Origin of the sequence: Halobaculum sp. D14, from assembly GCF_051195135.1 — an archaeon.
Classification (GTDB): Archaea; Halobacteriota; Halobacteria; order Halobacteriales; family Haloferacaceae; genus JBNTKA01.
The window spans coordinates 1-57,368 of record NZ_JBNTKA010000006.1 but is presented as its reverse complement, the minus strand read 5'-3'; the positions used below and the strand labels follow the sequence as shown (position 1 = coordinate 57,368).

The 57,368-nt window shown below is 65.8% G+C and carries 54 protein-coding genes and 1 pseudogene; 34 read left to right on the top strand and 21 right to left on the bottom strand.

Features of this window, described 5'->3' with window-relative positions; genetic code table 11:
* Positions 1–69: 69 nt before the first annotated feature.
* The gene (locus ACQUST_RS14685; protein WP_435130238.1) at positions 70–2,238 is read left to right on the top strand and encodes a thioredoxin domain-containing protein; all 2,169 of its coding nucleotides are present in this window, start codon (positions 70–72) and stop codon (positions 2,236–2,238) included.
* 179 nt (positions 2,239–2,417) lie between these two features.
* Positions 2,418–2,873, top strand: coding sequence for a DUF5804 family protein (locus ACQUST_RS14680; protein WP_435130235.1), 456 nt, complete (start codon positions 2,418–2,420; stop codon positions 2,871–2,873).
* Positions 2,874–2,894: 21 nt separating this feature from the next.
* Here the strand turns inward: ACQUST_RS14680 and ACQUST_RS14675 are convergent, their stop codons facing one another.
* Positions 2,895–3,860: a PLP-dependent cysteine synthase family protein gene (locus ACQUST_RS14675; protein WP_435130233.1), complete on the bottom strand. Its 966-nt coding sequence runs from the start codon at positions 3,858–3,860 to the stop codon at positions 2,895–2,897.
* Positions 3,861–4,016: 156 nt separating this feature from the next.
* On the opposite strand from ACQUST_RS14675, the gene ACQUST_RS14670 reads away from it, so the two are divergent.
* A complete protein-coding gene (locus tag ACQUST_RS14670; protein ID WP_435130230.1) occupies positions 4,017–4,394 on the top strand; it encodes a thioredoxin family protein in 378 nt (125 codons plus the stop codon).
* A 170-nt stretch (positions 4,395–4,564) separates the two neighbouring features.
* Here the strand turns inward: ACQUST_RS14670 and ACQUST_RS14665 are convergent, their stop codons facing one another.
* Positions 4,565–5,764, bottom strand: a complete 1,200-nt coding sequence (locus tag ACQUST_RS14665) for a methionine adenosyltransferase (RefSeq protein ID WP_435130228.1) — start codon at positions 5,762–5,764, stop codon at positions 4,565–4,567.
* A gap of 73 nt (positions 5,765–5,837) precedes the next feature.
* Positions 5,838–6,407: a class IV adenylate cyclase gene (gene cyaB / locus ACQUST_RS14660; RefSeq protein WP_435130225.1), complete on the bottom strand. Its 570-nt coding sequence runs from the start codon at positions 6,405–6,407 to the stop codon at positions 5,838–5,840.
* 147 nt (positions 6,408–6,554) lie between these two features.
* On the opposite strand from cyaB, the gene ACQUST_RS14655 reads away from it, so the two are divergent.
* The 6 genes from ACQUST_RS14655 (at position 6,555) to ACQUST_RS14630 (ending at position 11,064) form a co-directional block, all read left to right on the top strand.
* Positions 6,555–7,559, top strand: coding sequence for an FKBP-type peptidyl-prolyl cis-trans isomerase (locus tag ACQUST_RS14655; RefSeq protein WP_435130222.1), 1,005 nt, complete (start codon positions 6,555–6,557; stop codon positions 7,557–7,559).
* A gap of 23 nt (positions 7,560–7,582) precedes the next feature.
* A complete protein-coding gene (locus ACQUST_RS14650) occupies positions 7,583–7,843 on the top strand; it encodes a hypothetical protein (protein ID WP_435130219.1) in 261 nt (86 codons plus the stop codon).
* Between the two features lie 151 nt (positions 7,844–7,994).
* Positions 7,995–8,396: a YlbF family regulator gene (locus ACQUST_RS14645; RefSeq protein WP_435130216.1), complete on the top strand. Its 402-nt coding sequence runs from the start codon at positions 7,995–7,997 to the stop codon at positions 8,394–8,396.
* A 121-nt stretch (positions 8,397–8,517) separates the two neighbouring features.
* Positions 8,518–9,438, top strand: coding sequence for a glycosyltransferase family 2 protein (locus ACQUST_RS14640; protein WP_435130213.1), 921 nt, complete (start codon positions 8,518–8,520; stop codon positions 9,436–9,438).
* 70 nt (positions 9,439–9,508) lie between these two features.
* Complete coding sequence (locus ACQUST_RS14635) at positions 9,509–10,666, top strand: thiolase C-terminal domain-containing protein (RefSeq protein WP_435130210.1); 1,158 nt, start codon at positions 9,509–9,511, stop codon at positions 10,664–10,666.
* Positions 10,663–11,064: a nucleic acid-binding protein gene (locus ACQUST_RS14630; RefSeq protein WP_435130207.1), complete on the top strand. Its 402-nt coding sequence runs from the start codon at positions 10,663–10,665 to the stop codon at positions 11,062–11,064. The genes ACQUST_RS14635 and ACQUST_RS14630 overlap by 4 nt, the downstream gene beginning before the upstream one ends.
* 37 nt (positions 11,065–11,101) lie before the next feature.
* Here ACQUST_RS14630 and ACQUST_RS14625 read toward each other — a convergent pair whose 3' ends face one another.
* Positions 11,102–11,542 carry a winged helix-turn-helix transcriptional regulator gene (locus tag ACQUST_RS14625; RefSeq protein WP_435130204.1) on the bottom strand — a complete coding sequence of 147 codons (441 nt, stop codon included), beginning with the start codon at positions 11,540–11,542 and terminating at the stop codon, positions 11,102–11,104.
* Positions 11,543–11,633: 91 nt separating this feature from the next.
* Here ACQUST_RS14625 and ACQUST_RS14620 point away from each other — a divergent pair, with 91 nt between their 5' ends.
* Complete coding sequence (locus tag ACQUST_RS14620) at positions 11,634–11,798, top strand: hypothetical protein (protein WP_435130202.1); 165 nt, start codon at positions 11,634–11,636, stop codon at positions 11,796–11,798.
* Between the two features lie 28 nt (positions 11,799–11,826).
* Here the strand turns inward: ACQUST_RS14620 and ACQUST_RS14615 are convergent, their stop codons facing one another.
* A complete protein-coding gene (locus ACQUST_RS14615) occupies positions 11,827–12,765 on the bottom strand; it encodes a DUF7547 family protein (protein WP_435130199.1) in 939 nt (312 codons plus the stop codon).
* 125 nt (positions 12,766–12,890) lie between these two features.
* Between ACQUST_RS14615 and ACQUST_RS14610 the strand changes: the two genes are divergently transcribed.
* The 4 genes from ACQUST_RS14610 (at position 12,891) to dph2 (ending at position 16,510) form a co-directional block, all read left to right on the top strand.
* A complete protein-coding gene (locus ACQUST_RS14610) occupies positions 12,891–13,637 on the top strand; it encodes a MinD/ParA family ATP-binding protein (RefSeq protein WP_435130196.1) in 747 nt (248 codons plus the stop codon).
* Positions 13,638–13,645: 8 nt separating this feature from the next.
* Positions 13,646–14,269 carry an RAD55 family ATPase gene (locus tag ACQUST_RS14605; RefSeq protein ID WP_435130193.1) on the top strand — a complete coding sequence of 208 codons (624 nt, stop codon included), beginning with the start codon at positions 13,646–13,648 and terminating at the stop codon, positions 14,267–14,269.
* Positions 14,270–14,353: 84 nt separating this feature from the next.
* A complete protein-coding gene (locus ACQUST_RS14600) occupies positions 14,354–15,364 on the top strand; it encodes a sodium:calcium antiporter (RefSeq protein ID WP_435130190.1) in 1,011 nt (336 codons plus the stop codon).
* Between the two features lie 108 nt (positions 15,365–15,472).
* On the top strand, positions 15,473–16,510 hold the full coding sequence (gene dph2, locus ACQUST_RS14595; RefSeq protein WP_435130187.1) for a diphthamide biosynthesis enzyme Dph2: 1,038 nt from the start codon (positions 15,473–15,475) through the stop codon (positions 16,508–16,510).
* Between the two features lie 144 nt (positions 16,511–16,654).
* On the opposite strand, the gene ACQUST_RS14590 is transcribed toward dph2, so the two are convergent.
* From ACQUST_RS14590 to ACQUST_RS14550, 9 genes are all read right to left on the bottom strand, one after another.
* The gene (locus tag ACQUST_RS14590; RefSeq protein ID WP_435130184.1) at positions 16,655–17,845 is read right to left on the bottom strand and encodes an SLC13 family permease; all 1,191 of its coding nucleotides are present in this window, start codon (positions 17,843–17,845) and stop codon (positions 16,655–16,657) included.
* A gap of 53 nt (positions 17,846–17,898) precedes the next feature.
* Complete coding sequence (locus ACQUST_RS14585; RefSeq protein ID WP_435130181.1) at positions 17,899–18,273, bottom strand: metal-dependent transcriptional regulator; 375 nt, start codon at positions 18,271–18,273, stop codon at positions 17,899–17,901.
* Entirely contained in the window at positions 18,233–18,910 is a 678-nt protein-coding gene (locus ACQUST_RS14580; protein ID WP_435130179.1) for a DUF7260 family protein, read from the bottom strand. Before ACQUST_RS14580 ends, ACQUST_RS14585 begins: the two co-directional genes overlap by 41 nt.
* Positions 18,898–19,149 (bottom strand): hypothetical protein, encoded by a 252-nt coding sequence (locus ACQUST_RS14575; RefSeq protein WP_435130176.1) that lies wholly within the window; start codon positions 19,147–19,149, stop codon positions 18,898–18,900. Before ACQUST_RS14575 ends, ACQUST_RS14580 begins: the two co-directional genes overlap by 13 nt.
* Positions 19,149–20,075 carry an ABC transporter ATP-binding protein gene (locus ACQUST_RS14570; protein WP_435130173.1) on the bottom strand — a complete coding sequence of 309 codons (927 nt, stop codon included), beginning with the start codon at positions 20,073–20,075 and terminating at the stop codon, positions 19,149–19,151. The genes ACQUST_RS14575 and ACQUST_RS14570 overlap by 1 nt, the downstream gene beginning before the upstream one ends.
* Positions 20,075–21,190, bottom strand: a complete 1,116-nt coding sequence (locus ACQUST_RS14565) for a FecCD family ABC transporter permease (RefSeq protein ID WP_435130170.1) — start codon at positions 21,188–21,190, stop codon at positions 20,075–20,077. The genes ACQUST_RS14570 and ACQUST_RS14565 overlap by 1 nt, the downstream gene beginning before the upstream one ends.
* Positions 21,191–21,598: a hypothetical protein gene (locus tag ACQUST_RS14560; protein WP_435130167.1), complete on the bottom strand. Its 408-nt coding sequence runs from the start codon at positions 21,596–21,598 to the stop codon at positions 21,191–21,193.
* Positions 21,585–22,799, bottom strand: a complete 1,215-nt coding sequence (locus tag ACQUST_RS14555; RefSeq protein ID WP_435130164.1) for an ABC transporter substrate-binding protein — start codon at positions 22,797–22,799, stop codon at positions 21,585–21,587. Before ACQUST_RS14555 ends, ACQUST_RS14560 begins: the two co-directional genes overlap by 14 nt.
* Positions 22,800–23,157: 358 nt before the next feature.
* Positions 23,158–23,868: a HEAT repeat domain-containing protein gene (locus ACQUST_RS14550; RefSeq protein WP_435130161.1), complete on the bottom strand. Its 711-nt coding sequence runs from the start codon at positions 23,866–23,868 to the stop codon at positions 23,158–23,160.
* A 156-nt stretch (positions 23,869–24,024) separates the two neighbouring features.
* On the opposite strand from ACQUST_RS14550, the pseudogene ACQUST_RS14545 reads away from it, so the two are divergent.
* A pseudogene (locus tag ACQUST_RS14545) lies at positions 24,025–25,639 on the top strand (transposase); the annotation flags it as partial.
* Between the two features lie 257 nt (positions 25,640–25,896).
* Here ACQUST_RS14545 and ACQUST_RS14540 read toward each other — a convergent pair.
* Positions 25,897–26,787, bottom strand: a complete 891-nt coding sequence (locus ACQUST_RS14540; RefSeq protein ID WP_435130158.1) for an SIR2 family NAD-dependent protein deacylase — start codon at positions 26,785–26,787, stop codon at positions 25,897–25,899.
* A 334-nt stretch (positions 26,788–27,121) separates the two neighbouring features.
* Between ACQUST_RS14540 and ACQUST_RS14535 the strand changes: the two genes are divergently transcribed.
* From ACQUST_RS14535 to ACQUST_RS14515, 5 genes are all read left to right on the top strand, one after another.
* Positions 27,122–27,958, top strand: coding sequence for an MBL fold metallo-hydrolase (locus ACQUST_RS14535; protein ID WP_435130155.1), 837 nt, complete (start codon positions 27,122–27,124; stop codon positions 27,956–27,958).
* 76 nt (positions 27,959–28,034) lie between these two features.
* Entirely contained in the window at positions 28,035–28,481 is a 447-nt protein-coding gene (locus ACQUST_RS14530; RefSeq protein WP_435130153.1) for a universal stress protein, read from the top strand.
* A gap of 112 nt (positions 28,482–28,593) precedes the next feature.
* Positions 28,594–30,300 (top strand): hypothetical protein, encoded by a 1,707-nt coding sequence (locus tag ACQUST_RS14525; protein WP_435130150.1) that lies wholly within the window; start codon positions 28,594–28,596, stop codon positions 30,298–30,300.
* A 227-nt stretch (positions 30,301–30,527) separates the two neighbouring features.
* On the top strand, positions 30,528–31,427 hold the full coding sequence (locus ACQUST_RS14520; protein WP_435130148.1) for a hypothetical protein: 900 nt from the start codon (positions 30,528–30,530) through the stop codon (positions 31,425–31,427).
* A gap of 232 nt (positions 31,428–31,659) precedes the next feature.
* Positions 31,660–32,466 carry a BtpA/SgcQ family protein gene (locus tag ACQUST_RS14515; protein ID WP_435130146.1) on the top strand — a complete coding sequence of 269 codons (807 nt, stop codon included), beginning with the start codon at positions 31,660–31,662 and terminating at the stop codon, positions 32,464–32,466.
* A 78-nt stretch (positions 32,467–32,544) separates the two neighbouring features.
* Here ACQUST_RS14515 and ACQUST_RS14510 read toward each other — a convergent pair whose 3' ends face one another.
* Entirely contained in the window at positions 32,545–33,504 is a 960-nt protein-coding gene (locus ACQUST_RS14510) for a carbohydrate kinase family protein (protein ID WP_435130143.1), read from the bottom strand.
* A 6-nt stretch (positions 33,505–33,510) separates the two neighbouring features.
* Positions 33,511–34,479, bottom strand: a complete 969-nt coding sequence (locus ACQUST_RS14505) for a metallophosphoesterase family protein (protein WP_435130141.1) — start codon at positions 34,477–34,479, stop codon at positions 33,511–33,513.
* A gap of 185 nt (positions 34,480–34,664) precedes the next feature.
* Between ACQUST_RS14505 and ACQUST_RS14500 the strand changes: the two genes are divergently transcribed.
* The 10 genes from ACQUST_RS14500 (at position 34,665) to ACQUST_RS14455 (ending at position 45,834) form a co-directional block, all read left to right on the top strand.
* Positions 34,665–36,572, top strand: coding sequence for an ABC transporter substrate-binding protein (locus ACQUST_RS14500; protein ID WP_435130138.1), 1,908 nt, complete (start codon positions 34,665–34,667; stop codon positions 36,570–36,572).
* 96 nt (positions 36,573–36,668) lie between these two features.
* On the top strand, positions 36,669–37,730 hold the full coding sequence (locus ACQUST_RS14495) for an ABC transporter permease (protein WP_435130135.1): 1,062 nt from the start codon (positions 36,669–36,671) through the stop codon (positions 37,728–37,730).
* 1 nt (position 37,731) lies between these two features.
* Positions 37,732–39,171, top strand: coding sequence for an ABC transporter permease (locus ACQUST_RS14490; RefSeq protein ID WP_435130132.1), 1,440 nt, complete (start codon positions 37,732–37,734; stop codon positions 39,169–39,171).
* Complete coding sequence (locus tag ACQUST_RS14485; protein WP_435130129.1) at positions 39,171–40,217, top strand: ABC transporter ATP-binding protein; 1,047 nt, start codon at positions 39,171–39,173, stop codon at positions 40,215–40,217. Before ACQUST_RS14490 ends, ACQUST_RS14485 begins: the two co-directional genes overlap by 1 nt.
* Positions 40,214–41,830, top strand: a complete 1,617-nt coding sequence (locus ACQUST_RS14480) for an ABC transporter ATP-binding protein (RefSeq protein ID WP_435130126.1) — start codon at positions 40,214–40,216, stop codon at positions 41,828–41,830. Before ACQUST_RS14485 ends, ACQUST_RS14480 begins: the two co-directional genes overlap by 4 nt.
* Before the next feature lie 114 nt (positions 41,831–41,944).
* The gene (locus tag ACQUST_RS14475; protein ID WP_435130123.1) at positions 41,945–42,838 is read left to right on the top strand and encodes a universal stress protein; all 894 of its coding nucleotides are present in this window, start codon (positions 41,945–41,947) and stop codon (positions 42,836–42,838) included.
* 110 nt (positions 42,839–42,948) lie between these two features.
* Positions 42,949–43,458, top strand: a complete 510-nt coding sequence (locus tag ACQUST_RS14470) for a universal stress protein (protein ID WP_435130120.1) — start codon at positions 42,949–42,951, stop codon at positions 43,456–43,458.
* Positions 43,459–43,771: 313 nt separating this feature from the next.
* Positions 43,772–44,176 (top strand): CBS domain-containing protein, encoded by a 405-nt coding sequence (locus ACQUST_RS14465; protein ID WP_435130278.1) that lies wholly within the window; start codon positions 43,772–43,774, stop codon positions 44,174–44,176.
* Between the two features lie 202 nt (positions 44,177–44,378).
* The gene (locus tag ACQUST_RS14460; protein WP_435130117.1) at positions 44,379–44,786 is read left to right on the top strand and encodes a DUF5805 domain-containing protein; all 408 of its coding nucleotides are present in this window, start codon (positions 44,379–44,381) and stop codon (positions 44,784–44,786) included.
* Positions 44,779–45,834: a tyrosine-type recombinase/integrase gene (locus ACQUST_RS14455; RefSeq protein ID WP_435130114.1), complete on the top strand. Its 1,056-nt coding sequence runs from the start codon at positions 44,779–44,781 to the stop codon at positions 45,832–45,834. The genes ACQUST_RS14460 and ACQUST_RS14455 overlap by 8 nt, the downstream gene beginning before the upstream one ends.
* 622 nt (positions 45,835–46,456) lie before the next feature.
* On the opposite strand, the gene ACQUST_RS14450 is transcribed toward ACQUST_RS14455, so the two are convergent.
* Positions 46,457–47,044: a hypothetical protein gene (locus ACQUST_RS14450; RefSeq protein WP_435130111.1), complete on the bottom strand. Its 588-nt coding sequence runs from the start codon at positions 47,042–47,044 to the stop codon at positions 46,457–46,459.
* 339 nt (positions 47,045–47,383) lie between these two features.
* Between ACQUST_RS14450 and ACQUST_RS14445 the strand changes: the two genes are divergently transcribed.
* Positions 47,384–48,517, top strand: a complete 1,134-nt coding sequence (locus ACQUST_RS14445) for a hypothetical protein (protein WP_435130108.1) — start codon at positions 47,384–47,386, stop codon at positions 48,515–48,517.
* A 521-nt stretch (positions 48,518–49,038) separates the two neighbouring features.
* On the top strand, positions 49,039–50,724 hold the full coding sequence (locus ACQUST_RS14440; RefSeq protein WP_435130105.1) for a transposase: 1,686 nt from the start codon (positions 49,039–49,041) through the stop codon (positions 50,722–50,724).
* Between the two features lie 260 nt (positions 50,725–50,984).
* Here ACQUST_RS14440 and ACQUST_RS14435 read toward each other — a convergent pair whose 3' ends face one another.
* The 3 genes from ACQUST_RS14435 to ACQUST_RS14425 all read right to left on the bottom strand — a co-directional run bounded on the left by ACQUST_RS14435 (position 50,985) and on the right by ACQUST_RS14425 (position 56,069).
* The gene (locus ACQUST_RS14435) at positions 50,985–54,890 is read right to left on the bottom strand and encodes a PAS domain-containing protein (protein WP_435130275.1); all 3,906 of its coding nucleotides are present in this window, start codon (positions 54,888–54,890) and stop codon (positions 50,985–50,987) included.
* A 738-nt stretch (positions 54,891–55,628) separates the two neighbouring features.
* Positions 55,629–55,835 carry a hypothetical protein gene (locus ACQUST_RS14430; RefSeq protein ID WP_435130102.1) on the bottom strand — a complete coding sequence of 69 codons (207 nt, stop codon included), beginning with the start codon at positions 55,833–55,835 and terminating at the stop codon, positions 55,629–55,631.
* Positions 55,836–55,871: 36 nt separating this feature from the next.
* On the bottom strand, positions 55,872–56,069 hold the full coding sequence (locus tag ACQUST_RS14425) for a hypothetical protein (protein ID WP_435130099.1): 198 nt from the start codon (positions 56,067–56,069) through the stop codon (positions 55,872–55,874).
* A gap of 155 nt (positions 56,070–56,224) precedes the next feature.
* Here ACQUST_RS14425 and ACQUST_RS14420 point away from each other — a divergent pair, with 155 nt between their 5' ends.
* Positions 56,225–56,734: a hypothetical protein gene (locus tag ACQUST_RS14420; protein WP_435130096.1), complete on the top strand. Its 510-nt coding sequence runs from the start codon at positions 56,225–56,227 to the stop codon at positions 56,732–56,734.
* A 192-nt stretch (positions 56,735–56,926) separates the two neighbouring features.
* Positions 56,927–57,163, top strand: a complete 237-nt coding sequence (locus ACQUST_RS14415; protein WP_435130093.1) for a hypothetical protein — start codon at positions 56,927–56,929, stop codon at positions 57,161–57,163.
* Positions 57,164–57,368 lie beyond the last annotated feature (205 nt).

Sequence of the window (57,368 nt, the reverse complement as noted above, 5' to 3'; positions counted from 1 at the left end):
GGCCGCGGCTCCCGCGGCGTCGCTGTCGGGACCGGCCGCCTTTTCCGGCGGCGCCGCCATCCGGGACACATGAGCGACCCGACGGCGCGGAACCGGCTGGACGAGGAGGCCAGCCCGTATCTGCGCCAGCACGCAGACAACCCGGTGCACTGGCAGCCGTGGGACGACGACGCGCTCGACGCCGCCCGCGACCGCGACGTCCCGATTTTCCTGTCGGTCGGCTACTCCGCCTGCCACTGGTGTCACGTCATGGAGGAGGAGTCGTTCGAGGACGACGCCGTCGCCGAGGTCCTCAACGACGCGTTCGTCCCCGTCAAGGTCGACCGCGAGGAGCGCCCCGACGTCGACCGCGTCTACCAGACCGCCTGCCAGCTCGTCAACGGCAGCGGCGGGTGGCCGCTGTCCGTCTGGCTCACGCCCGACGGCCGCCCGTTCTACGTCGGCACGTACTTCCCGCGCGACGGCCGCGACGGCATGCCCGGCTTCCTCGAAATCTGCCGGAACATGGCGGCGTCCTGGCGCGACCCCGACCAGCGCAGCGACATCGAAGCCCGCGCCGACCAGTGGACCGACGCCGTCCGCGAGGAACTCGGCGCGCCCGACGCCGGCGCAGCCAGCCCGGACAGCCCGGACGGCCCGACCGGAACCGCCGGCCCGGACAGCCCCGGAACCACCCACAACGGCGCCGACGCCGACGCCGCTCTCGACGGCGCGGTGACCGCGGCGCTCCGGAGCGCGGACCGCGAACACGGCGGGTTCGGCCGCGGCGGCCCGAAGTTCCCGCAGCCCGCCCGCGTCGGCCTGCTGCTCGAAGCCGCGGCGCGGAGCGGCCGCGACGAGCCGCTGAACGTCGCCGTCGAGACGCTCGACGCGATGGCGAGCGGCGGCCTGTACGACCACGTCGGCGGCGGCTTCCACCGGTACTGCACCGACGCCGACTGGACCGTCCCGCACTTCGAGAAGATGCTGTACGACAACGCCGCGCTCGCCGAGACGTACCTCGACGCCTACCGGCTGCTCGACAGCCCCCGGTACGCGCTCGCCGCACAGGAGACCCTGCAGTTCGTGAACCGCGAACTCTCCCACCCCGACGGCGGCTTCTACGGCACGCTCGACGCCGACTCCGGCGACGGCGAAGGCTCCTTCTACGTGTGGACGCCCGAAGCGGTCCGCGACGCCGTCGACGACGACGAGACCGCGGAACTGGTCTGCGACCGGTTCGGCGTCACCGACGACGGGAACTTCGAGGGCGGCACCACGGTGCTGACGGCGCAGCGGTCGACCGCCGACCTCGCCGACGCGTACGGCCTCGACGAATCCGACGTCGAGCGGCGGCTGCTCGACGCCCGCACCGCGCTGTTCGACGCCCGCGCGACCCGCGACCGGCCGCCGCGCGACGAGAAGGTGCTCGCCGGCTGGAACGGCCTGATGGTGTCCGCGTTCGCCGCGGGCGCGACGACGCTCGACCCGGGGCTCGCCGACCGCGGCGCCGACGCCGTCGCGTTCGTCCGCGAGCACCTCTGGGACGGCGACCGGCTCTCCCGCCGCTTCATCGACGGCGACGTCGCCGTCGACGGCTACCTGGAGGACTACGCGTTCCTCGGCCGCGGCGCCTTCGACCTGTACCAGGCGACGGGCGACGTCGAGCACCTCGCGTTCGCCGTCGACCTCGCCCGCGTCGTCATCGACGCCTTCTACGACGCCGACGACGCCACCATCTACTCGACGGCCGACGACGCCGAATCCCTCGTCGCGCGGCCCGAGGAGCCGATGGACCAGTCGACGCCGTCGAGCCTCGGCGTCGCCACGCGGCTCCTACTCGACCTCGACCTGTTCGCGCCCGACGAAGGGTTCGCCGCGGCCGCCGAGGCCGCGCTCGCGAGCCACCGCGCCACCGTCAGCGCGAGCCCGCTCGAACACGTGACGCTCGCGCTCGCGGACGCCCGGCGCGCCGCCGGCCCGTTCGAACTCACGCTGGCCGCCGACGACCTGCCGGACGACTGGCGCGACGTGCTCGCGGACCGCTACCTCCCGGGCGCCGTCGTCGCCCACCGCCCCGAGACCGACGGCGAACTCGACGACTGGCTCGACCGGCTCGGACTCGACGACGCCCCGCCCATCTGGAAGGGCCGTGACGCCCGCGACGGCGACCCGACCGCGTACGCCTGCCGGAACTACACCTGCTCGCCGCCGAACCACGACCTCGCCGAGGCGCTCGCGTGGACCGCCGAAAACTGACGCGGGCCGAATACTGACCGCGGTCAAGACCCGACCGTGACCCGGAACTGACTGCAGCCCAGACCTTCCCCGCCGCATCGACACGAGACCGATTTTTCGCGTTCCGGGCCGGCGTCCCTGCGGTGGTCGGCGGCCGGCGGAGCGTAACCGCTTTCCGCGGCGGCGGCGACCCGCAGTGTATGACGACGGTGTGTTTCGTCGGAGGGAGCGACGTCGACCTCCGGTACGAACTGCTCTCCCGGGAGACGGCGCGCGACGCGCTGGCGACGTACGACCTGCGCGCGCCGTTCGACAACACCGTCGCCGTCGACACCGTCAGCCTCGGCGCCGCCGTGTCGCTGTGCAACGACCTGAACTGGTATCTCGTCCGGTTCACCGACGCGGTGCTGATTCGGGAGCCGTCCGTGGACGACGACGAGTGGCTGTCGCGGTCGCTCGCGACCGCCGTCCGCAACGACGACGTCCGCGCGACCGAGACCGACCGGCTGCTCAAGGTGTACGGCGTGGACGACGGCCGGCTCGTCGAGCCGATGTACGTCGCGCGCAGCGACGACGCGCCGCTCCCCGAGTACGACCTCCGTGACGTGGAAGAGACGGTCCGGGTTCGCGTCACCGAATCCGAGTTCGAAGCCTGACCGGGGGCGCCGCCGTCGGCGTCAGTCGAACAGCCCGGTCGACATGTAGCGCTCGCCGGAGTCCCAGAACACCGTGAGCACCAGCGGGTCGTCGCCCGACTCGCCGGCGCCGTCGCGGCGCTCCCACCCCGCCACGGCGACGTCCGTGTATTCGGGCGGTTCGTCGGCCGCGAACGCCTCGGCGACCCGGTTCGCGGCGAGGTTCGACGCGCCGCTCGACTGCCCGACCAGGATTCCTTCTTCCCGCGCGAGCCGCCGGCACTCGGCTTCCGCGTCGCCGAGTTCGACCGTGAGGACGCCGTCCAGCAGGTCCGTGTCGAGGTTCGGGCTCACGAACCCCGGGCCCATCCCCTGAAACGAGTCCGATTCGGGCTCTCGGCCGGACAGAACCGCCGAGTCCGCCGGTTCGACGGCGACGACGTCCATCTCGGGGAACTCCTCGCGGAGCCGCCGGCCGTTCCCGGTGATGGTGCCGCCGGTGCCGACGCCCGCGACGAGCGCGTCCGGCTCGCGGCCGTCGAGCTGGTCGAGAATCTCCTCGGCGGTCGTCTCGTAGTGCGCCCGCGGATTCGCCTCGTTCTCGAACTGCCGGAGCTGCACCATCCCGTCGTCGGCGAGTTCGTCGGCGCGCCGCTTCGCGTCCTCGATGTTCCCGTCCACCAGCTCCAGGTCCGCGCCGTACGCCGCCATGATTCGGCGGCGCTCCTCGCTTTTCGACGCCGGCATCACGAGCGTCACGTCGTACCCCTTCGCGGCGCCGACGAGCGCCAGGCCGACGCCGGTGTTCCCGGAGGTCGGCTCGACGATTTCGTCGCCCGGTCCGAGTTCGCCGGCGTCCTCGGCGGCTTCGACCATGTAGCGCGCCGGCCGGTCCTTCGCGGAGCCGCCGGGGTTCCGCGACTCCAGTTTCGCCGCGACCGTCGCGCCGGTCGGCGACGACACGCGGACCAGCGGCGACCCGATGGTGTCGAGAACGGAATCGTCCATGGACAGGCTTGGCGACGCTCGCTTAATGGCTCCCCGGCGGCGGCAAACTCTCGGCGCGACGCTCCCGGAGCCGCCGCGGCGACCGCCGACGGCGACCACCGAGCCGCGGCTGCCGCAGGCGTCGGTGTTAAACCCGGTGCGCGCCACTGTCACGGCATGAACGAACTCGAAACGATGGAGCCGAACCCGGAGTGGGACGCCGACGCCCACGGCGACGTCGTCGACGCGCTGGCGGACGACTCGCTGACGTTCCGCGTCTGGGGCGGCGACTGGTGCCCGGACTGCACCGGCCAGCTCCCGGACTTCGCGGCCGCGCTCGCCGCCGCCGGCGTCCCGGCCGACCGCATCGAGCAGTACCCGGTCGAGAAGGTCGACGGGGAGAAGCAGGGCCCCGGCATGGACGAGTACGGCGTCGACTACATCCCCACCGTCATCGTCGAACGCGACGGCCAGGAAGTCGCGCGGTTCGTCGAGGAGGAGGACGCGCCCATCGCGACGTACCTCGCGCGGAAGCTCGGCGCCGTCGAAGCGTAAGCCGCCACGGGAACAGTCGACGACGGGCGCCGACTACGAACGTTTTTGTCGGATTAGGGGGCCAGACGGCGCGTGACCTGAGAGCGGTCGCGCGTCGGACAGCGAAACTCCGGTGGCGACGACGCGCCGAGGCCGAACAGCGACGCCGCCGGTGTCCGCCCAGCGCTGCCCTAGAACGTCGAGAGGTCGCCGTCGATGACTCGCCGCGTCACGTCCGTCACGTTCGCGAGCTTCGCGTCGATGTGTTCGCTGACCGCTGCTTCGACGTCGCCGAGGTCGACGTCGTCGGCGGTGACGACCTGCGCGTCGGCGACGTGCGGCTGGTCGATGGGTCGGCCGATCTGGCTGAGCAGCCGGACCTGCAGGTCGCGGATGCCGTCCACGTCGGCGACGACCGACTCGGCGATGTCGGTCGACAGGAGGTTGTAGATCTTCCCGATGTGGTTGACCGGGTTCTTGCCGGACGTCGCCTCCATGCTCATCGGCCGGTTCGGCGTGATGAGCCCGTTCGCTCGGTTGCCGCGGCCGACCGAGCCGTCGTCGCCCTGTTCGGCGGACGTCCCGGTGGTCGTCAGGTAGATGGAGCCCTCCTCGACGTCGTCTGCGGTGTTCACGTCGACGTTGACGTCGCGGTCGGTGTGGTCGTGTGCGAGGTCGGCGACGAACTCGCGGACGTCGTCGACGGCGGCGCGGTAGTCGTCCATGTCGTCGACGTAGCTGTCGACCATCGCGGCGGCGACCGTGATGTCGATGGTGTCGCCTTCGCGCTTCCCCATGATTTTGACGTCCGGGCCGAGTTCGGGGTGGTCGTCCGCGTACGGGCCGTTGAGCGCGTGCTCCGCGTCGCGGACGATGCGTTCGGTCTCCGTGAGCGGCGCGTGGCCGACGCCGAACGACGTGTCGTTCGCCATCGGGACCTCGACTTTCTCCTCGCCGAAGACGTCCTGGAGGTCGCCGGAGCCCTCGCCGATGCGGGTGTCGAGGATGATGTCAGTGCCGACGTCGAGCTCCGGGATGTTCTCGTTGAGGTACGACCGTGCGGCCTCGACGGCGGTCTTCTCGACCGGGAGCGCCTGCCCGTCGTACTTCTTCGTCGCGCGGCCGACGATGAGGACGTAGATGGGGTCGAGCACTTCGCCGCCGCCGAACGCCGGAGCGGCACGGCCGGCGACCAGCTGCGTCTCGTCGGTGTTGTAGTGCAGCACCTTGCCGACGCGGTCGAGATACAGCTGTGAGAGGCTCCGCGAAACCGCTTCGGCGATGCCGTCGCAGATGGAGTCAGGGTGGCCGATTCCCTTTCGCTCGACGATCTCCACGTCCTGGTCCTCGACCGCCTTCCGGTCGAGCTCCGAGACCTGAATATTCCTCATTACCGGCGAGTTGCGGCGGCCAGCAGTATAACTTGCGGAAAAGGATTACCGCTGATGCGATAACTGCGGGGTATTACTCGGCAGAATCTGCGAGCAGCAGGCCGAGATACGACGTCCGAATCTGGTCGGACGCGTCGAGGCCGAGGTCGGAGAGTACTTCGATGGCGCCCTCGCGCGCGGACTCGACGTCGGCCTCGGTCGTCTCGCGTTCGACCTCGACGAACTCGCCGAGCCCGTCGACCGCGTCCAGCGTCACGGTGTAGCCGTCGACCACGTGAAACTCGCGGTGCTTCTCGACGGTCGCGGCGGGCTCGAAGCCGAGTCCGTGCAGGATTCCCTCGAGCGCGTCCGGGTTCGCGACAGACGTCTCGTGCTCCTCGCGGGTCTTCGACGCCGCCTCCAGCAGCGGCCCCTTGTACGTGAGCTTCGTCACGGCGTCGCCCGCGGGCGGCTCGCCGCCGTCCGCTTCTGTCGCTTCTCGGCGCACCCGGAGCGCCTCGTCGGTCTCGGCGAAATCGCGGTGCGGCGCGTCGTAGTAGACGTCCGTCTGCGTGACCGCCCGGACGAACTCCGCCCCGAGTTCGTCCAGCCGCGGCCGGACCGCGTCGTGGTCGGCGCGCACCTTCACCTCCACTTCGTACATGGACCGGCCGTCGGTCGACACGCCCAAAAACCGACCGGGTCGGGCGTCGTGGACCCGCGGCAGGCCGATTCGGGGCGGCTGCACCCGCGGCGCCGCTGACTCGGTCGAAACGTGACTGTTAAGAAGCGGACGGGCGACGGTGGTGACATGAGCGAAGAAGAGCAGGCTGAGGCGGCCGACTCCGCCGACGCCGACGCTGAGGCCGAGGAGACAGAGACGGCGGACGGCGGCATCCAGGACGGCGACTTCGTCAAGCTCGAGTACACGGTCCGGACCGTTCCGGGCGAAGACGAGGAGGAGGGCCGCGTCGTCGACACGACGAGCCAGGAGGTCGCAGAGGAGGCCGGCATCGACGACGAGGAGTACGACTTCTCGCCCCGCACCATCGTCGTCGGCGAGGGCCACGTGTTCGCGTCCGTCGACGAGGACCTCGTCGGCCGCGAGGTCGGCGACGAGAACACCGTGACCGTCCCCGCCGAGGAGGCGTTCGGCGAGTTCGACCCGGACGAGGTCCGGACGGTCGCCGCCGACAAGATCCCCGAGGACGACCGCTACCCCGGTGCGCAGGTCACCATCGACGGCGAACAGGGCTACCTCGAGACGGTCATCGGCGGCCGCGCCCGCGTCGACTTCAACCACCCGCTCGCCGGCGACGACCTCGAATACGAGTACGAGATCGTCGACGTCGTCGAGGACGAGGAGGAGCAGGCGGCGGCGCTCATCGGGATGTACCTCCAGGAGACGCCGGACGTCCGCATCGAAACGGAGACCGTCGAGGAGGAGGTCACCGTCGAGGCCCACGAGGACGAGGAGACCGGCGAGGTCGAACGCGAGAAGGAGACCAAGGAGGTCGAGAAGCGCTCGCTCATCATCGAGGCGTCGCCGATGATGCAGATGAACCAGCAGTGGATGTTCTCGAAACAGCAGATCGCGCAGGACGTCATGGACCGCCTCGACCTCGACCGCGTGGTCATCGAGGAGGTCATCGACGGCTCCGGCGGCGGCATGATGGGCGGCATGGGCGGCATGATGGGCGGTATGGGCGGCATGGGCGGCGGTGACGTCGAGGAGGCGCTCGACGAGGCCGACCTCGACGACGTCGACGTTGACGCCGACGAGCTCGTCGAAGAGCTCGAAGACGCCGACGAGTAACGTAGCCACACCGACTGTTCCGCATGGATTTCGACTCCGCCCGCGACGACCTGCTCGTCGCCGGCGTCGCTGCCGCGTGCGCGCTGGCGCTGACGTTCGGCGTCGACGTGCTCGCGGGCGTCACGGTGCCGACGCTGTTTCGAGCGGCGCCGCTCGGCGTCTACTTCCTCTACCTGTTCAGCCGGAAGGGCGGGCCGTACGGTCCGCTCGACACGACCCGGAACTGGGTCGTCCTGACGGTGGCCGTGACGGTCGCCGCCGCGGCGTACGTCGTCGCGTTCTGACCGCGGCAGCCGGTCTCCGCACTCGCTGACCGCCGGCTACCGCACTCACTGACTGCAGGTCGCGGTCGCGCGACTCGACCGATAGCAGCGATTGTGAGCGCAGAGTGCTGCCTTGACAGGCTTTAAACCGCTTCACGCCGAAGCGGGCGTCATGAGCATCGACGCGGACGTGGATGTCGAGGCGACGGGGACGGACCAGGTGGAGGCGCTCGCGGCGGACCTCGGTGACGCGATTTCCGAGCTACCGGCGTATCAGCGGTTCGAGTCGGCGAAGGCCGCCGTCGAGGCCGACGAGGAGGCGCAGGAGAAGATTTCGGAGTTCCAGCAGCTCCGCCAGGAGTTCGCGTTCGCCCGGCAGACCGGGCAGGCCGACGACGACACGGTCGAGAAGGTGCAGGCAGCCCAGCGGGAACTGCACTCGATGCCGGTGATGCAGGAGTACGTCGAGGCGCAGGACGAACTGCAAGAGCGGCTCGAAGCGCTGAACGAAGCCATCTCGGAGCCGCTCGCGGTCGACTTCGGCGGCGAAGCCGGCGGCTGCTGTCAGGACTGAGCCGACCGGAGAAGCGGCAGTAGGCGACCGGCACCCGTCGACCGATACGTCGGCGCCGACGCCGGTGCCGACGCAGTCTCGACACCCGACGTTTTTGCGCGTGGCGACGAACCGACGAGCGATGGCTCCGCCAACGAGCGTGCTGCTGCCGACGGTCGAGTGGACGGACGCCTGCGACGAGGTGGCCGCGCAGCTCCGCGGCGACGACGAACTGCTGGTCGTCTGTGACGCCGACGACGACCCGGTTGCGAACCGGGAGTCGCTACCGCCGGGCGTCCGGGTCGTCGTCGCCGGCGAGCCCGCGGGCTGCTCCGGGAAGGCGAACGCCGTGGCGGCCGGGATGGAGGCGCGGCGGCACGACCGCGTCGTGTGGACCGACGACGACTTCGCCCACCCGGACGGCTGGCTGGCGGCGCTGCACGACGACTACGCCGTACACGGACCCGTGTCGGAACTCCCGTTCTTCGTCGGGCGCGACCCGCTGTCCGTGCTGCTGGAGCCGACGTACGCGCTCGGCGGGACGCTCGGGACGTACACCGGCGGGAAGGCGTGGGCGGGCGCCGTCACGTTCGACGCCGACGACGTCGACGAAGCGGCGCTGTGCCGGGACCTCCGGCGGACCGTCAGCGACGACGGACTGCTCTCCGAACGCCTCGACGTCACGCCGCTCAGGCGGGTCCGCCGCGTCGCCGTCGGCGGGAGCCTCCCGGAGACGCTGGAGCGGCACGCCCGGTTCAGCCAGATCGCGTTCCGTCACGAGCCGCGCGGGATGACGGCCGGCCTCGCGGTCTCCGTCGCCGTCGCGCTGCTGTGCGTCCTGTTCCCGCTGCCGGCGCTGGTCGCGACGACGGCCGCGGCCGCTGCGCTGTACGCCTTCTTCGGGGTTCGTCGGTGGACGGTGCTGCTGGCGTACCCGTCGGCGGTGGTGACGCCGCCGCTGTTCCTGTACGGCCTCGCGCGCCGGACGTTCGTCTGGGGCGGCCGCCGGTACCGGTGGCGCTCGCTGTTCGACGTTGACGTCGTCGACGGCGGCGTCGACTGAGCCGCGCCGACCGACGCGGTCGGCGACTCGAAGGGGAAACGGCGAAGTGGGACGGCGCGAACCGGACGGTATGGACCGAGTCGCAGTCATCGGCGCGTCGATGACCCAGTTCGGGCAGCGCGACGCGTGGATACGCGAACTGTTGGCGGAGGCCGGCCAGGCGTGCCTCGCGGACGCGGGCGTCCCGGCGGACGCCGTCGACCACCTGTACGTCTCGAACATGGCGAGCGGCGAGTTCGAGGGGCAGACCGGCGTCCCGAACGCGCTGGCGCACGACCTGCAGGCCGTCCCGGCGTACACGGCGCGGGTCGACCAGACGTCCTCGTCGGGCGGCGCCGGCGCGTACGCCGCGTGGCAGTCCGTCGCGTCGGGCGCGTCCGACATGACGCTGCTCGTCGGCGGCGAGAAGATGACCCACCGGACGACCGCCGAGGCGACCGACGTCATCGCGTCGCTCACCCACCCCTGTGAGTACAAACACGGCGTGACGCTCCCGAGTTTCGCCGGACTGACGGCGCGGCTCTACCTCGACTCGTACGACGCGCCGCGCGAGAGCCTCGGGAAGGTCGCCGTGAAGAACCACCGGCACGGCGTCGACAATCCGCACGCACAGTTCCGGAAGGAGGTCGACCTCGACACGGTGCTGGACTCCCCCATCGTCGCGGACCCGCTCCGGCTGTACGACTTCTGCCCCATCACCGACGGCTCCGCCGCGCTGCTGTTCTGCCCCGAGTCGGTCGCCCGCGAGTACACCGACGAGTACGCGGTCGTCTCCGGCGTCGGCGGCGCCACCGACACCCACGTCGTCCACGAGCGCGTCGACCCGACGACGATGCGCGGCGTCGTCCAGTCCGGCGAGCAGGCGTACGACATGGCGGGGCTCGGCCCCGACGACGTCGACGTCGCGGAACTGCACGACATGTTCACCATCCTCGAGTTCCTGCAGTTCGAAGACCTCGGCTTCGCGGAGAAAGGCGAAGGGTGGAAAGCGGCCGACGAGGGACGCACCGCCCGCGGCGGCGACCTCCCCGTCAACACGTCCGGCGGCCTGAAATCGAAGGGGCACCCGCTCGGCGCCTCCGGCGTCGCACAGCTGTACGAGGTGTACCAGCAGGTGCTCGGCGACGCCGGGAAGCGGCAGGTCGACGCCGACGTCGGCCTCGCCTGCAACGTCGGCGGCTTCGGGAACTGCGTCACCACCACGATTCTGGAGGGGGTGGAGGCATGACCGCCGACGGCGACGCGGCCGACGACACCGACGCTCCCGCGTTCGAGGCGGCGCGCTACCCGGACGGCTCCATCACCTACCCGGCGCACCCGGTCGGTCCGACGGGCGAGAAGCCGGTGGGCACGGTCGACCTCACCGACTACACCGCCGAGGTGGTGACGTGGACGACGTCGACGGCGACGCCGCCGGGCGTCCGCGAACCGAACCACCTCGCCATCGTCGAGTTCACCGTCGACGACCAGCCGGTGCGCGCGGTCGGCCAGGTGACGACCGGCGACGTCGACATCGGCGACGAAGTCGAACCGGTGTACTGCGAGGAGCTCCGCGACCCGGACGCCGGCATCCGGGAAGCCGAGAGTCAGGAGTGGGACGGCTTCCGGTTCCGTCCCGTCCAGTAGCCGGGTTCAGCCCGTTTCCCCGGTTTTCTGCGGCGCTTCAGCACTCCTCGGCGAGCGCCCGCTCGGTCGCGTCGGCGTCGACCGTGGCGACGCGGCGGTCGTCGTCGCAGGCGGTGCAGTCGACGTACTCCACTTCGGCTTCGAGCCCGCGGAGCGGCGCGACGAACCGGTCGCCCTCGTCGGTGAGCCGGTACTCGGCCGACGGCGGCGACGACGGGACGAGGTCGCGACGGATGAAGTCGCGACACTGGAGTTCGCGGAGCCGGCGGGACAGCGTCTTCTCCGGGGCGTCCCCGACCGCTTCCCGGAGGTCGCCGAACCGCGCCGGACCGTCGGCGAGCGCCCGGACGACGTGCAGCGCGTACTTCCCCGAGAGCGTCCCGTGAAGCGCCGTCAGGGAGTCCCGCCAGTCGGCAGCGCCAGTTGACGTACGGGAATCGAACCGGGGAGCCGTCTTAACTGCGGCGCCGACTGTCACCGGCGACAGCGGCCCGCGTCGCCGACCGGACTGCGCCGCGGCGACAGCCGACGCCGGGGTCGATACGCGTCCCCCGCATCCGTCGGGACGCATGTCGGACCGAACTCCCGGTGGCTGCTGTATCGACCCGTCAGAACCAGTCGAACTCCCGCTCGGCGTCGCGCTCGCGCTCGCCGCCACGGACGCCGAACACTGCCGGTGCCCCGTCTGCACCGGCGGAGCCGCGTCCGCGTCGAACTGCTGCGGCTGCCGTTGACGCCCCGCCGGACCCTCGTCAGGACCGGTTAGTCCTCGCGGGGACCGGACTCGTCGGCTGACGAGTCGTCTGCGGGCGGCTCGTCGCCGCCGGACTCCCCGTCCCCGTCGACGTCGCGGCCCTCTGCTTTCCCGAGCGTTCGCTTGATGGACTCCAGTTCGGCGTCGACGTCCACCTGCGGTGACTCGTCGTCGCCGCGGTCCGCGTCGTCGTCGCCCGCGCCGTCGCCGTTGCCGCTGACCCGGCCGTCGTCGGTGCTGCCGGTGTCCGCCGAGTCACCGTCGCCGTCCCCGTCTTCGTCGGTAACGTCGATGGTGACTGCGTCGTCGCCGCGGTTCGTCCGGCGTTCCCGGTCGCGCTGGCTGGCGACGGCATCTCGGGACTCCGCGACGCGCCGCTCGATTTCGGCGCTCAGGTCGCGCGCCCGCTCCACGACGTCGCGCGACTCCTCGTCCTCCGGGAGGTCCGCCTCGTCGAGCGCCGTGCGAAGCCTGCCGAGCGCGTCGGTGACGTCCGCCGCCGCGCGCTCCCCGGCAGACGAGACGCCGGAGGAGAGCAGCGAGCCGGGGCCGCGGCCCCGGCCGCCTCCGGGGTCGGTGACGCGGCCGGAATCCAGGTCTCGCGGCCCGGCGAGCTGGAGGAACCGGCGGAACAGTTCGAGCAGTTCGATGGTCGCTTCGAGCGTCGCGATGAGCGACGGAATCGTGTAGTCGTTCGTGAACCGGACCAGTTCTCCGAGCCCCGGTGGCCGCGGCGGGAACCGACCGGTGCGCCGAGTCGACCTGCGCCGACCCGACCGTTCGGCGTCGCGGTCGGCGCCGCCGTCGCCCGGTTCTCGCTCTCCGAGTTCCCGCCGGAGGTCGCGGAGCGTGTCGGAGAGGTCGTCGACGAGCGCGGCGAAGTCCTCGTCCGTCGGGCCTGAGCCGGACTCGTCTCGCGGGGACCCGTCCGGGTCGCTGTCGGTCATACCGCGTCGTTGTGTCCGCCGAACGAAAAATCCTCGCCGCGGCCCCGGTCCGGCCTCTCCGACGAGTGACCGGCGAGCGGCCGCGACGCGAACGTTCAAATCGGAGGACGCAGCCACGCCGTGCTATGCTCGCGATTACCGGCGGAAAGGGGGGCTGCGGGAAGACGACGACCGCGCTCGGACTCGGCCGCGCACTCGACGCGGACGCGCTGGTCGTGGACGCCGACTGGGACCTCCCGGACCTGCACGCGCTCGCCGGCGTCGACCGCGGCTGGACCGACCGGCCAGACGCGGCTGCCCACGGCGCCCACGGTATCGACGGCACCGACGGCGCCGATAGCGCGGTGGTCGATTCGGCCGCCGCCGCGCGCCGCGTCTCGGACGGCGTCGCCGTTCTCCCGGCGCCGGAACGGTCGAGCGAACGAACAGGGTCCGACCTGCAGGACGTGGAGTCGGTGCTCGCTGCGGCGCGGGCGTTCGACGGTGCGGTTCTCGTGGACTGCCCGGCGGGAGCGGCGCCGGACGCGGTCGCTCCGCTGCGCGCCGCCGACGCCGCGCTGCTGGTCGCGGAGCCGTGTGCGGCGACGCTGCGGGACGCGGCGAAAACCGCGGCGATGGCGCGCGCCGTCGGAACGCCGGTGGTCGGCGCCGTCCTGACCAGAGCCACCGCGGTGCCGGCCGGCGTCGACGCCGCCCTGAACTGCCCGGTTCTCGGCCGAGTCCCGCGCGCACCCCCGCCCGTGCTGGAGAGCGCCGCCGTGGCCGCCGCCTACCGGCGGGTCGCGTCGGCGCTCGGAACTGCGGCGTCGACGGGAGAAGGTGGCAGTATACCTACCAGTGGTGAAAACGGTTATGCCGGCCAACCGCGTTAGCGACACGTATGCCCGACAGGCTCCCGACCGGCGTCGACGTGCTCGACCGGCAGTTGGGCGGCGGTATCCCGGCCGGGAGCATCGTCTGTTTCACGGCGGACCCGGCGAGCCAGTCGGAACTGCTGCTGTACGAACTCACCGACGCCCGCGGGACGCTGTACCTCACGACGCTCCGGTCGGACCAGGCCGTCGAGGACGGACTGGAGCGCGCGAAGACCAGCGTCGGCGACCCGACGGTCCGCGACATCGGCGGCGACGCGCCGCTGGACGCCGCGAACCGGCTCATCAGCACGCTCCCCGAGGGCGCGAACCTCCTCATCGACGTCGCGGACCCGCTCGAACGCGCCGACCGCGGCCGCTACCGGCGGTTCCTCACCGAACTCCAGACGACGATGGTGAACACCAACAGCGTCGCGTTTCTCCACTGCATGAAGGAGGACGAGCCGCCGCTGCGGTCCATGACGAAACACGTCGCGGACGTCGTCTGGGACCTCAGGACGTCTGTCCGCGGCACCGACGTCGTGAACCACCTCGCGGTGCCGAAGTTCCGCGGCGGCAGCGCGCTCGACGAGACGATCAAGCTGAAACTCGAAGAGTCCGTCACCATCGACACCAGCCGCGACATCGCCTGACCGCGACGCGAATCGGAGCGGTTCGCGCCGGAGTCTGCGCGGCCACCCACGGATTTACAACTCCCGCGGAAGTCACCGTCGACCATGGCTTCCGTATTCGTCGCCGCCGTGTTCGCCGTGGCGGGAACCGCGGTGGTGTGGCTCGGCGGCGGCCGACTCGAAACCGCGAGCGAACGGCTCGGCGCCTACTACGGCTTCCCGGCCGTCGTTCAGGGCGCCGTCATCGCCGCAATCGGCTCGTCGTTCCCGGAACTGTCCAGTTCCGTCATCGCCGTCCTGCTGCACGGCGAGTTCAACCTCGGGGTCGGCGCCATCGTCGGGTCTGCGATATTCAACATCCTCGTCATTCCGGGCGTCTCGGCGTTGAAGGGCCACGGCGTCGACGCGAACCGCGACGTCGTCTACAAGGAGGCGCAGTTCTACATGCTCGCGGTCGCGGTGCTGCTGTTGACGTTCTCGTTCGGCGTCATCTACCACCCGTCGCCGACCGGGCGGCTCGTCGCGACGGTGACGCGGCCGCTCGCGCTCATCCCGGTCGGGCTGTACGCCGTCTACGTGTTCATCCAGTTCCAGGACGTCTCCGACTTCGAGCCGCCGGACGTCGACGACGTCGACGCCGGCAAACAGTGGGTGGTGCTGCTCGGGTCGCTGGTCGCCATCCTCGTCGGCGTCGAACTGCTCGTGCAGGCGGCGCTCGACCTCGAAGCGCTGCTCGGCGTCCCGTCGACCATCTGGGGGCTCACGGTCGTCGCCGCCGGCACCAGCCTCCCCGACGCCATCGTCTCCGTCCGCGCGGCCGACGCCGGCCGCGGCACCGCGAGCCTCGCGAACGTCCTCGGCAGCAACACCTTCGACCTGCTCGTCGCGATTCCGGCCGCCGTGCTGCTCGCCGGGTCCGCCGAGGTCGACTTCGCCACCGCGGTTCCGATGATGGGCTTTCTGACCGTCGCGACGCTCGGCTTCCTCGTCGCCACCCGGACGGACCTCGAACTGACGCGCGGCGAGGCGACGTCGCTGCTCTGCCTGTACGTCCTGTTCATCGCCTGGATGGTCACCGAAACGGTCGGCATCACGGCCATCGTCCCCGGCGTCTGACCGGCGAGTCGGCGCCGCGGCTCGCGCACTTTTCGTCGGGTGTCACCGGTTCTCTCGGCGCTCGGCGGAGCGCGGCGCTTAACCGCCTCCGGTCGTTACCCCGGCGTAATGAGTCAGCGAAGCGAGGGCGATCTCACGAACACCGGGATGTCCCTCAAGCACGACCGCGAGTGGGACTACGAACTCGACCGCATCGTGGAGGCGGTCGAGGAGCGCGACGCCGACAAGGTCGGCCTGCAGTTCCCCGAGGGGCTGAAGCGCCGCGCCCCCGCGGTCGCTGACGACCTCCGCGAACTCACCGACGGCGTCCGGTACCTCATCTCCGGGCAGCCGTGTTACGGCGCCTGCGACCTCGACACCTACCTGATGCGACGCTGTGACGTGTTCGTCCACTTCGGCCACTCGCCGATGAAGGAGTCGGACAAGATCATCTACGTCCCGCTGTTCTCGAACGTCGACCCGTTCCCCATCATGGAGGACTCGCTCGACGAACTCGCGGACCCGGACGACGACCCGGACGTCGGCCTGGTCACGACGGCCCAGCACATGAACCTCTTCGAGGACATGTACGACTGGCTGGAGGAGCGCGGCTACGACGTCCACACCCGCCGCGGCGACGACCGGCTCACCCACGAGGGGCAGGTGCTCGGCTGTAACTACGCCTCAGCCGACATCGACGCCGACCAGGTGCTGTACGTCGGCGGCGGGAAGTTCCACCCGCTCGGACTGGCGATGGAGCACCCCGACAAGAACGTCGTCATCGCCGACCCCGTCAACAACGTCGTCACCGTCGCGGACACCGAGAAGTTCCTGAAGCAGCGCTACGGCGCCGTCCACCGCGCGATGGACGCAGACACCTTCGGCGTCATCTTCTGCACCAAAATCGGGCAGGGCCGCTTCGACAAGGCCGAAGAAATCGTGGAGAACAACGACAACGCCCACCTCATCACGATGGACGAGGTGACGCCGGACCGCCTCCGCAACTTCGACTTCGACGCGTTCGTCAACACCGGCTGCCCGCGCATCACCACCGACGACGGCCCGCAGTTCCACAAGCCGATGCTGACGCCCGGCGAGTACGAGATCGCCGTCGGCAACAAGCCGCTCGAAGACCTCGAATTCGACACCTTCCACGGCACCTGGTAGTCGCACAACCTCGGAGGAGGGATTTGATGCGTGCCTTCTACTCGTTCCTCGTTATAATAAATAAAGACCGAAACTACGCCGTAGCTCGGACTGGCGAAGAGCTGTCTCCGAACACTTCATTTCCGTTCAGCCTCTTCCGCCCGCTCAGAGCAAAAGTAATCCCGTTGCAACAGCGGTCGTCACCACCGCGATTGGGAACCCAACTCGAACGAGTTGAACGGCCGAGATGTCGATCCCGCGGCGACTCGCTTGGTCCAGAACGATCAGCGTCGCAGCGCTCGCCACGGGCGTGGCGTTCCCAGCGAGCGTGCTCACCGCGGCCAGCACGTACCATGACTGCGGGTCGGTGACCGTCGTCGACAGCAGCACAACCGCCGGGACGTTGCTCACGACGTTCGAGAGCAGAAAGATCACGGCAGGGAACCCGATTCCATCCTCGACCGTCCGGAGATGATCAACCAGCGCGGTCCCTTCGAGACTCCCGACGAGAACGAATAGGCCCACGAAGAGGACGAGGATTCCCCAGTCCATCTCCGAGAGGATCGCATTTCCCGGCACTTTTCGGAACAGCTGTAGCCACGCAAGATGGAGCACACCCATCGAAGCCGCAACGATGCCCGCATTAGTCGCTGGGAACACTGCCAACAGTACGAACGTCGCGAGGAGAAATCCACTGCTGGAGAGCGCCCACTGTCGATCGAGATCGGGCAGCGACACCGTTGATCGAACGGCCGTTCCGTCGTATCTGACGGCCAAGAGAACACTCGTAACGAGCAATGAGAGGAACGCGACGGGAGCTAGCGTCGCCACGAACGCGACGGTCGAGAGCCCGCTCTGACTCAGAATGTACGCGTTCTGGGGGTTGCCGAGCGGTGTCGCGAGGCTCCCGATGTTCGCCCCGAGAATAACTGCAATCAGTGGTCCGGTCGGCGTCGTGTCAGTCTCCTCGACCGCCTGGATCAACACGGGCGTCATCAACAGGACGACAGCGTCGTTGAGTGCGAGCGCGCTGAGTCCGGCGGCGACCCAGAGCGTGCCGATGACGAGTCGCCGGACGGTCCCAGTTCGCCGCACGAGGAGCGTCGCCGCCCACGGGTAGAAGCCGCTTCGAGAGAGCGCTTCGACGTGTGCGAGCATTCCGAACAGGAGCAAAATCGTCTCGGTATCGATGCTCGCGAGCGCCCGTTCGGGTGAGATGGCCCCGAGCGCGACGACGACGACCGCCCCGGTCGCCGCCGTGACGGCACGGGTGAGCGGATACACGCGAATCTGGCGGAAAAAGAGCAGGCCGAACGTGAGGCCGACCAAGCCAATTATCAGCGTCTCCGAAACCATTCAGCGATACTCCGTCCAGTCCCCTTGTGAACCCACCAGATTTCGATCTCGATTCACGATCCACAGCTGGAGTCCTCAGCTGGTAGCAGCTGTACGAGTCGGTCAGTCACGCCCGGATCGATCACCCCAGCCAGTTCCATCGCCTCCGACTCGTGCGTCTCCAGTTCGAGCACGCTCCGGAAGAACCACGAGAGCGTCACATACGACTTATGCAGGTTTGCTGCCCGGTCGCGCCCCGCGTCCGTTAGTGTGGCCCCTTTGTACGGCTCGTATCCCACCAACCCATGATCGTCGAGTCGCGGGAACATCTCCGTCACTGATGCCGGGGATTTGTCCAGTCGGTCAGCCACGGCTCCCGAGGAGACTGGTGCTCCATTTCGCTGTGACTCAATATACACGGCCAGCAAGTATTGGTCTGCCCCGCTCATCTCGCCTCAGGACCGCCTGACGACTCTTGAGTTGACTCCCTGGTCTGATCAGTTGACTCCGTCTCGGTGTCGGTCGGTTCGCTATCGGCTCCGAAGAGCGCGAGATACACCCACGCCCACGCCTTTTCCCGTTGTCGACGCGGCCCGTCAGCCATCGGTCATGCCCTCCGGACCAGGTGGTCTCGCACGGTTCGTTGGCTTTCTTCACACGTTTCATCGAGCGTCGCGACCGTTGCGAGCACCGGATGGTCGACCGGAAATCCTGATAGAGGTACGGCATGAGACTTTGGTGGCGGACACCAGCGTCGACACCGTCGTTTGTCGTCTCTTTGAGAAATTCCTGGCGGTCGCGGGCCACATCTTCACAGGAGGCGCGATGGCTGGCCAGTATCTCGTGGCGCTGTTGCAACGCGTCGAAGCCGAAGTCGGTTAGGGGCGTCTCGTTCGCGTTGACGATCCACGCGATGATGTCATCGACCGCCGCAGCCGCCTCTTTGAGGTGGGTCTCCTCGCGTTCCAGCGCGTCCTGTAACGCGGTCGCTTCCGCCCGTCGGGATTGCGCTTCGGCGAGAACCATCTCTTTGAGTTCTGGAGTGAACGACGCCTCTGTCGTCGGCGCCAGTGCTACGGCAACCACGCATCGGGGACGATTGGCAGCGCGTACGCGCTCTCCTGGGTGAACACCGCGTCGATGGTCGTCCCGAGCACGATGGGCGTCACGAGTACCGTTCCGTACGCGAGCACGCTCGTGACCAGACCAATCGTGAGCCACAGCGCGTGGTCGGGTGTATAGGCGCGGAAGAGTCGCCACAGCGGGCGCTCGACCTGCTCGCGGTAGGCGTCCAGCTCCGTCTCGAACGCGTCGCTGGCGGCCATCAGTCCTCCCCGCCGTCGGCCTGGGCGACGGGCTTGGCCGGCCGTTCGCGTTCCTCGTCGTCGTGGCGCGCTCTGAGCGGTTCGATTCGTGGGCCACGCGGCGTGAGATCGATCTCGGCGTCGATCTCGAACACTTCCGCGAGCAGCTCCTCGGTAATGACCTCCTCGGGTGTTCCCCGGGCCTGGATCGTGCCCGCCTTGACAACGACCATCTCGTCGGCGAGCCGTGCTGCCTGCTGGATGTCGTGGAGGACGACGACCACCGTGATGTCGCTCTCCGTGCCGAGGGTTTCGACGATCTCCACCACCTCGAGTTGGTGGTGCAGATCGAGGAACGTCGTCGGCTCGTCGAGCAGGAGCACGTCGGTGTCCTGGGCAAGCACCATCGCGATCCACGCGAGCTGTTTCTGCCCGCCGCTGAGACTGCCCACTTCGCGGTCGCGCAGATGCTCACAGCCGGCCAGCTCCATGGCACGTTCGACGGCCTGCTCGTCTTCGTCGGTGACGCTCTCGAAGAACCCGCGATGGGGGTAGCGGCCGTGGTAGACGAGGTCCTCGACGGTGATGCTGTTGGGCGAGGTGCTCTCCTGTGAGAGCAGCCCCATCGTCCGAGCGAGCTCCTTCTTGTCGAACGTCTCGATCGCTCGGCCGTCGACGAGCACGGAGCCAGCATCGGGGGCGAGCTGGTCGGCGAGTCCCTTCAGGAAGGTGCTCTTGCCGGAGCCGTTCGGGCCGATCAGCGCCGTCACGGCTCCCGGTTTGGCCGTGATCGACTCGCCGTCGATGATCGGACCGTCGCTACTCGGATACGAGAGAACGAGCTCCTCGGCGTCGAGACTTCCATCGGTTTCGCTGCCGGACTGCTCGTCGGTTGTGCTCGCTGAGCCGCTTCCGTTCGTCCGTGGATCGGTCGGTTGCTCGCTCATCAGATCTCACCCATCTGTTCCTGTTTCCGCATCAAGTAGAGGAAGTATGGGCCGCCGATCAGCCCCGTGACGATGCCGACGGGAATCTGGACGGGGTTCAACGCAAGTCTCGCTCCCACGTCGGCGGCGACCATCAGTGCCGGGCCGGCGAACACACAGCCGATGACGAGTTTCTTGTAATCGCTGCCGACGATGTTGCGCACAATATGCGGGACGATGAGACCGACGAAGCCGACGATCCCCGCCACCGCGATGCTCGCAGCCGCCGCCAGCACCGCGACTCCGGAGAGCGCGAAGCGAACTTTCTCAACGCTCATCCCCAGTGAACTCGCGGTCTGTTCCCCGAGCAGGAGGACGTTCAGCTGGCGAGAACTGATCAACGCGAGTCCTATCGCCACGATGGTCCACGGCAGCGCAATCCGCACCTGCTCCCAGTCCGTCCCGGTCAGCGAGCCGGTGGTCCAGGCGATGGCGGACTGGACGACGCCGATGTCGTCGGCGAAGAAAAACAGCCCCGTCTGGACGCTTCCGAAGACGGTGCCGACGATGGCGCCCGCGAGCACGAGTCGGACGGGCGAGGTGCCGTTCTTCCAGGCGATGGCGTAGACGATCAGGAACGCAACAGCACCGCCGACGGAGGCGATCAGCGGTAGGAACGCCGCCAGCCCCGAGAAGACGACCAGCGTCAGCAGGATCATTAATCCTGCCCCGGAGGAGACGCCGAGGATGAACGGGCTGGCGAGTTCGTTCCGGGTGACCGACTGGAAGATCGCCCCCGAGACGGCGAGGTTCATTCCGACCAGCGCACCGACGAACACGCGTGGCAGCCGGATGTTCCAGACGATGAGACTCCGTGTGTTCATCTCCGGGATCTCGCCGCCCAGCAGGAACGCTTCCCACGCCTGGGCGTTGAAGATGACGTTCGGGTTGAAGACGGCCTGCCAGGCCTCGACGATACTCATTGAGTACGCGCCGAAGCTCACCTGGACGAGGCCACCGCCGACGATGACAGCGAGACTACCGATGATGAGCGTGAACAGCGAGCCGTCGAACCAGCCGAACCACTGCTCGCGCCAACTGCGTGTGTCGGCGTCGGATGGGGTTTCAGTCGCCATCTATTCGCTCACCTCTGGGGCGCCGAGGTCGGATGCATAGTCACGGATCAGGTCGTCGTCGACGTGGTCAAGCAGCCGCCGATGAGCGCGCTCAGTACGGTGTTCGACTTCCGCCTCGTCGACCTGCCAGCCCTGTTGCTCCTTAGCGAGCTCGTGGGATTTGCGCTGGACGAACTCGTCGTCCAGGCCGTCGGGAGCGGACTCGATGGTGTACTCGGCGCTGCGTTCGAGCCAGTCGTCACCGGCGTAGCGACCCTGCTGGACCACCCAGTCGGTGTGGTCGGCGGCGGCCTCCCACAGTCCCTCTTCGACCCGGCGGTAGTCGGTGATGACATCGAGGCCGACGCGAGCCCCGTGGCCGACGGCGATGACGATGATATCGTACTCGGTGGTTTCAGAGGTTCCCATTGATGATGTCTGCAACCCGCTGGCGGTCGAACAGTCGTTCTGCGTCGGTATGCTCCCCAATTCCTTTCCACTCTCCGAACTGCTCGGGATAGAGCTGCTTGGCAAGCATTTCGGTATTAAACAGGTTGAAAATCGGCCCCTGTGCCGGGTCAGCACCCATATACAGCCGGCCGTTTTGCACTGCAGTGAGCTGTGCGCCAAACTCGTTTTTTCTGAGCGGTTCGAAGAAACGGTTCTCGTATCGCTCCCTCGGGTGTTCTGCACCCCACTGGATGAGAATGACATCCGGATCAACTTCCAACAGGAGTTCGTAGTCGATAGTCGCTTTATATGATCGTCCCTCAAGTGCGTCCTCAAATGCGTTTATTGCGCCGAGGTCACGGTATTGCTTCCCCTCAGTTCCGCCCTGAGTAAAATCCCGTACATCGAACCGACCTTCATCCGGCTTGAAACCACCAGTAAACATTCCAACAGTTGGGCGCTCGCTCTCGGGCGGAAGTTCCGGTCGGATGTCGGAGAGGAGTTCGTCATGAACCGTTTCGAACGCTTCGAATCGTTCCTGTTGTTGATACACTTGGGCGTACTTTTCGAACTCTTCGTACAGCGAATACATCGGATACTCGGGATACTCTTCGGGACGTGGTGTCCGGTTAGAGTGCCCAATAAACGGGCCAACTCGATCCGACACTTCAACGATCTCTTCATTACTCCAGTGTGCTCCGTCGGCGATTCGCAGTGTGTTTGGATCGATGAGATGGACATCCGCATCCGCTTCGTAGAACAGTTCCGGGTCGACGGTGCCACCCACTTTAAGTCGGAGTGCGTCTGTCGGATCGAACGCCACGTCCGGAAGTTGGTCCATCCAACGTGTAAATCCAGCGAGCTTTTTGGGTTCACCGTATGCGACGAGTCCGTCACCCTGTCCGAGTGCGTATGCCATGTCCGCTTCGTCAGCGTCCAAGCTCGCCCACGTTCCTGGTACCTCGTCGAATTCCACTCGTCCGGTCGGCTCGATTGTGACCGAATATGACTGGTCCCCGGATGACTCCGCTGTTTCGTCTGTCGATGTCTCGCCTTCGGGACTGCTATCTCCGCTCCCGCCGGTACAGCCTGCCAAGAGGCTACCGCCAACGACCGCGCCGCCGTACTTCATGTAGTCACGCCGCGTTGGTGCCCCGTGATCGCTGGAATCGTCTGGCATACGATTTAGGATCGCCTAAACGCGTAAAAACGTTCCGAATTTTAGGTAGGCCAAAATATCAGCGAGGCGCACCGCAGCGCGGACACATCGGCGGCCCATTTTCAGGTAGGTCGAGCCCACAGTGCGGACACGCATCGCCGTCAGGAGCAGTCATTTCCTCGACCACGGCGTCCGTACAGTCTCGAATCGACTCAATCGTGCCGACCCCCTCGGGTGCGTCCGCGGACTGGTCGCTGGCTAGCTGCCGTCGGCAGAACGACAGTCGGTAGACCAGGAAGGTCGGCGGGTCCTCGTGCGTGCCCGCACCATCATCGAGGTCGAACTCTGCCCCAACGGCAGTCTCGGACGTGGCGAGTAGTCAGAGCGCTTCGGCCGCCCGCCCCTGCACGTACGGGTTCTCGTCACCGAGTCGCTCCTGGAGCGTTTCCGCTGCCTCGGCCAGCTTGTCTGGATACTCACACCCGACGACTACCAGTGCCGTACAGAGGTGGTATCGGACGAGTTCGTTCTCGTCGTCGAGGTGCTCGGCCAACGAGTTGACCTGATGACGAAGCCGACGCGGGTCGCCGAGGGCGACGTGGGCCAACGCCTTCGCGAGTTTCTCCTTGACTTCGGGTTCGTCGAACTCCAAGCCGATGCGAAGGTCGGCCAGCGTCTCCGGATCAGTGACTTCCTCGGGCGAGTCGACCGCGACGTAGCCGAGTGCTTCCGCACTTCGCGCCCGGACGTAGTAGAACTCCTCGTCGTCGGCCAGCCGCCCGGCGAGCGCGTCAACGGCTGGCAGGACGGCTGCCGGTTCAGACTGCGCGAGCGTGACGAACAGCTTCGCGGTCGTTAATCTGATCGCGCGGTCTTCGTCAGTTAGGAACGTCGAAAGTGGGCGAGCGAGGCCGTCGAAGGATCCCGGTGGCTCTTCAGCGACATTCCGGACCGCTCGTAACGCACGCTTGCGAGTCTCAGCATCAGCCGCGCCGAGCCGGTCGAGACACGCCACCGTCTCCTGGTGGTCTCGCTCCTCGAGAAGAGAAGTCAGGCGATCGGGTGTTGGCGGCTGATCTGGTTCACTCATCAGGGAGGGTATGTGACTGACTTTCACGACCAATCGCTTCAATCCGGTGATTCTGCGCTGGCGTGGGAGGGCCCTACTGAACGTCTCTATCGACGGAGGATACTGATAGAAACAAGACCGCGACCACTTCTATTACGCCGATACAAGTGCGAAGCGATGTCGGAGACGCTGGACCCGCTCTCGGACCGCGCCTGCCGGATGACTCACGCCTACAAAACTGGAATCGAACTCAGGGAGACGCTGCGAGATGGAGAGTCTCTCCGGGCGGCTGTGAGTGAAGTTACCATCTACATGAATCATCTAGAAGACGGCTACCCGGACTGGCACCCAGCGCCCGATTCGTTTGTGGGGATGCTTCGACTGTTCATCTATCGGGAAATCACGGGCGACAGCTACCGAACTCTCGAAACGTATCAGGAACTCGCCGAACCGTTCGGCATAAACCACGTGCCCGATGAGGCCGTCCTCTCTCGCGCTTGGAGGAACCGATTCGACGATGGCGTCCGTGAGTACGTGACCGTCGCCGCCCACTTCGTCGTCAAGGAAATCCATGACCACGGTCCTGCTGTCTCCGCAGTACGCCCGAAAGAGGAGGTCACTGACTCGAAGTCAGGGTCAGCTGAAGACGATGAGCAGGTCGAGTCTACGGACACTGAGTTCTCGGACGAACAGATTCGCCGGACAACACGCCTCGCACGAGACCACGGTTTCGACGGATTCGACTCTGGTCGAGCGCAGAACGCCTCTTACGAAGACGTGCAATTCTTCGAGTTACAGACGTTCATGGGAATGGTCGGTTGTGGGACTGCGCAGGGAGCTGCACGGTTTCAGTTCCGACGGGGGGAAGAGTATGGCCCGCATGGTGACACGCACCTGCGAGCGGTCAAGCAATTCGAGCCGGAAGCGCTAATCGAGGGCTTCGATCAGGCGAGCGACCGATTGCTCTCGGCTATCGCCTCGGAGGCATCGTTTCGGCGTCCGGTCACTGCAGCAATCGACATCACGACGATTCCGTACTACGGCGACGTTTAGGAGATGCCGATGGTCAGTGGGGTGCAGGGTGAGGAAGAGCGAGCATTCAAATTTGCGACACTCTCGATTATCGGCCAGAACATTCCGTTGGTACTCGCTGTCGAGCCGATTCGGGAGAGCTCAGCGTGGGATAGGAATCCGCCGAATTAGGTTCACCGTGTTGTTCGGCGGCTCGTTCAACGAGCAAAAAGAACATGTCCCTGTAGAGACCGTGCTGTGTGACCGCGAGTTCGATTCTAAGCGAGTCTACCAGACGCTCTCGAATCTCGGCGTGAACTATCCCATCCCCACTCGAATCAACAGCACTGAGCGGGAAGCCATAGAAACAATGGAGGCCAACGGACAAGCCGTCGCGGTAGAATCGGCGTCCGTTCACGTCGAATCAGGAAGTCACTTAATGCAGTTCCTGTACGTGCCGTCGACGAATGGTGAGGGGACGACTGTCTTCGCCACGAATCTCCGAATCGGCCCCGAGGAGGCCGAGTCGTTCTGTCGCCGCTACAGCTGTCGCTGGCAGATCGAAAACGAGTACAAGAGCATCAAGAACGACTTCCTCGCAAAGACCTCCTCGAAGGATTACCGTGTAAGGCTGTTCTACTTCGTGTTCGCGGTCTTGCTCTACAACATCTGGCGGCTCACGGACTTCCTGCTGAAAGCTGGCGTTGACGGCGAGATGGACTATGCGCCCGTGTTGACCGCGGGTGAATGTGTCGAAGTCGTCGTTTCGGCGCTGATCCCCCCGACTGACCGGTCGCTTCCCTTACCGAGTTCGCCACCAGAGAGTGGTAACGCTGTTCAGCAGCGCCAGAATCTGAGAAATTTTGGACGTTCTCTTGGTAGATTGGATCAGGACTGTTCAAAATAGCTGCTCAATTGGTGAATGGAACACGAATAGACGGCGTCCCAGTCCAAAACTGGCCCATCCTCCGAAACTGTGGGTAGTCGCTACCCGCAGCGACCCGCTGTTTCTTCGATTCCCGACGCAGTCGGCGTGTTTTACTCGTCCAGCACGGCCGCCGCGAGCGCCGGCAGAACCGCCGTGAGGTCGTCGCGGAACACGTAGTCCGCGCGCCCGTCGTGCCGCGTCTCGTCGAAATTGACGACGGCGAGCGTCCCGTCGCACTCGGCGGGCAGCGACGCGGCCGGTTCGACCGTGAGCGACGACCCGGCGGCGACGAACACATCAGCAGCGGCGGCCTGCCGACGCGCGTCCGCGAACACGGCTCGCGGGAGCGGCTCGCCGAACAGGACGACCGCCGGCTTCAACACACCGCCGCACGCCTCACACGTCGGCGGGCACTCCGGGTCGACGCCGCGATATTCATCGGTCGCGGCGTCGTCGGCCGCCGAGCCCGCGTCGTCGTCGATGGCTGCCCGGACCCGGGCGCGGGCGGACGCCGCGTCGGCCGTTTCGCCGCAGCGCTGACACTCGACGCGCGAGGCTGTGCCGTGGAGTTCGAGCGGGTCGCTGCCGGCCGCGCGGTGGAGTCCGTCGGTGTTCTGAGTCACGACGGCGTCGACGACGCCGGCGGCTTCGAGGGCGGCGAGCGCCCTGTGGGCCGCGTTCGGCTCGACGCCGTCGCCGTGCATGCGGTCGTGGAGCGCGAGGCGGTCCCGCCAGAATCCGGCGGGGTCGTCGCGGAACCGGCCGTACCGGAAGTCGTCCGGGTCGAACTCGTCGCCCCAGATTCCGTCCTCGCCGCGGAACGTCGGGACGCCGGAGGCCGCGCTGACGCCGGCGCCGGTGAGGACGACGACCCGGTCGGCGTCCCGGACGTCGGCGGCCAACCGCGCCAGCAACGCATCGTCGACGTCGCGGTCGCTGTCCGCCTCGGAGTTGCCGTCGCGGTCGCCGTGGTCGGTTCGGTCGTCGCGTCGGTCGGGCATGCGTCGTCGTGCGGCGCACCGATGGAAAAAGAGCGCGTTCGGTCAGGCGTCGCGCGTCGGGTCAGTCGGCGTAAAAGTCACCGACGACGCGCCGAAACGGAGGAACGGCTTCACCCATCGAGTGGGTCATCGCGGCGAAATCGGCCGTGTTCCGGTCGTGCGTGCTCATAGCACGGACGAGCGGGCGGCCCGGTATATGCTTTTGGGCGGGGTTCGCAGCGATGAGAACCGCGTCGGGAGGCGTGGTCAGGGATTCGTCCGGTGCCGGTCCACGCCGTCCGGCCCGCTCGGTCCGAGTGGACAACGCTTAGTCGGCGGCGCCGGACGGGCCGGTATGGCAGAGACCACATCCGACTGGGGCGACTGGCTGCCGCGAACCATCGAGGGCTCCGATCCGGACGGCGTCGCCGTCTGGTACCTGGGCTGTAACGGCTTCGCGCTCAAGGGGCGCGGCGAGACGACGCTGTGGGTCGACCCGTACGTCGGCGTCGGCGACCCGCCGCGGACGGTCCGGATGATTCCGGTGCCGTTCGACCCGGCTGACGTCTACAGCGCCGACGCCGTGCTGGCGACCCACGAGCACACCGACCACGTCCACGGGCCGTCGCAGGCGCCGCTGCTCGCGAACTCCGGCGCCGACCTCTACGCCGCCGACGACTCGCTCGCCGTCACCGACGACGAGGACTGGACCGGGAACTGGGACGTCGACGACGACCAGTTCGTCGAAATCGAGGAGGGCGACTCGTTCAGCGTCGGCGAGTTCGACGTCGACGTCGTCGGCGTCCACGACCCGGACGCGAGCCACCCCGTCGGCTACGTCATCCAGCACGACGCGGGCACCGTGTTCCACGGCGGCGACACGAAACCGCACGACGGCTTCGCCGAACTCGGCGAGCGGTACGACATCGACCTCGCGGTGGTCGCGTTCGGGTCGGTCGGAAACGTCCCGGACAAGCAGACGCGGAAGCCGCAGCGGACCCGGTGGTACTGCGACGAGAACGAGGCGGTCGAGATCGCCTCGGCGCTCCAGACGGACCGGCTGCTGCCGAGCCACTGGGACATGTGGAAGGGGCTGACCGCCGACCCGACCGCGCTGCACGACCACGCCCGGAGCTTCGACTACCCGGAGCAGCTCGACGTCGTCGAGATCGGCGACCGCGTCGACCTCTGAGCGGCCGCCGGACTCGGTTACGGAGCGCCGCACTGACCACCGGGTTTTTGCCGGGGGGCTTCGTTATGTCGGCGTCATGGACCACGCACTCGCGGTCGTCGGCCCGACGGAGACGGCGAAGACGCTGACGCGGGAGGCCGGGAAGCTCGCCGAAGGCGTCGACGCCGAACTGACGCTGCTGCACGTCACCGACGAGGACGAGTACGACGAGCAGCGCGAGCAGTTACAGCGCGTCACTGGCGGCGATTCGACGTACACCGTCGGGCAGGCCGTCGAAGGCGCGCGGAGCTACGCGGGCGACATCGGCCGCGAAGTGCTGGACGGACTGGACGTGGAGTACGAAGCCGTCGGCAGCGTCGGCGACCGCGCGGACACCGTGTTGACGGAGGCGGAGCGACGCGGCTGTGACCACATCTTCATCGCCGGCGCGAGACGCTCGCCGGCGGGGAAGGCGCTGTTCGGCGACGACACACAGCGCATCATCCTCGACGCCGGGAAACCGGTCACCGTCGTCACCGAGTGAACCCGAACGGCGGCGCGGTAGTTCTCGTCCGGTAGCGACGCTGAACCGCCGGTGTGCCCGCCGCGATAATTTGCCCGCTGGGTTTTTACCGTGACTCCGATTGAGTGTACGCATGAGCCAGGGCCCCGACACTGACGACGGCGTCGTCGTCGTGGAATCCGACGGCGTCACCGTCGAAAAGCAGTTCGAGGCGGACCAGTTCCCGGTGCCGGCGATCAAGTTCACGCTCCGGTCCGAGCGCGACGACCCGACCGAGTTCCAGCTCGTCGACGACATCCCGGAGGAGTTCCCGATGGACCGCGTCGGGTTCCACCCGGAGTTCGAGTCGGAACACTGGACCGCCTACCAGGACCACCGCGTCGAGTACCGGCGACGACTCGAACCCGGCGAGGAGGTCACGACGGTATACGGCATCCGCACCGACGACCCCGAGGAGGGCCAGAACTTCCTCGGCGAACCGGACGTCAAGGAGGTCGACGAGGACGCCGACCCGGTCGGCGACGTCGCCGACGTCATCGGCGAGGACTCCTCGCAGGTCGTCCGCGACGTACTCTCCGGCGAGAGCGAGTCCGTTCCGGGCGCCGAAGCCGACGCGGCAGCGGCGACCGAGGACGCGGCGGACGGCGTCGGCGGAGAGGTCGAGGCCGAATCGGCCGCCGCTGCGGACGGAGAACACGAAGAGAGCTCCCCGCTCGACCTCGCTGCCGCGGAGGAGGAACTCGGCGCCGGCGACGACGCCATCGCGGAGGCGCTCGACGAACAGGCCGAAGCAGAGGCGGAGACAGCGGCCGAGGCCGAAGTCGAGGCGGACGCGGAGGCCGAATCGGGAGCGGCCGAGGCGCCGGACCCGCTTGCGGGCCTCGGCAGCCCCGGAGAGGAAACCGAAGAAGCCGAACCGGCCGAGGAAACCGCCAGCAGCGAGGCCGAATCGGAGGCAGTGACACCGGAAGCGGACGGCGAGGAGGCGGAAGCGGAAGCGGCGGCCGCGCCGGAAGCGGACGGCGAGGAGGCGGAAGCAGAAGCGGAAGCGGCGGCCGAAGCGGAAGCCGAAACGGCGCCGGAGCCGTCCGTAGAAGCCGAGCCCGGCGGAGTCGCGGCCGGTGCCGGCGCTGGCGCGGCGGAGTCAGAGAGCGTCGCGGCGGCGCTCGCCGCCGAACTCCGCGCCGGGAACGTCTCGGAGGCGGACCGCGAGACGCTGAAAGAGGAGCTCGAACTCGACCGCTCGACGAGCGACCACTCGACGAGCGTCGACGTCCGCATCAGTCGGCTGCAGTCGAAGTTCGAGGACCTCGCGGCGTACACCGACGCGCTCGAGGAGTTCATCGACGAGAACGGCACCGGCGAGGAGTGGATGGCCGACCTCCGCGAGGACGTCGAGTCGCTCGGCGAGACCGTCGACGAAGTCGAGACGGAACTCGACGCGGTCGAAGCCGACGTCGCCGCCGCGGAGTCCGACCGCGAGGACATCCACGGCGACCTCGACGAACTGAAAGACGACGTCTCCTCGTGGGAGGACGACCTCGACGAGACCGCGGAGGACCTCGAGGCGTCCATCGCGGAACTCCGCGCCGAGGTCGACGACGTCGCCGACGAACTCGCAGAAGAGGACGACGCGGTCGCGGACGTCCGCGAGTCGATGCAGAGCCTCGAAACCGAGGTGGAGTCGCTGTCCGCGTCCGTCGACGACGAGGTCGGCGAACTCCGCGCCGACGTCGCCGAACTCCGCGCGGAACTGGAGGACTTCGAGGAGTTCCGCGACCGGCTCTCGTCGGTGTTCGGTCCGGGCGGCTCGGGCGCCGAGAACGAAGACGAGGAGTGAGCCGCCGACAGGAAGAAACGCGTCTCCGAACACCGGCGGCGTCTTCGTATTTTCGTTCGTCACTCTCCAGCCGCGGATTCGTTGGACGCGGCTCGAACTCGTACGGTCCGATGGCGAACCTGACGTAGAGGTCGATGGCCGCACCGAGAGCAGAGTTACCTGGGTCCGATTCGGGGGGCGCTGTGGGAAGCGCGCCGCTTTTGAGCGACGGCCACGTTCGGTCGGTAATGACCGAACCCGTGTCGGTCGCGGTGCCGCGGAAGGGCCGGCCGCTGGAGGCCGCCCTCGAGCGGTTCGCCGCGGTCGGCGGCGACGACGCCGCGGCGCTCGCCGACGACGTCTCCTCGACGCTGCGCTACGAGAAAGCCGTCACGAAGGGGTCGCAGTCGGCGGACAGCGGCGTGTACGACCGGCTCGCGGCGTACAGCGACCCCGACGGTGGCGGAGCCGAGTACACGCTCATCCGCGACGACCGCGAGTCGCATCCGCGGCGCGTCGTCTTCGACTCCGCCGTCGTCGACGTCGACGGCACCCCGGTTCGGCTCGTCGGCCGCGAGGAGCCGTTCCGCGCGCTCCGCACCCACGAGTTCGCGCTCGGCGTCGACTCGGCGGACCTGGTGCTCGAAGAGGTCGTGTCGCTGCGCCCGGACGGCGTCTCGGACCTGTCGGCGGTGAACGCCCGCATCGATCCGCGCGACACCGACGTCCGCGTCGTCACTGGGCTCGGTGACACCGTCTACCACACGCTGATGGCGCGGCCCGAACTGCTTCCGTCCGGCGCCGAACTCGACCGGTCGTTCGTCGCCGAGTACGACGGCGACCTCTGCATCTCCCCGCGGTACGAACGGCTCGTCGAAGCCGTCATCGGGACGGACGCGCTGGACGGCGTCGACTTTGTCTACCCGGACGACGGCGTCGAGGAGGAAGCGGCCATCGCCGACGTCGGCCTCGGCGTCTACCTCACCGTCACCGGCGGCACGGCCCGCGAGCACGGACTCGTGCTCGGCGACGACCTGTTCCCGAGCGAGACCGTCGTCCTCGAAAATCAGGCGGAGGCGACCGCGGAAACCGACACGCTCCGCGAGGCGCTCGCCGTCGGCGTCGACACCGCGATTAGCGCCGACTGACTGCGGGCTTCGCCCCACGGCGGCTGGCGGCTTCCGTTCTGACTGTATTCCTCCGCATCCAGCTCTGTGCACGCCGAACTCTGAAAGAACGGGATTCGGCGCCCCTCTCCGATTTGTGTATAGCGACATGAGGTGTAATTGGTCGTGGCAGACCAGATATGTGACCTCTCTATTCGGACTGAATTCGTCAGAAATCGGCACTGATTCACGGAGGCCGTCGAAACCGGGGGGCATGCTCGAATCCACGTTCGGCACCGACCAGGCAGTCGTCGGCATGGTCCACCTCCCCGCGCTCCCTGGAGCGCCGAAGTTCGACGGGTCGTTCGACGAACTGCTCGAACGAGCGCGTCGGGACGCGCGGGCGCTCGACGACGGCGGCGTCGACGGCGTCATGGTGGAGAACTTCGGCGACGGCCCGTTCTACCCGGACGACGTCCCGAAGCACGTCGTCGCGTCGATGACGCGCGCCGCGACCGCCGTCGTCGACGAGGTGGACGTGCCGGTCGGCGTGAACGTCCTCCGGAACGACGGTGAAGCCGCGATTTCGGCCGCCGCCGCCGCGGGAGCGGACTACGTCCGCGTCAACGTCCACACCGGCGCCCGCGTCACCGACCAGGGCGTCATCGAGGGGCGGGCACACGAGACCGTTCGGCTCCGCGACCGTCTCGACGCCGACGTCGCAATCATGGCCGACCACGACGTGAAACACTCCGCGGCGCTCGCCGACGACGAGTTCACCGCGGAGTCCATGGCCGACGGCGTCGAACGCGGCCTCGCGGACGCCGTCATCGTCAGCGGCCCGGGGACCGGCGCCGCCGTCGACGAATCCGACCTCCGACGCGCCGCCGAGCGCCGGGAGGCGTACGGCCTCGACGTGCCGCTGTTCGTCGGCAGCGGCGTGACCGCCGAGTCGGTCGGCGAACTGCTCCGGTACGCCGACGGCGTCATCGTCGGCACGGCACTGAAGGAGGGCGGCGACGTCGACGCAGCGGTGTCGACCGCTCGCGTCCGCGAACTCGTCGACGCGGCGACCGAGTAACCGACGACAGAGTCACCGGGTCTGACGAGGGACGCTGGCCGGAAAGAAACCGCAGGAGGGGAGCGGGAATCGGAGCGGTCAGCGGACCGCGAGGAACGACTCGAGTTCGTCGGCGGTCGGCTGGCCGCCGCGGGCGCCCGCCTCGGTGCAGTTGCACGCCGCAGCGGCCGCGGCGACTCGACCTGCCTCCGTGGCCGTGCGGTCACCGAGGAGCCACGCGTGAATCAGGCCGGCGGCGTACGCGTCGCCGGCCCCCGTTTCGTCGACCGCGTCGACGTCGAACGCCGGCACGTCGACTAGGCCGTCACCGTCGACGAGGGTCGCGCCGTCGTCGCCGGCGGTCGAGGCGACGCGGTCCGCCCCGCGTTCGGCGAGGAGCGCGGCGGCGTCGCGGCCGGTACAGCCGAAGTGGCCGGCGGCGGCGACGTCGCCGACAACGACAAGCGCCGCGGCGTCCAGCCAGTCGTCGACGGTGCCCGGGCGGGCGCCGCGCCCGTCGAGTTCGGCGGGCGGCCCCGAGAGGTCGAACACGACCGGCGGGAACGAACCGTCCGCCGGCGCACCCGCGGGCCGCTCGCCTCGCGCACACGAGAGAAGCGTCCGGTGGACCGGGTCGGGCGCGTACGCGGTGACGAACACGACGTCGGCGGCCGCGAGATACGACACGTCGTCCTCGTCGAGGCGGAGCCGTTTCACCGAGTCGCCCGCGGTGACGATGCTCCGTTTCCCGTCGCCGTCGCGGAGAACGATGCAGTGCGTGCTGGTTCCGGGTTTCCGCCTGACGCGGGCCGTGTCCAGCGGGCCGTCGTCGAGGTCGGCGAGCACTCGGTCGGCGACGTCGTCGCGGCCGAGTCGCGTCAGGATGCCGGCGTCGCGGCCGAGTCGGGCGCAGCCGGTGGCGACGTTGGCGGCGACGCCGCCGAAGGTGTCCTCGACGCCGTCCGCGTACGCGCCGCCGTCCGGCTCCGGGAGGTTCGAGACGAGGTACTGCCGGTCGAGCGCGGCGGCGCCGACGGCGACGATGTCGAGGCCCGTCATCGCGGCCTACCGCTCGTCCACGAGCGGGAAGTGGGCGAGTCGGACCGCCGCCATCCCGGTGAGTCCGCGCGCGGTCACGGAGTCGGTGGCGCGTTCGCGGAAGCCGTCGACCATTCCTTCGAAGTCCGCGACGGGGACGAACCGGACGTCGGTGCCGTCGGGGCCGACGTCGACGAGCAGGTAGCCCTGCGGGAACGAGCAGGTGGTCGGCGCCATCAGTTCGCGGACGCTCCCCTCTCGGACCGCCGACGGCAGGTGGAGGTGCCCAGTGAACACGAGCGGCGCGTCGTGGGCGTTCAGCAGGTCGACGAACTCCTCGGGGTTCTCCATCTCGGGCGGAATCTCCATGTCGGGCTCTGCGAGGTCGCGGTGCTCGTGGACCTGCTCTGACATCGACGGGAGGTTGTGGTGGGCGAGCACCACCGGCGTCTCCGTCTCGGGCAGCGTCTCGTCGAGCCACGCGAGCTGGTCGTCGGTGACGCGGCCGGCGTGGGATTCGTACAGGAACTCCTCGCTGCCGGCCGTGTTCAGGCCGAGCAGGTCGACGCCGCCGACTTCGACGTGGAACGGGAAGGACTGGCCGTCGGGTGCGTACCGGTCGGCGAACTCGCTGACCGGGAGGTTGTCGTGGTCGTAGCCGCGCTTCGGGACGTCGTGGTTCCCGGGGATGGAGTAAAACGGCGCGTCGAGGTCGGCGACGAGTTCGTCGAACCGGTCGAAGTTCCAGCGCTCGCCGTCCTTCGTGATGTCGCCGACGCAGACCGTCGCGTCGACGTCGCGGCGGGCGATGTCGGCGACGGCGTTCGCGACGTGCCGTTCGGTGTCGTGAAACAGCTTCGAGGTTCCCTCTTGCCGCGTGGAGAGGTGCGGGTCGGCGATGACTGCGAGCCGCGTGGACCGGTCGGTTCGCGGGCGGTTCAGGCGAGCCATGAGGGACCCGCTCGGGACGGCGTCGCGGTCGAGGGGGGAGGCCATGTGCGTGACTGCGCGTCGACCGTCAAAACCTCCACGGTCGCAGCACGTCGGCGGATAGCGATTATTTCGGAAATTCGTGATAGAAAGCCACAAACGTGCATAGATTGAGGCCTATATAGCGGTGGATACTCCCACAGGCGTGCGGATGGAAAGCTATTTGTCGCCTGCGCAGTCCTTTCCACCCGATGTCCGACGGCACTACTCGTCGACGCTTCCTCACCGTGGCTGGCTCGGGCGCAGCGGCGGCGCTCGCGGGCTGCTCCGGCAACCAACCGAATCAGGAATCGACCCCGACAAGCGCCTCCGACGACGGCTCGACCGACTCGACGCCGACCCCCCAGCAGATCGGTGAGCCCGTGAAGGCCGGCGGCCCCAAAGGGACGCTCCGGATGGCGTCGCCCGGCCCGTTCCAGACGCTCGACCCCATCGTCGCGAAGGGCTCCGGCGCCGGCTGGCCGCAGTACTCGGAGATGCTGATGAAGTTCAAGAACGGCGACCTCCCGCCGGTCGCCAACCTCGCCAAAGACTACACGGTCTCCGAGGACGGCAAGACGTACACCTTCACGCTGAAAGAGGGCGTCACCTTCCACGACGGCTCCGAACTGACCGCCCACGACTTCGTCTACTCGTGGCGGCGACTCGCCGGCTCCGACAAGAGCCGGAACAAAGACGACATCATCGGCGGGACGTTCACCATCGCCCACGAGGGCAACACGAGCGAGAGCCTGGAGAACTACAAGTCCGGGTCGCTCGCCGTCGAGGCGAAGAGCGACTACGAGTTCGCGTTCACGCTCGAATCCCCGTTCCACGCCGCCATCTCGCAGATCTCCGGCGGCGCGTTCGCGGTGCTCCCCGAGAACGCCGTCGGCGACATCGAGGGGTACGACGGGAAGTGGGACTATGACGAGTTCTTCTCGACGTCCGGCGACGGCCCGAAGTTCGTCGCGACCGGCCCGTTCCAGGTTGACACGTGGACGAAAGGCGACGAACTGCTGCTCACCGCCTACGACGACTACCACGGCGAGACCGCGAACATCGAGAACATCTCGTACACCGTCATCAGCTCCGAGAGCACCCGGTTCAAGCGGTTCAAGAACGGGAACCTCGACATCCTCGAAAACGGGATGCCGACGTCGAAGTTCCAGCCCGACCGGCTCGTCATCGACAGCACGAAAGGCGACTACGAAACCGGCCGGTACGAACTGGAGAACGGCGACGTCGTCCACTACGGCCAGGCGACGACGCTCGACACGCGGTATCTGGTGTTCAACTGCGACAACGTCGAGCGCCCGGCACGGCAGGCCATCGCGTACATCATCAACCAGCAGTCCATCGCCGACGACCTGTACAAGGGGCTGGCACAGCCCGCGTACCACCTGACGCCGCCGCCGGTGTACATGCACAAGGAGGGCGAGGAGCCGACGGCGAACTACGACAAGCACGCCAAGAGCGGCTTCCGCTCGGAAACCGAGTTCGGCGCCGACGGCTACCCGTACGGCATCGGCACGTCCGACATCGCCTCCGCGAAGCAGGTGATGGAGGACGCCGGCTACTCGCAGGACAACATGTACGAGATGGAGTTCACGGTGGAGAGCGGCAACAACGCCGTGGACCAGCTCTCCAAGCGCGTCCGCGACAAGGCCCGCGCCGCCCACATCAACATCACCATTCAGAAGGCCGACTTCGGCACCATCATCTCGAAGGCCATCAAGGGGACGATGGACTTCTTCACGCTGAGCGACGGCATGGAGTGGCCGGAGTCCGACAACTTCCTCCGGTTCCTGCACGCCGGCAACCCCTCCAGCGCCTTCACGCGCTGGGGCGGCGACTCGGGGCACCACAACGACGAATACGTCAACACCGCCCGGAACGCCTGGACGCAGTACTACCAGCCGAACACCGGCCCCGGGACGGCCGCCCAGCAGAAGCGGAACAAGGCGTACACCATCATCGAGGAGATGAACTGGGCCTCCGTTCAGGAACTCCCGACGGTCCACACGGTGTCCCAGCGGCTCTGGTACGACGACGTCGACGTCCGGATGTACGGCGCCATGGAGAACCAGACGTTCAACCGGCTGGAGCTGCAGCGGTAACTCCGAGTCGCGTCGGCGACGAGTCCCGATTCGGTAACGTTTTTCGAGCCGGTTCGTAACAACCGGTACCCTCGGCGATCTACACAAGCCATTACAATGAGTCGATGGAGATACCTGGCGAAACGCCTGCTCATGTCGATCCCCGTGCTGTGGCTCGGTACCAGTATCACCTGGTACGTCATCTTCATGGGGCCGATCGACCCGGCGGCGAACGTCCTCAGTAGCGCGAACCCGCAGAACAAACAGCTCTACCAGACCGCACGAGAAGAGCTCGGACTGAACCGGCCGCCGCTTGCGCACTACGTCGACTGGATGACGGACCTGTTCATGCTCGACCTCGGCCAGACGTGGCTGCTGTACCCCGGGTCGAACGTGAACGCGCTCGTCATGGACTTCCTGCCGCGGACGCTGTGGCTCGGCTTCTGGTCGGTCGTCGTCGCCGTGTTCATCGGCGTTCCGCTCGGCTTTTACGCCGGGCTGAACTCGAACTCGCTCGCCGACTACATCGCCTCGCTGTCCGGTATCGTCTGGCGCGCGATGCCGAACTTCTGGCTCGCCGTCATGCTGCTGTCGGTGCTCATCAGCTCCGAAGCCATCACGAAGTCGCTCATCGGCGTCTCCATCTCGTGGGACGCCTTCCTCATTCCGATCGACGCGATCACCGGGAACCCGCAGCTCAGTTACATGCACGGGAACCCGCTCGCGTTCTTCACGAAGCCGATGGAGACGCTCACCGCCATCAAGAAGATACTGCCGGCGGCGCTCGTCCTCGGTTCGGCGTCGATGGGCAACGAGATGCGTATCGGCCGGACCGCGGTGCTGGAGACGCGAAGCGAGAAGTACATCGACCTCGCGAAGGCGAAAGGCGTCTCGAACCGCGCGCTCGTCTGGAAGCACATCTTCCGGAACGCACTCGTCCCGCTCGTCCCCATCATCACGAGCGAGGCGTTCCTGCTCATCGGCGGGTCGGTCCTCGTCGAGTCCGTCTTCGGGATTCAGGGCATGGGGTGGCTGTTCTTCCGCGCCGCCATCCAGGGGGACCTCCCGCTCGTCGGCACACTCATGTTCGTCTTCATCGTCATGATGCTCGTCATCAACATCGCACAGGACCTGCTGTACACGCTCATCGACCCGCGCGTCGGCTACGAGGAGGCCTGACATGGCGGTGACCGAACCAACCTCGACGACGCTCCGCGACCGCGTCGCGGCCACGCCGCGGCCCGCGGTCGTCTGGGTCGCCGTCGCCGCGTTCCTGCTGCTGCTCGAAGCCGGCGCGTTCGTCCACTTCGTCGGGACGCTCGCCGTCGACCTCGTGAAGGCGCTCCCGTTCGCGTACGACCCGGGCGTCGTGAAGGCGTTCTCGAAGGCGACGACCGAGATTCCGACGCTGCTCTCCCGGCAGGTCATCCCGAACGGCGGCTACTGGAACGGGTCGCGCTACGTGAACACGTTCCTCGGGCTGGCGCCCGCGCAGGCGTGGATGGTCCGCGTCGCCGTCGTCTACCTCTACTCGTTCGCGCTGCTCGCGTGGGCCTGGGTCGGCTACACCTGGTACCGCACGCACTACCGCGTCGCCGACTGGACGCCGCGCGACGACATCGTGAACCGGCTCCGCGGCCACAAGTGGGGGCTGTTCGGGCTGGTCGTCGTGTTCATGTTCATCGTGATGGCGGTGTTCGCGCCGGCGCTCGGCCCGACCACCGTCGAACAGAACCTCCAGAACCCGGCCGGCCACCAGATAAACTACTGGAGCACCGAGTCGAACAGCGTCGAAACCATCAACGTCTACTCCGCGAACATCAATTCGCGGTCCGTCGGCACCGACAACAACGTCGGCGTCTGGAGCTACGACGACTACGGCCGGTTCCACCCGTTCGGGACGCTCCCCTCCGGGAAGGACCTGTTCACGTTCATCGCCGCAGGGGCGCGCATCTCGCTCATCATCGGGCTGTTCTCGGTCGGGCTCAGCGCCGTCATCGCGACGACGTTCGCGTTGCTGTCGGCGTACTACAAGGGCGCCGTCGACCTCGCGTTCGTCCTCGTCTCCGACTCCATCATGGCGCTGCCGAGACTGCTGTTACTCATCATGCTCACGGTGGTCTTCGGCGGAACGTGGGTCGGTAACCTGTACAGCGGCGCGTTCTTGCTAGCGCTCATCTTCGCCGGGACGGGCTGGCCGTACATGTGGCGGTCGTTACGCGGCCCCGCGCTGCAGGTCAGCGAACGCGAGTGGATCGACGCGGCGAAGAGCTTCGGGCAGTCGCCCGCCAACATCATGAAAAAACACATGTTCCCGTACATCACCGGCTACCTGCTCATCTACGGCTCGATGACGCTCGGCGGCGCCATCATCGCTATCGCCGGGCTGTCGTTCCTCGGGCTCGGCGTGAACCCGCCGACGCCCGAGTGGGGCCGCGCAGTCAACGCCGGACAGAACTACGTCGGCGGCCCGTCGTGGCACATCTCGCTCATCCCCGGGCTGCTCATCACGCTCGTCGTCACCGGGTTCAACGCGCTCGGCGACGGCGTCCGTGACGCGATCGACCCCGAGTCGGACAGCGCCGAGGGCGGCGCCGCCGGCCGCGGAGGTGGTGCGTGATGGCCGGCTCGGAGGAGGCGCTGCTGACCGTCGAGGACCTCAACACCGTGTTCCACACCGACAAGGAGACGATTCGCGCCGTCGACGGCATCTCCTTCACCGTCCGCGAGGGCGAAACCGTCGGCATCGTCGGCGAATCCGGCTCCGGGAAGTCCGTGACGGCGCGCTCCATCCTGGGGCTCATCGAGTCGCCGGGCGTCATCGAATCCGGGTCGATTCGGTTCCGCGGCGACGAACTCACCGACGACAACTGGGACCGCCACCGCGGCGACGTCGCCATCGTGTTCCAAGACCCCATCAACTCGATGAACCCGGTGTACACCGTCGGGAACCAGATTCGGGAGGCGCTCCGAATCCACCAGGGGCTCCGCGGTCAGGCCGCCCGCGAGGAGGCGGTTCGGCTGCTCGAGGAGGTCGGGATTCCTGACGCGCCGCGGCGCGTCGACGAGTACCCGCATCAGTTCAGCGGCGGGATGCGGCAGCGGGCCGTCATCGCGATGGCGCTGGCGTGCGACCCCGACCTGCTGGTGTGCGACGAGCCGACGACGGCGCTCGACGTAACGATTCAGGCACAGATTCTCGAACTGCTCGAAGAACTCCAGGCCGAGGAGGACCTCTCCATCCTGTTCATCACACACGACATGGGCGTCATCGAGGAAGCCACCGACCGCGTGAACGTCATGTACGCCGGCGAAATCGTGGAGACGGCGCCGGCCGACGAACTGTTCGCGAACCCGCAGCACCCGTACACGCGGGGGCTGCTCGCGTCCATCCCGGGCCGAACCGGGCGCGGCGACCGCCTCCCGACTATCGAGGGCGAGGTGCCGACGCCGACAGAGCAGGCGACGCACTGCCGGTTCGCGCCGCGGTGCCCGGAGGCGTTCGGCGCCTGCGAATCGGTACACCCAGAACACGTCGCGGTCGGCGACGAGCACACCGCGGCGTGTCTGCTCCACGACGACCGGTACGACGCGGAGTACAGCGCCGACGGCCCGACCGGCCAGCGGGACGGCGACGCCGCCGTCAGCGGAGGTGAGGGTCTGTGAGCCGCTCGGACGACACGCCGACCGGCGCAGACGCCGAGGCGGACGGCCACGCGACGCGGCAGTCGGCCGGCGGCGCCGGTGGTGACGACACGCTGGTGAAGGTGCGCGGCCTGAAGAAGTACTACGGCGGCGACGAGTTCCTCGGCGGGAAGCCCGTGAAGGCCGTCGACGGCGTCGACCTCGACATTCAGCGCGGCGAGACGCTCGGGCTGGTCGGCGAATCCGGCTGCGGGAAGACGACGCTCGGCCGCACGATACTCGGGCTCGAAGACGCCACCGACGGCGACGTCCACTCGGACGGCCAGAACGTCGCGGAGCTGTCGGGCGCCGAACTCCGCGAGTGGCAGCGGGACGCCCAGATGGTGTTCCAAGACCCCGACTCCAGCCTGAACGACCGGATGACCGTCGGAGAAATCATCCGCGAGCCGCTCGACGCGCACGGCTGGCCGCACCTCGCCGTCCGCGTCGAGGGCGCCACGGACGCGACCGTCAACGGGAGCGGCGTCGGCCGGGCCGGCCCGGACGAGCAGGCGGACGTCACCGTCCACGTCGACACGGCGGGCGAAGCCACCGGGTCGCCGTCGGTGAAACCGGACGCGCCGCTGACCGCGGACGACCTGCGCGTCGACGTCAGCGAGGCCGGCGGCACCGTCTCCGTGTCGATTCAGGTGCAGAAGTCGAAGCAGGCGATGCGTCGCGACCGCGTCTTCCACCTCATCGAACAGGTCGGGCTGCGCGAAGAGCACTACTACCGCTACCCGCACCAGTTCAGCGGCGGGCAGCGCCAGCGCATCGGCATCGCGCGGGCGCTCGCGCTCAACCCAGAGTTCATGGTGCTCGACGAGCCGGTGTCCGCGCTCGACGTCTCCGTGCAGGCGCGCATCATCAACCTCCTCGAAGACCTCCAGGAGGAGCTCGGGCTGACGTACCTGTTCATCGCGCACGACCTCTCGGTCGTCCGGCACATCGCCGACCGCGTCGCCGTGATGTACCTCGGCAACGTCGTCGAACTCGCGGAGACCGAGGCGCTGTACGACGACCCGCAGCACCCGTACACGATCTCTCTGCTGTCGGCGATTCCCGGCAGCATCGCCGGAACGGACCGCGACCGGGTGACGCTGCGCGGGACGCCGCCGAGCCCGCGCGACCCGCCGCAGGGCTGCCCGTTCGTGACGCGCTGCCCCGCCAAGGTTCGGCCGCCGGAGTTCGAGTCGCTGCCCGAGGAGACGTGGGACGCGCTCGACGAACTCCACACGGTGCTGCGCGAGCGCGCGCAGGCCGACTCGGGCGTCACAGAGCGCGTGAAGCGCGCGCTCGGGCTGTCCGTCAACGTCGAGGACATCGACGAGACGTACGAGGACCTGTTCGGCGACGTCACCCTCGACAGCGAAGCGCGGACGGCCGTCGAGGACGCCGTCGACTTCGCCCGGGAAGGGGAGGACGCCGAGGCCGCCGCGGTCCTCCGGGAAGCGTTCGGGTCGGTCTGCAACCGCGAACACCCCGAGGCGCACGTCCTCGAGGGCGGCCGGACGAGTCGCTGCGTCCGCCACGACGCCGAGTACGACGACCCCGACGACGTCATCGACCGACGGCTCGGCCGCCGCACCGACTGAGCCGACGCCGAATCCGACCGACGCAGACGCAGACTCGATTCGACCCGTCGTCGCGGCGCCGACCTGGAATCGGCGCCCCAGTTTATGCCGGCGCGGTTCCACGTGCGAACCGGGATGTACGACACGATTCTCGTTCCGACCGACGGCAGCGACCACGCCGTCCGGGCCGCGGAGCACGCACGGTACCTCGCGCGGACGTTCGACGCGACCATCCACGTCGTCACCGTCGTCGACGTCGAGGCGGCGGGCGGCGCGTTCGACGCCGGCGGCGTCGACGAGGCGTTCGTCCACCGACTCGAATCCGAAGGGGAGCGAACGGTCGGCGAAATCGAGTCGCTGCTCGACGACGCCGAGGCGGTGGAGACGGCAGTGCTCCGGGGCGAGCCGAGCGAAGCCATCCTCGAATACGCCGCCGAGCACGACGCGGAGCTGCTGGCGATGGGGACGCACGGCCGGACCGGGGTCAGACGCTACGTCGCCGGCAGCGTCACCGAGCGCGTCATCCGGCTCGCGGACGCCCCGGTGCTCACGGTCCGCGCGACCGAGCGGAGCAGCGCCTCGGACTACGACGACGTGCTCATCCCGACCGACGGCAGCGAGCCGGCGGCGGCCGCCGTCGACCACGGCCTCGAAATCGCCGGGCGAACCGGCGCTCGCGTCCACGCCGTGAACGTCGTCGACGTCGGCGGACTCGGCGCCACGCCGGACTACACGGTGCCGGCGGAACTGCTCTCGGAGCTTCGCTCGCAGGGCGAGGCGGCGACCGAGGCGGTCGCCGACCGCGCCCGCGACGCCGGCCTCAAAGCGACCACGGCGGTCAAGGAGGGCCACCCCGCGCGGGACATCGTCCAGTACGCCGACGACAACGACGTGGACCTCGTCGCGATGGGGACCGCCGGCCGGACCGGACTGAACAGGTACCTCCTCGGCAGCACCACCGAACGGGTCGTCCGGCACGCCGAACAGCCGGTGCTCGCGGTGAACGCCCGCAACCGCATCGACGACTGACGCAGACACCGACGGCAACTGAACGACCCGCTACTGGCCGGTGGTTCTGTCGTTCCTGCAGCGTGAAAACGTTGAGGCGGCTTTTTCTCCGCTCGGCCCCTGCCACCGGTATGACTCTGTTCGTTCCGTTCGACGGGTCGGAACTCGCGGAGGCCGCGCTGGTCCGTGCCGCCGAGTTCGGCGTCGTCTTCGAAGAGGACGTCCTGGCGGTGAGCGTCATCCCGGACGGCAACGTCGACTACGCGCGGTCGCGAGGCTGGCTCGGCCCGGACGAGTCGTTCGACAGGGACGCCGTCGTGGCGACGCTGCACAGCCAGGTGACAGACCTGTGTCCCAGCGCCGACTTCAGACACAAGTTCGTCGACCGGTACGCGCCCGCCGGGACGATAGCCAGCCGGGTGCGTAGCCTCGCTCAGTCCGAGGACGCGTCGATGGTGTTCGTCGGCAGCGAGAACGCCGGACACGTCGTCTCGACGGTGAGCAGCGTCGGCCGCGGCGTCGCTGCGGACGACTCGTACGACGTCGTCATCGTCCGGCACCGCAGACCCGCGAAGGTCGCGCGGCTCCGGAACGCCTCTCCGCACAGAAGCCCGAAATCCGACTTCTACCTCCCGGAATAACCGAACGCAGCTGGCACCGGGTCTTCCCGGGGTAGTATGGGTCCCCTGAGGCCCGACATCCGCGCCCGCGATGATATCGCGATATGGTGTTTATTGGTCTCGCATCAACCACAAATACGTACTCGGTTCCGAGTTCTACTTATGAATCGTTATCCGGATTCGTCGAATCTGCGGCGCTACAGCCAGAAAACCGGCGCCACCCGGCAGTCCGGTTGTCGGGCTGCTGGACGTGTGCGCAGTTCCGGTGGGGTGAACTCGGAGATGCCACGATAAGTCTTATCACGCCGCCGCGCCCGGTGTACGTATGGACGATATTGACGATATTTTCGTGGCCCAGCTCATGTCCAGCGACGTTCACACGGTCACGCCGGAGACGCTCGTGGAGGAAGCCGCACGGGTACTGTTGGACAACGACATCGGCTCCGTCGTCGTCGTGGACGAAGACGAGAAACTCGAAGGCATCCTGACGACGACTGACTTCGTCAAGATCGTCGCGGAGCGCAAACCCAAAGACGAGACCCCGGTGTCCGCGTACGCGAGCGTCGACGTCACCACCGCCGCCGCCGGCGACTCTATCCGAAACGTCGCCGACCGACTCGTCGAACTCGGCATCCACCACATGCCGGTCGTCGAAGACGACGGCACCGTCATCGGAATGATCACGACCACCGACCTCACGTCGTACATCTCGACGGTCCAGACGCCCAGCCCGGCGTGACCACCGCGACGAGGCAGCCGGTTTTGAAAGACAGGAAACCGCGTCATCGAAGCTGTCGAGAAAGGCACGGTACAGTGGATTCCAAGAGGAAAGACAATATCGAGTGGAGAAGAACAGCGCATTGTTGGACACACTCTCCAGTCTTAGTGAGCTAGGACTATTTTCGGTGGAATTGAAGTAGCCGGAGGTCGTCGCCGATGGTATGACGGATGCGGACACCGAACGGACGGAGGTCCGGGTGCGGCTTCCGGCGTACCAGAAGGCCGAGTGGGTCAGCGACGCCGACGACCTCGGGATGAGCCAGTCGGAGTTCGTCCGGACGATGGTGCAGGCCGGCCGGCACGACCTGAACCTCGACGCCGACGAGTCCGGCGGCGAGGCCGCGGAAACGGAGCACGGTTCTGAAGGGGAAGACCCTGGGGGTGGCGGCCTCGAAGACCGCGTCCTCGGGGTTCTCCGTCAGCGTGGTGCCATGTCGTGGGACGACCTGCTCGAGGCTGTCGCCGGCGACCTCGAAGACCGGCTCGACGAGGCCATGGCGGACCTGCAGGACGACGGGACGGTTCGGTACAGCGGTCGCGACGGCGGCTACGTGGTGACCGATGAGTAGCGCGGACGCCGTCGACCCCGACGACCCGGTCGGCTACTTCCTTCAGGACATGGAGTTCCACGGCAAGAGCGACCGGACGCGTCGGGAGTACGACCGGGTTCTGCGCCGATTCGACGACTTCCTCGGCGACGGGGACCGCAACCCTCGCGGCGAGCCCGTGGCCCCTGCTGCGGCGTCTCACCGCGACTGCATGGCGTTCGTCCACGAACTCCGTCGCGACTCCGAGCTCGGAGACTCGACGGTCGCGACGTACGCCGCCTACCTCCACCGGTTTTTCGCGTACATGACGCAGGTCGGCGCATTCGACGCGAACCCGATGGCGCTCGTGATGGAGGAACTCGACGAACGCATCGACACGGACCCGACGCGGCGCGAGATTTCGGTGCCGCAGATGCGGACGTTCGTCGACGGAATCCGGCATCCGCTGGAGCGGGCGCTCGTGGTGACGCTGCTGAAAACCGGGATGCGCGTCGGCGAGCTCTGCAACCTCGACCTCCGGGACCTCACGCTGTCCCGGGACGTCGACGGCTACGCGCTCGGCGGCCGTGCACAGCTCGACGGCCGGCCGGATTCGCTGTACGTCGCCGCGGAACCGACCGTCGGCGAACGGTACAACGGCGAGGAGCGGACGGCGTCGAACAAGCGGAAACGCGGGACTGTGGTCCCAGTTGACGCCGAACTGGAGCGGACGCTGTTGCGGTGGCTCGCCGTCCGCCCGGACGCGCTCTCCCGGGCCGAGCCACTGTTCGTCGGCACCGCGAGCGGGTGGGGCGAGCGGCTCACCCCGGAGCAGGTCCAGCGCGTCGTCCGCGAGCACGCGACCGAGATGGGGTGGTACGAGCAGGGCGCCGGCGCCGCCGAGAACGTCACGCCGCACTACTTCCGGCACTTCTTCACGACGCATCTCCGCGACCGCACCGGCGAGCGCGGCGTCGTCAAGTACCTCCGCGGCGACGTCGCCGACGACATCATCGACACCTACACCCACAACTGGGGCGACAACGTCCGGGAGACGTACGAGGCCAACATCTACTCGCTCGGCGTCTGAGCCGCGCCCTCGAACCGAGGCGTTTTCACGGAATTTTCCGACAGTTCGTGTCGGTGGGAGGACGACACATATTCGTCTCGGTGTCCCTGGACAGACTGATGAATCGTATATCGCTATACGGAAGAATTTCGAATCAATAGTCAGAGGCTCGGAAGATAGGTAGCTACAAATCATCATATTCTTCTACCTTAAACAGACAAGTCTCAACTTACATTCGAGCGGTGACGTATCTTCTGTATTCTAGTTCAACTATTTACTACTTTGTTATTTGATAATTATTACTAATATGCAATAAAAGGTGCTCGGGTAATGTCTCAGTAATAGGTGCTGTAGGCAACTAGGTCAAAAATAATCGCTTGGATTGAGGGCACACCTAGAAGGTACCTTGGACAGAGATACTCACTTGAGCACATTTCGGAAGAGCAGAATACACCGGACGTGTGGGGGCGAGCTCGATTTGATCGAGAAAACATGTCGGCTAGTCTCAGTACTTCACAAAGCTAGATCGCTGATTACCGTAACATAACGAAAACCTACTAGTAGATATCTAATATCCGACTTCGGAGCGCGTCAGTTTCAGCGTTAATTTCACAAGTGCAATTTCGATTCAACAATAAGGCGTCTAACTTTCACCTTCTGGTTTTTCTATTTTGATTGTTACCTGCCACGAGACTGGATTGGATCCGTTCTTCCCGAAATGGTAGGTTCCGGCAGGGAAGCATTCGTCTTTCTCTGTATCTTCCCAGACCTCGTAATTCAACTGAACTGATTTACTTGGTGGAATCCTCATCACCTCTTCGTCAAGTTGTCTCACAAACCCGTCTTTACCGGGTCTCCAACATGAGTTTGACCTCCGTGTGATATTGTAACCCCTACGCGGAACAAGGGCGATACCTGTAAATGTCCGACCAGCATCTGTTTCGACGAAACTTGTCAACGGTGCTGGGGAATCTGTTTTTCGGTCAAGTTTCAGTTTAATCGGTTCGGAGGTTGGATTGGAAAATCTGAATTGGATGGTCGCAGTTCGTTCTGTTGTGATAATTGAACGTTGTATGTCCACATCTAAATTAACGCCCTTCGTTTGTTTGTCAACAAGTGATACTTTTCCGAGCCGCTTTTTCTTGTTCGTGCGTTGAACAAGTGGACTAGCACACCCAGAAATTCCCCCGATGCTACTTGCAACGAGTGTCAGGTACGTTCGACGCTTCATACCTTTCCTTACGGGATGAGAGGAAAAGGGCCTTATGGAGAGTAAAAGATACGTTATACAAAATAATTATATAGTATATTTTGTCTGAATACAACCGGTGTTCTCCTGTACTTCGACAATTTCGATATTTACGATACAGAATTAACGGGGAATGGATCTCAGAAAGGTAGGCCTAAATTATATCGATTCGTATAATATATCTTTTACAAGTAAGCGTTAGAAAAGTATTTAATTCATTGCTGTAAATTGAGTATCGATGTCAGACAAACCAACTGACAGCCGAGTTAACAGGCGTACTCAGACAAACCAACTGACAGCCGAGTTAACAGGCGTACCGTTTTGCAAGGAGTCGGTTCCGCAGTTGGAGCCACGTCCCTCTCGAACGTAGTCGGCGCAGCTGAACGAAAGCGCCGAATCGTAACGGGGCGCGGCGGACTAAAACAGGAGCCTGTCGAGAAAAAGAAAGTGCCTGTTCATTGGCACGAACACGAGAAGGCTCTACGTCAGGTCTACGATCAACTGTTCGGAGCTTTCCAGCACATTCGTAATACCAGTGAGTTCGGCGACCACCTCATCGCGATGTACCAAGGTGGGTCTTCCCGAAGCATCGGGGGATACACCGCAACTCAACCAGTGGTGGAAATTGCGAAAGAGGCTCCTTCTGGGTTGGAAGAACGACTTCCGAGTGTTCTCAAAGACGTTGGTGTTTCAACCTCGAATGACCTCCTGCTCGATGAGATTCGGTACGAACGAATCAACCAGAACCAAACTCTCCTGTGTGGCGGTGCAGAAACTACAATAGAACCATACCCCGGTGGGATCGTCATCTGGGAGAAGAACCAGTCCACCCATCAAGGGACGTCTGGATACCGGATGCACGACGGCAGTCAGGAGTACATGCTGACCGCGAACCACGTGTTCGTCGATAGCTGTACTACCAAAGCGACCGGAGAGGTCGCGGCTGCCGCGAACAATGCCACGATTGGAACCTTCGAAGACGCTCACGCTCTTCACGACTGGTGCTTGGTACCCGCTAATAGTCAGGGAGTCACTGACATTGCCAACGAAATCTACTGGGACGGATACAGCTACACGCTTACCGGGTACAAGACCCGTGATGGAATCGCTTCGATGGTGGGTAAAACCGGCGAAGCATACAAATCTGGAGACGGAACTGGGTACCGAACAGGGACGATTAGAGGATACAATGAGGGCGGATTCACCGGATGTCCCCGATTCGATACTGACGGCGTAAAAACCGAAGTGGACGTTGCACCGGGGGACTCAGGCGGTCCAATCTTCGACCTCACGGGATGTAGATACGGTAGCTGTGAAGCGTTGGCCATCAACAACATGAGCATCGCCAAAGGGAGTTACAACGGAACTGCCTGCGACGGTGACTCTACACAACCGAAGACTGTAGGCTGGCCCGCTTACAAAATCGTTAACAACAACTCCTACACGGTTGGGTAGTAATCTGGTCCTCGTTTTACCTTCGACCTTGGCGTAGTACAACCCTTCGCCGAAAATCAAGGAATCAGTTCCTCAAATTGCTCAGCAACAGCCCTCAACTCTTGCCTGCGTAAATCTGGATAATCCTACGCTGCCTAGATTGTCCTCCACGATCTCTGCCACGTTCAGGAAAAGAGGAACTTTCAGCGATAGTGGCATGAGCCGGAGATGCAAAATTTTGAAAACACCCTCATACCAGTACGCAAGCACATGAGATCATGGGCAGTTGAGAAAAGGACGCCACCGGACCTATGCAGCGCGAGTGCGTCTCATGTGCTGGCTGCAACGGGACGGGTCTCTCCTACGACCAAGATAGTAACGTGCTACACAAGATTGTACATGAGATCTACCTTCTTTGGTTCGCCCATATATAAACACTCCTCCTACAACTTAAGTATCGACGAGTAAGATATGGAAACAATGAGACGGTGCCATTCGCTCATTGCGACGCCGACAGCGGGCAGCCTGCCTTCGCAGAGCGGATGGTCCAGCAGGCCAGCGACCTCTGTGAACACGAAAACCACCTCACACGAGTCATCGCTGATCTCAATCTCCCGCTCACAGATATCGACGACCTGTACAAGCGGACGCCGAGTCACGGCTATGACCTCACGCCGATGCTGCGGCTGTTCCTTTACAAGTACGCGGGCGACTACAGCGATAGCGAACTCGCCGACCGCGTCGACTCGTGGCAGTATCTCCGAATCCGCTTCGACCTCAATGGCACGCCCACGCAACAAACCCTCTCGTATACGTGGCGCAACCGCTTCGATGCAGACCTCCGCAAGCTGATCGTCGCCGCTGGCAAGGCCATCCGACGGGAGGCCATCGAGCACGGCGTTATTCGCGACGACCATGCGGACGGCGAAGACGAGACTGACAGCGAGTTCGAGACGGACGAGGTCCCCGACGACCTTTCAGAAGCGAAAATTCGTGAGACGATGCGGGCAGCCCGCGAGCACATCTTCCCCGCGTTCGACACAGGGCGTGCTGCGAACGCCCGGTATAGCGACGAATGCATCCTCTCGATGCAGTCCTACCTTAGTCTGGCGAACTGTGGGACTGCACAGGGGACGAAGCGATTCGCGCGGATGAGCCGCCGCGAGCAAACCCCACACGGCGACACCCATCTACGGGCGATCAAGAAGCTCGGGAAGCCCACGGGCCGCCAGTCCACGCTCACCGAGTACCACGGAACAGGCCGGAAGCAGCGGACTGAGCCGTGGAAACGCGTCTGCGAGGAGCTACAGGGCGACTTCAGTACGGCAGTCGAGAACACGATTAAGGCGATTCGGGACACGAAGCCGTTCCGCGAGCCGGTTGTCGCGGCCATCGACATTACCGATACGATGTTTTACCCCTCACCGTGGGAAGACTACGAGGACGGGATAGCGAAGGACGATTTCCCCGCGCCCGTGAACGGTCTGAAGGAGAACGGTGAGCGCGGGTATCAGTTTGCGACACTCACCATCGTCGGCGAGAACGCCCCGCTCATCCTCGCCGTCGAACCGATTCGAGATGCATCCTACTGGGAGGACGACGATATCGAGACGCGAAGTCGCGCTGAAGTCGTCGACGCACTGCTGGAAGAAGCGAGCAAGCACGTCGATATGCACCTCGTGATGGCCGACCGCGAGTTCGACGGACATGACGTTCTCCACACGCTCGACAGCCACGACGTGACCTACCTCATTCCGAAGCGGGCGTACGAGGCGGACTTAGAGGGTATTGAGAAAGTCGAAGACCACCCGGTCGCGGACGTGGGTGTGGAACCCGACGTAGAGTTGGGGGCCAACGGCGAAGTGAGCCACGAGGTGAACTTCATGTACGTTCCGTCGACCGAGGAAGACGGCGACTACGCGGTATTTCTGACGAACCGCGACGACGTGGCTCCCGAGGACGTACGAGGACTCTGTAACCGCTACAGTCGGCGATGGGAGATCGAGAACGAGTACAAGCAGATCAAGAAGTTCCTCCCGACGATGGCTTCTACAGATTACCGTGTACGCTGTTTCAACTTCATGTTCGCGTGCCTGCTGTACAACGTGTGGCGGCTCGCGGACTACTTGTTGAAGTTGGAAGTAGGGAAGCCTATTCGTGACGAACCCGTGCTGACGGCGGGTGAGGCCATCGAGTTGCTCGCTTGCTTCCTCGTCCCATACGGATAGTCACGGTCTGATTCTCCCTATGTGTTCGCTCGTTGCGTAGCCATAGCTCTCTCGGCTGCCCTCCATTTTCGCGTCTTCGTGTCCGTTTCTGAATGAGTAGCGGGTCGGATTCGCCATTACCACAATTCGTCGCTACTGAATCACCCGAGAAATCGTTCGGTTTCGTTTGTAGATTCGCTATCCTCCGAAGTTGTGAATAGTAGAGACTGGTTCTCTCAATGCATAGACCGCAGGCACGGTTTGCTCACTGACAACGGGTGCTATTTCGACCGCTTGAACTCGAACCGTGCCCCGCCATTGCTTCCGTCTGTCACCGAAACTGTCCAACCGTGCGCCTTCGCGATGTCGGCCACAATCGAGAGCCCGAACCCGGTTCCCCCCTCGCTGGACGTGACGCCGTGTTTGAACACGTCCTCTTGCTTCTCTTGGGGAATCCCGCTGCCGGTATCCTCAACGTAGAATCCATCGTCTCCGTCTAATCCACCCACGGTCACCGTGACATCGGCACCACCGTGCTCGATTGCATTTCGGAAGAGATTCTCGAAGAGTTGGGTCAGCCGCCCTGCATCCCCGGTGACTGTCGGAATTCTATCTGCAACTGAAAGCGTTGCCTCCTCAGTATCGACGTATCCCCACGCCTCCGTCGTAATACTCTCGAGGTCGATCTCTTCCGCATCCTCGATCTTCGTCTCCCCACGTGCCAGCGTCAGGAGGTCCTCGATGAGTCGTTCAATTCGGTCGTGTGCGGATTCTACTTTCTCGAAGTGCTCCGCGTTCCCGGTCTCCGCTGCGATATCGAGGAATCCCTTTGCGACGGATAGGGGGTTCCGAAGGTCGTGGGCAACGACGCTCGCGAACTGGTCGAGTCGCTCGTTCTGTCGATGTAATTCTTCCTCCCTGCTCGCTCGTGCGAGTGCTGCCTCGACAGTCGCACCGAGAATCCGGAACAGGTCGACGTCCATCTCAGAAAAGACCTGCGTGGAAACTGACCCCGTCGACATGAGCCCATACTCACCCAGTGGGACGAGAATCTCACTCCGTATCTCTGTGTTCGGATTGTAGGGTTGCCCCTCAGCCTGGACATCATCATATACCTGAGTTTCTCCGGACTCAAACGCGTCCCAAGCAAGGCCGTCTCCAGGAGTGAACCGGGGAGACTCGCTAAACAGGTCTCGTGCTGCGGCCGTTTCCGTGATCGGAACGAGCGCGTCCTCTCGCTCGTTGTATTCCCAGATCCCGGTGACATCGAGGTCCAGTATCTCAGCCGCGGCATCGACGGCAATCGCTCCGATCTCGTCGCTTGATTCAGCGCCGCTAAGCTGCTGTGCGGTATTCTGAAGCGATCGAAGGCGAGCTTCTAACTCTTTCTGTTCGGTGATGTCCTCTAAGACGGCAAGGATGCTCGTGACTTCCCCGTCGACATCTGTAATCGGCGCGACCGACAAGAGCAGGTCCAGTTCGTCTCCGTCTTTCGTCTCTCGCCGTATCTCCTTCGCCCGAATCCGCTCGCCACTCAAGGCGCGCTGCTTGTGTGAGGCGAACTCTTCCTGCTGCTCGTCCGGGACCATCGGATTGGACTCGCCAAGCACTTCGTCTCGCGACCAGCCGAACATATTCTCGGCCTCGTCATTCCAACGGATGACGTTGCCATCGGTGTCGATTTCCATGACGGTGAGTGGCGTGGCCCCGATGAGCGATTCCAGTCGCTCGTTCGTCGCCTCGAGTTCGCGCTCTCGTTCGACCTGCTCGGTGACGTTTCGAGCGATGCCCACGACTCGAACGGTCTCGCCGTCGACGACGACTGGCGCGAGGCTGGTCTCCCAGAACCGAGCATCCCCTCCGATGTCGAGCTCTTCACGATACGAAATCGGTGCACGCTGCTCGACACAGCGAGTGTAGTTAGCCTCGAGTTCAGCACCCTGCTCGTCGCCGAACACCTCTCGGGGTGTCTTGCCGCGGACCTCCTCAGTTGTAAGTCCGGTCTGCGTCTCGTATCCGGGACTGAGTCTGGCGAACTCGAATGATGGGTCCTCACCAGCGGTATCGACATCGAGCAAGAATATCGCGTCCCCAGACGTTTCGAGCAACGCCTCATACTCCTCCGCGAGTTCTCGATGCTTCCGGCGTTCCGCTTCTCGCTCCGTGATGTCCTGAAAAACGCCTCGAAGTACTGAGTCACCCCGTGGTGTGTCCTCAACGTATTCCCCCCACGCCCGAACGTCACGCACCTCGCCGTCGGGTCGAACGATTCGGAGGTCGAGGTCGTAGGGCTCCCCATCTTCGATTGCCTGGTCGACCGCTTCGGTAATCGTCTCTCTGTCGTCGGGGTGATAGAACTCGATTGCGCCGTCGAGGGAGGGCTCGTAGTCCTCGTCGACGCCGTGGATCTGGCGGACCCCGTCAGACCAGGTGAGTTCGCCGCTCGATGGGACGAGTTCCCAGATACCGATGTTTGCGACGTCCTGAACGCGGTCGAAGAGGAACCCCTGACGTTCGAGTTCGGCACGGTCACGACGACGCGAGAGTTCGGTACTCACGAGTTGTGCGACCAGCTCGACGAACGTTCGTTCGAGCGTTCCAAACGGCGCGACTCGTGTCGTCGGACTCGAGAAATTGACGGTTCCGTACCGCGTGTCATCGACGACGAGTGGCACGCCGATGTACGACTCTAACTCGAACTCACGGTAGGCAGGATGCGTCTCTTTCCCGGCGCTAACGGCGTCTGCAAACGAACAGACCGAATCCGTGCCGACGACTTCCGCACAGTACGTCGATTCGAGATCGAACTGATCGCCAGCTTCGATATCAGCCTCTGGTGCATGCACTGCTTCGACCGTGTAGTCGCTGTCCTCAATCCGCGAGATGATGCCGATTTCGAGCCCGAGCGTCTGGCAACCGACTTCAAGGAGATTCTGGAGGCGCGACTCGGCCGAGACATCGCTTTCTGCCATGACCGCCTGGAGGTCCTGGAGTGCGTCCCGCTCTCGTTCCAATTGGCGCCTTACCTCGCTTTGTTCGGTCACGTCTCGAGCGACAACGAGCACCTGCTTACTTTTGGGACTCTGAAACGGGGCTACTCGGACGTCGAATGTCCGCTCGCTGGTCCCGGCCACGACGTCGAGTTGGAGGTCTGCATCGTACAACCCGGTGGACCCACCATCGCTCTCGATCTCGTCGAGCGTCGATTCGACTGCCTGGGAGAATCGCGTTATATCGGAATTGCTAACACGGTCACCGACGACCGTTTCGAGCTGTTGTCCTGTGAGCTGGGCCGACTGATCTCCAGCGAGCAACCACTTTGCAGCCGTATTCGCGAACTCGATATCACCTTGCTCGTCGAGGACGAACACGACGTCGTGGATGTTCTCCAAAATCGCGTCACTGCGCTCTAGCTTCAGTTCCCGTTCTCGCTCGGTAGTAATTTCACGCGAAAAGACGGTCAGCCCGTCGTCTTCTGGAAACGCTCGCACTTCGACCCAGTAGTCGAATGGCTCTTCCAGATGCTGTTCGAACGATACTGGTTCACCAGTCTCCATCGCCGTTCGATACTTGTCTTCGAGTTCCGTTCCGACGATCGACGGGAACTCTTCCCAGATGCTTCGTCCGACGACTGCGTCCGGGTCACGGTCGACTCGCTCGGCCATTTTCCCGTTCATATACTCGATGCGCCAGTCGCTGTCGACGGCGTAAATCGCGTCAGTTGCGCGCTCGAGCGTTCGTCGGAAGCGCCGTTTGGTCTGCTCGGCCTCCGTTTGTTTACGAGCAGCCTTCGTGAGCGTTCGAATGCGGGCCGCGAGTAGTGTGAAGTTATCACGCTCCGATCGGACTGGGATGTAGTCCGAGACGCCGGCACGAGTCGCTTTGCTCGCGATTTCTTCACTCCCTTGTCCAGTAAAGAGGAGTATCGGGATATCGTCGTTCTGCTGGCGAATCGACTCCGTAAGCCCGATACCGTCGGAATCTTCGAGCGAGTACGCCGTTACAATACAGTCGATTCGTTCCGTAGCAAGATGGTGCAGTGCTCCGTCGATACCGTCGGCAGGTATACAGTCGATCTCGGTACTCGTCTGTTGGAGTTTGGTTTGAACCAACTCCGCGAACGCGGGATCGGAGTTCACGTAGAGGACGCGGAGTGGATCGTCCAGTTCGTCAGTAGTACCGAGCACAGTTACAGAGATTTGACTGTCTAACTGGTTAAATATTTTTGCGAGACACTCTCGTGGGCTATCGAAGTCGCTGACGACTGAAAAGCGCAATAATCGAGGGAGTTGTGGTATGTCGGTCAATATAAGGAAACGGGACGAATACGCTGCTAGTATGCCTGCGGAAATTCTGGCTGCCGACGACTCGGCGACCGTGAACTCGGCGACGCCGAGCTCTTCGAAGAACGACAGCACGGCGTCGACGGTGTCGACGTGGGTGCACGCGAGCGGCCGGGGCTTCACGAGGTTCGGCTTGACGACGACGTCGGCGTCGGCGGGGAGCGCGGCCGCGACGTCGTCGCGGACTCGGTCGAGGGCGGCCGCGACGTTCGACGTCCGGTCGTCGCCGCAGACGAGCGAGACAGTGCTCTCCATGGGTCCGCTGTCGCGGAAGAACGGCAAAAGGGTATTCGCCGGGCGCAACACCGAGAGCAGACTCCACCGCTGCACGCCCGACCGCGCTGCGAGCCGCCACAAGGAATAATTGGTGACTGGCGAAACGTCGATGAAACGGGCGACGTCACGCTCCCGCGCAAGCGCGTCCGCGGGGAGACGGTCGAAGAGCGCCTCTCAGAGTCCCTGACGGAGGACGTTCTGCCCGCGCGGCACCTGCGGCACGAGGACGGCGAGGTCGTAGAGACGCCGGCGGAGATGTTCGAACGCGTCTGAGCCGTAGCCGGCCGCCGCGGCCGGACGGCGGGCTCAAACGAACGGGTAGAGGAGGCCGTCGACGTCCTGCGGCCAGTGGAACTCGCCGTCGACGTCGAACGGCGTCACGGTCTCGCGGTGCAGGAACTCGCTGAGCTGCTCGCCGGAGACGGTTCCGTCGGTGGGGACGCCCCAGAGTTCGGAGTCGACGAACCCCCGCGTGATGTAGATGCCGCCGGGCTCGACGGACTGCGACTCCACGGTCAGGTCGAACGTGGCGCCGTCGCCCTCCCGGAGTCAGATGGGGAGGAAGTGGGTGTCCTCGAACGAGAAGCCGGCGTTGCCGACGACCACCGGCGGCTCCGCCAGGTCGCCGTAGTGGCTCGCGAGCCGCATCGCCGGCTCGACGGCGCGCCCGCAGATGACGAGCGAAACGAACGTCTCGCGGACCGACTCGCCGTCGGCGGCGACCGCGGCGACGCTGCCGTACGACACGAGGTCGGACGCGACGCTCGACGCGGTCGAGCCGTCGACGAAGACGACGCGGACCGCGTTGTCCTCGGACGCCGGGTCGAAGACGCCGTCCGCGAACGACTCCCCGGAGGGCCGGCGTCCGTCCCGCGCAGTTCGGCGTCGGTGAACCCCTCGACGTGAGCCGCGCGCGGCCAGAACCTTCCGTCTTCGGCCGCGCAGACGACGCAGGCGTCCGCCGACACCAGGTCGACCAGCGTCTCCACCGCGAACCGCGCCGCGCTGAACTCGTCGTCGCAGTCGACGAGCGTCGACAGCAGGTCGGGGATTTCGGCGTCCGCATCGGCGACCGACGACCGGGCACGGCCGGAAGCCGCGTCGCTCGCAACGACGCCCTCGATTCGGCGCACGAGCGGTTCCGGCGCGGACTCGACGACCGCGAGGTCGACGACGTCAGCCGCGCCGGCGTCGACGGCCTCGGTCGGCGTGAAGCCGCCGTCGGAGTGACACGCCACGAGCGGCGGACCCGCGTCGCCCCGGACGAGTTCGCGGACCGGTGCTGCGCCCGCCGCGTCGCTTCCGGAGGCGAGCAGACAGTCGAAGTCGGCGTCGTCGAGGGCGGACGCAGCGTCGGCGGCGGTCGTCGCCGTCACGGACCACCCAGGGCGCTCCTGCCGGAGCAGCCGTGACACTGTCGAACGCGGCGGCGAACCGCCGACAACCAGCACGTCCAGGCTGCTCATGGGTTACGTGAGCCACAGGGTTCACCCCGATAAGCATTTGCCCGGCGGAACTGCGCCCATCGAGCGCTGCCGGTCAGTCCACGCCGATTCCGGTGACGGCGAGTAGATTTTTCCGGCCGCCGCGAGCATCCGTTCGACATGGAGCACTTCACGCAGGAAGAGGTCGGCATGCCGGTCGTCGACTACAACGGCGAACCGCTCGGGAAGATTACCGGAATCGAAGACGGGACCGCGCGGCTCAAACCGGAGACGGACGTCGAATCCCGGATGGAAGCTGCGTCGGACCCGGACGTGGACGCGCTCGACGTCCGACCGGAACAGGTCGAGAACGTCACCGACGAGTTCGTCCGCGTCCGACTCGGAGACGAGGAGTAACGGAACCCTACGATATCGGCCAGCTGCGCTATTTTCTCGTGTCGTTCGGGCGAACCACGAAGTAGTCACTACCGGATGCGGTTATTTCGCGAAATCCGGTGGTGTGCGGGACCGGAACGCGGTGTGTAACGTGCAGGGGGTGTGGTTGGGCGGGCTGGGGAGTGTTGAGTGCGGGGGAGTGTCGAGGCGAGACCGGGTGTCGGGG

Coding starts and splice junctions, on each gene's coding strand:
- ACQUST_RS14685 (WP_435130238.1), top strand. CDS start 70: ATGAGCGACCCGACGGCGCGGAACCGGCTGGACGAGGAGGCCAGCCCG.
- ACQUST_RS14680 (WP_435130235.1), top strand. CDS start 2,418: ATGACGACGGTGTGTTTCGTCGGAGGGAGCGACGTCGACCTCCGGTAC.
- ACQUST_RS14675 (WP_435130233.1), bottom strand. CDS start 3,860: ATGGACGATTCCGTTCTCGACACCATCGGGTCGCCGCTGGTCCGCGTG.
- ACQUST_RS14670 (WP_435130230.1), top strand. CDS start 4,017: ATGAACGAACTCGAAACGATGGAGCCGAACCCGGAGTGGGACGCCGAC.
- ACQUST_RS14665 (WP_435130228.1), bottom strand. CDS start 5,764: ATGAGGAATATTCAGGTCTCGGAGCTCGACCGGAAGGCGGTCGAGGAC.
- cyaB (WP_435130225.1), bottom strand. CDS start 6,407: ATGTACGAAGTGGAGGTGAAGGTGCGCGCCGACCACGACGCGGTCCGG.
- ACQUST_RS14655 (WP_435130222.1), top strand. CDS start 6,555: ATGAGCGAAGAAGAGCAGGCTGAGGCGGCCGACTCCGCCGACGCCGAC.
- ACQUST_RS14650 (WP_435130219.1), top strand. CDS start 7,583: ATGGATTTCGACTCCGCCCGCGACGACCTGCTCGTCGCCGGCGTCGCT.
- ACQUST_RS14645 (WP_435130216.1), top strand. CDS start 7,995: ATGAGCATCGACGCGGACGTGGATGTCGAGGCGACGGGGACGGACCAG.
- ACQUST_RS14640 (WP_435130213.1), top strand. CDS start 8,518: ATGGCTCCGCCAACGAGCGTGCTGCTGCCGACGGTCGAGTGGACGGAC.
- ACQUST_RS14635 (WP_435130210.1), top strand. CDS start 9,509: ATGGACCGAGTCGCAGTCATCGGCGCGTCGATGACCCAGTTCGGGCAG.
- ACQUST_RS14630 (WP_435130207.1), top strand. CDS start 10,663: ATGACCGCCGACGGCGACGCGGCCGACGACACCGACGCTCCCGCGTTC.
- ACQUST_RS14620 (WP_435130202.1), top strand. CDS start 11,634: ATGTCGGACCGAACTCCCGGTGGCTGCTGTATCGACCCGTCAGAACCA.
- ACQUST_RS14615 (WP_435130199.1), bottom strand. CDS start 12,765: ATGACCGACAGCGACCCGGACGGGTCCCCGCGAGACGAGTCCGGCTCA.
- ACQUST_RS14610 (WP_435130196.1), top strand. CDS start 12,891: ATGCTCGCGATTACCGGCGGAAAGGGGGGCTGCGGGAAGACGACGACC.
- ACQUST_RS14605 (WP_435130193.1), top strand. CDS start 13,646: ATGCCCGACAGGCTCCCGACCGGCGTCGACGTGCTCGACCGGCAGTTG.
- ACQUST_RS14600 (WP_435130190.1), top strand. CDS start 14,354: ATGGCTTCCGTATTCGTCGCCGCCGTGTTCGCCGTGGCGGGAACCGCG.
- dph2 (WP_435130187.1), top strand. CDS start 15,473: ATGAGTCAGCGAAGCGAGGGCGATCTCACGAACACCGGGATGTCCCTC.
- ACQUST_RS14590 (WP_435130184.1), bottom strand. CDS start 17,845: ATGGTTTCGGAGACGCTGATAATTGGCTTGGTCGGCCTCACGTTCGGC.
- ACQUST_RS14585 (WP_435130181.1), bottom strand. CDS start 18,273: ATGAGCGGGGCAGACCAATACTTGCTGGCCGTGTATATTGAGTCACAG.
- ACQUST_RS14575 (WP_435130176.1), bottom strand. CDS start 19,149: ATGGCCGCCAGCGACGCGTTCGAGACGGAGCTGGACGCCTACCGCGAG.
- ACQUST_RS14570 (WP_435130173.1), bottom strand. CDS start 20,075: ATGAGCGAGCAACCGACCGATCCACGGACGAACGGAAGCGGCTCAGCG.
- ACQUST_RS14565 (WP_435130170.1), bottom strand. CDS start 21,190: ATGGCGACTGAAACCCCATCCGACGCCGACACACGCAGTTGGCGCGAG.
- ACQUST_RS14560 (WP_435130167.1), bottom strand. CDS start 21,598: ATGGGAACCTCTGAAACCACCGAGTACGATATCATCGTCATCGCCGTC.
- ACQUST_RS14555 (WP_435130164.1), bottom strand. CDS start 22,799: ATGCCAGACGATTCCAGCGATCACGGGGCACCAACGCGGCGTGACTAC.
- ACQUST_RS14550 (WP_435130161.1), bottom strand. CDS start 23,868: ATGAGTGAACCAGATCAGCCGCCAACACCCGATCGCCTGACTTCTCTT.
- ACQUST_RS14540 (WP_435130158.1), bottom strand. CDS start 26,787: ATGCCCGACCGACGCGACGACCGAACCGACCACGGCGACCGCGACGGC.
- ACQUST_RS14535 (WP_435130155.1), top strand. CDS start 27,122: ATGGCAGAGACCACATCCGACTGGGGCGACTGGCTGCCGCGAACCATC.
- ACQUST_RS14530 (WP_435130153.1), top strand. CDS start 28,035: ATGGACCACGCACTCGCGGTCGTCGGCCCGACGGAGACGGCGAAGACG.
- ACQUST_RS14525 (WP_435130150.1), top strand. CDS start 28,594: ATGAGCCAGGGCCCCGACACTGACGACGGCGTCGTCGTCGTGGAATCC.
- ACQUST_RS14520 (WP_435130148.1), top strand. CDS start 30,528: ATGACCGAACCCGTGTCGGTCGCGGTGCCGCGGAAGGGCCGGCCGCTG.
- ACQUST_RS14515 (WP_435130146.1), top strand. CDS start 31,660: ATGCTCGAATCCACGTTCGGCACCGACCAGGCAGTCGTCGGCATGGTC.
- ACQUST_RS14510 (WP_435130143.1), bottom strand. CDS start 33,504: ATGACGGGCCTCGACATCGTCGCCGTCGGCGCCGCCGCGCTCGACCGG.
- ACQUST_RS14505 (WP_435130141.1), bottom strand. CDS start 34,479: ATGGCCTCCCCCCTCGACCGCGACGCCGTCCCGAGCGGGTCCCTCATG.
- ACQUST_RS14500 (WP_435130138.1), top strand. CDS start 34,665: ATGTCCGACGGCACTACTCGTCGACGCTTCCTCACCGTGGCTGGCTCG.
- ACQUST_RS14495 (WP_435130135.1), top strand. CDS start 36,669: ATGAGTCGATGGAGATACCTGGCGAAACGCCTGCTCATGTCGATCCCC.
- ACQUST_RS14490 (WP_435130132.1), top strand. CDS start 37,732: ATGGCGGTGACCGAACCAACCTCGACGACGCTCCGCGACCGCGTCGCG.
- ACQUST_RS14485 (WP_435130129.1), top strand. CDS start 39,171: ATGGCCGGCTCGGAGGAGGCGCTGCTGACCGTCGAGGACCTCAACACC.
- ACQUST_RS14475 (WP_435130123.1), top strand. CDS start 41,945: ATGTACGACACGATTCTCGTTCCGACCGACGGCAGCGACCACGCCGTC.
- ACQUST_RS14470 (WP_435130120.1), top strand. CDS start 42,949: ATGACTCTGTTCGTTCCGTTCGACGGGTCGGAACTCGCGGAGGCCGCG.
- ACQUST_RS14460 (WP_435130117.1), top strand. CDS start 44,379: ATGACGGATGCGGACACCGAACGGACGGAGGTCCGGGTGCGGCTTCCG.
- ACQUST_RS14455 (WP_435130114.1), top strand. CDS start 44,779: ATGAGTAGCGCGGACGCCGTCGACCCCGACGACCCGGTCGGCTACTTC.
- ACQUST_RS14450 (WP_435130111.1), bottom strand. CDS start 47,044: ATGAAGCGTCGAACGTACCTGACACTCGTTGCAAGTAGCATCGGGGGA.
- ACQUST_RS14440 (WP_435130105.1), top strand. CDS start 49,039: ATGGTCCAGCAGGCCAGCGACCTCTGTGAACACGAAAACCACCTCACA.
- ACQUST_RS14415 (WP_435130093.1), top strand. CDS start 56,927: ATGGAGCACTTCACGCAGGAAGAGGTCGGCATGCCGGTCGTCGACTAC.